A 55,075-nucleotide genomic window follows, 5' to 3' on the forward strand; every position below is an offset into this window, starting at 1 on the left:
TTTTTATGGTTATTGTTTTTACGATTGGCTAAACAGGCGGTGTTTTGCTCGTTTTACGTGTTTGCTAACGCGCGCATTTTGCATGGTAGATAAATAATGCCGGCACGCCGGCATTGGTTTTTATTGATTACATTGGTTCGTTAGTTGATTTGGTTTTCTTTTCTTCATACCACAGGTCATGGTGTTGCTTGGCCCATGATTCATCCACATAGCCTGTTGTCATCCCTTCAAGAGCTCCTTCTGTACCTGCCGTACCGATATAAATATGACCGAATGACGCAGCAATTAGGATCAGTGAGCTAACGGCATGAATAATATTGCTCCACTGCATAATCTCGCGTGTTTGTCCAAACAGAGGGAAGTCGAGTATGAGGCCTGAAATACTTATAGTGACTCCGCCAAACGCTAACAACCAAAACCATACTTTTTCACCGCCGTTTAGAAAGCCTGCACTTGGGTGGGCATTACCGAATATTCCTCCTCCTTTAATAAACCAACGCAGATCGGTTGCGTTGAAAAAGTTATGTTTCAGCCAGCGAACTATCATGATTAGTAAAGCTAGCATGAAAAGCGGGCCTAAATAATTATGCAGTATTTTGCATAAGGCAATATAGTTACCCCAAATGGAGTCTCCTAGGAGCCCTTTTAAGAAAAATTTACCATAGAGTAAGCTAAGGCCTGTTAATGCTAAGGTGATAAAGAGGATTGCTACGGTCCAGTGGTTTGCCCTATCAAGTTGGCTCCAGCGTTTTATTTTTTTATTTGTCTTGGGGTGATCTAGCTTCTTTTGCCCCACGATTAAATAAAAGATGAGTAATGTGCAAAGGACACCTAAGAGCGCATAAGCGCCATAAGGTGATACCCATTTGTTACGTAGATGTCTCCAGTATTCCCCTTCAACATTGATAAGCACCCCTGCTTCAATTCCTTTAACTTGTGACGTTCCTTCGTTGCCGTCTTTAATTACTCGCCAATACTCGGCTCCAGCAAAACCGCTTACTTTAGCTTCAGAGGCTTTATCGGCAGCAAGAGCAACGTTGCTTGACGTTAGATATACCAAGCAAATAATAATGAGGTGACTCAGTGAAAGTCTCTTCATAACAATAACCTTGATTGAGCCACATGATGTGGCTTTATTGGGTTAAGCCTTTGGCTGCGTCGCATCGTATGCGAGTTCTTCTTCCATTGCCCAAGCGCCATCGTTATGGCCGCGATACACAACTCGTTCTCTAAAAATATCGGAAACGTCGTTTGCATCACCCGCTAATAGAGCTTTGGTAGAGCATAGTTCGGCACACATAGGTAACTTGCCTTCAGCAATCCTGTTTGCTCCATATTTGGCGTATTCTTCTGGGCTGTTATCTTCCTCTGGCCCTCCGGCGCAGAATGTACACTTATCCATTTTTCCACGCTCGCCAAACGCTGAGCTGCTGGGAAACTGTGGTGCGCCAAAAGGACACGCGAAAAGGCAATAACCGCAACCAATGCAGATGTCTTTATTGTGTAAAACAATTCCATCATCGGTTTTATAAAAGCAGTCAGTAGGGCAAACAGCCATGCACGGAGCATCAGAACAATGCATGCACGCGACAGAAATGGAGGTTTCGCCGGGTTCGCCATCATTAAGGGTCACGACGCGCCGACGGTTAACGCCCCATTCCACTTCGTTTTCGTTTTTGCACGCTGTTACACATCCGTTACATTCGATGCAGCGCTTGGAGTCACACAGGAACTTCATATTAGCCATGGTTAGATCTCCTTAGGCCGTTGCTTTTTCGATGCGACAGAGAGAAACTTTCGTTTCTTGCATCACGGTGACGGGGTCGTATCCATACGTCATGGCCGTATTAGCTGCTTCACCCGTAACATACGGTGCAGAGCCCTCAGGATACTTGCTGGTTAAGTCTTTCCCTTGGAATTGTCCCCCGAAGTGGAAGGGCAAGAAGGCTACGCCTTTATCAACACGCGGTGTAATGAGCGCTTTGATTTTTATACGCCCACCTTCTGGCCCTATGAGCCATACATCGTCTCCGTTTTTAAAGCCGAGTGTGTTGGCATCAGAAGGGTTTACCTCAACAAACATTTCTTGTTGAAGCTCTGCTAACCAAGGGTTAGAACGCGTTTCTTCACCGCCCCCTTCGTATTCCACTAAACGTCCCGAGGTTAAAATAATGGGGAAGTCAGTACTGACATCTTTAGCCTGTATTGACTTATAAAGTGTCGGCAATCGATAAATTGATTCGGCGTCATCAAATGTTGGATATTTTGAAACTAAATCCCGGCGGTTTGAGTACAGTGGCTCTCTGTGCAGTGGGACTTGGTCAGGGAAGGTCCATACTATAGCGCGAGCTTTCGCATTTCCGAATGGGGCACAACCATGTTTGATAGCTACCCGTTGGATACCTCCCGACATGTCTGTCTTCCAGTTTTTCCCGTCAGCTGCCAACTGTTCTTCCTGAGTGAGGTCACTCCACCAGCCCAGTTTTTTTAGCAGCTCTGCAGAGAACTCAGGGTATCCATCTTTAATTTCAGAACCTTTTGTAAAGGAGCCTTCAGCTAAAATGTTAGTCCCTTCGTGCTCTACACCGTAGCGAGCGCGGAAAGGTAAGCCGCCTTCTGCAACACTTTTACTGGTATCGTAGAGGATAGGGGTACCAGGGTGTCTCATCTCTGGTGTACCCCAGCAAGGCCACGGCATTCCGTAATACTCACCGTCGGCAGGGCCACCTTCTCCTTTTAGACTGGTTTCATTGAAAGTGTGCCAATTTTGTTGGTGTTCTTTTATGCGTTCTGGGCTTTGACCGGTATAGCCTACGGTCCACATTCCTCGGTTAAACTCACGTGTAATATCCTCAATCAAAGGTTCTTCATTGCTGATGGAGATATTTTTGAATAGTTGCTTATCGAAACCCAGTTTCACTGCAAATTTATGCATGATGATGTGGTCAGGCTTAGACTCAAAGAGAGGTTCAATCACTTTATCTCGCCATTGTATGGAGCGATTCGATGCGGTTACTGAGCCGTAGGTTTCAAATTGTGTTGTTGCTGGGAGTAGGTAAACCCCATCCTTTTTATCATGCATGACGGCGGCATGAGTTGGATAAGGGTCGACGATGACCATCAGCTCCAGCTTTTCCATGGCGGTTTTCATTTCGACGCCACGAGTTTGCGAGTTGACAGCGTGTCCCCAATAAACCATCGCGCGAAGATTGTCATTCTGATCGATATTCTTCTTGTCCTCGAGCACACCATCAATCCAGCGGGAAACGGGAATCCCGGAATTGTTCATTGGCTTTAGCGTTCGATAAACGCTTTGATCAAAGCGACTTTTTACCCACTCAAAGTCAAGGTCCCAAACTTTTGACCAATGCTTCCAGGCGCCGTCTGTTAGTCCATAGTAGCCAGGCAAGGTATGGGATAATACGCCTAAGTCTGTTGCTCCTTGGACATTGTCATGGCCACGGAAGATGTTGGTGCCGCCGCCAGCTTTACCCATGTTTCCAAGTGCGAGCATTAAAATACAGTAAGCACGTGTGTTGTTATTGCCTGTGGTGTGTTGTGTTCCACCCATACACCAGATGACGGTTCCCGGTCGATTGTCGGCCAGAGATTTTGCGGCTTGGCGCATTTGTTCTTCTGTTACACCGGTTACGCTTTCAACTTCAGCCGGGGTCCAATTAGCGACCTCCGTGCGTATTTTGTCCATTCCGTATACGCGTTGGGCTATGAACTGCTTATCTTCCCAGCCATTTTCAAAAATGTGCCACAAAAGGCCCCAAATAAAGGCGACATCACTACCGGGGCGTATGCGTATGTATTCATTTGCATGAGCGGCGGTGCGAGTAAAACGCGGGTCTACGCAGATGATGTGCGCTTTGTTGCGTTCTTTAGCACGAAAGATATGTTGCAAAGAAACTGGATGGGCTTCAGCGGGGTTAGCTCCAATGAGGATAATCGATTTGCAATTATGAATATCATTAAAGGAGTTTGTCATGGCGCCATAGCCCCATGTATTAGCAACACCAGCAACGGTCGTTGAGTGACATATCCGTGCTTGGTGGTCGACATTGTTAGTGCCCCACAGCGCTGCAAACTTACGGAAAAGGTAGGCTTGTTCGTTGTTAAATTTTGCAGAACCTAACCAATAGACTGAGTCAGGTCCTGACTCTTCGCGTATGGCCTGCATTTTATCGCCAATTTCGTCAATGGCTTGCTCCCAAGAGACTTTTTGCCATTTGCCGTCAACTAGTTTCATTGGGTATTTTAGACGCCGTTCGCCATGACCGTGCTCTCTCAGCGCCGCACCTTTTGCGCAATGCCCTCCAAGGTTAAAAGGGTGGTCGAAGGCAGGCTCTTGTCCTGTCCAAACGCCGTTTTGGACTTCTGCATAAACACCACAACCGACCGAACAGTGCGAGCATATCGTACGTTTTACATCCACAGGTGAGCTATGGACCGCAGATTTTGAAGCTTCCGCTTGCTGAATCATGCCAGGCGCTAAAAAGCTAGCGGCTGCTACACCGCCTGTGGCTATACTTGTGTTGCGTAAAAAATGGCGGCGGGATAAACCTAAGCCGGATTGGGCTGTCGATGTGTCTTGGTCGCGTTTGGTTAGGCGCATAATGGTGGCTCCTGCTTGTTAATTACGAAGCGTCTTGAGAAAGCGGCGAACATGTTCGGTTTCTTGATAGCCCTTGGGTGATAACGGTTCTTTCGCTTCGTCTGTTTCATCTGTCTGATTCGCAGAAGTGTTATCAATTATTAGGGCTGTGCTAGCCGCAGTTGATGCCAGTCCAGCCGCTTTTAAAAAGCGACGACGCCCCGCATCCGGTTTTTCTTGGCTACTCATGCGAGTTCCCTCCGGTCATTTTTATTGTCGGTATTGAGTTGTGCAGGCGATAGCTGCTGAAAGTATGTTTTTTCTTGTTGGAAAAAAGTGTGCGCTAGTAGGCCAACGGGAGCATAAAAATAGGCATTATTGGCTGTTTGTAAATCGGTAAAAAATGCAAAAGCCCAAGGAAACAGGTGGCGCTGTAAAAACCTATATTGATGGCTATAGCTGTGGCCTTGGGAAACCATTAAGCTGAGGACTTCACACAAAGCGGCAATATGATCTTCCGGTTCATATACCTCTTTTTGCCGTTCATACCCTAAGTGTTTGAGGTCCTCGCGTAAGGTTACGAGAGGGCGCTCCATTAATGAGCCCGTTAGATACCAGCACCCAAAGGGCATAAGCTCTCCACGGCCTACGCCAATGAATAGGTCTTGATACTCTTGGGCAACCGCTTCGGTTTTACTGTGCTGAGCTGTTAGGGCTAGTGCTGACCAAGCTTTGAGCATGTCTGGGTTATCATCGCCATCCGGTTGTAGAGCTTGCAACCATGCCAATGCGTCTTGCGTAGGCGCGCTCCTCAAAAGAGAAGCGAGAAGTGCATAGATATCGCCGCGCAATTGATCGTATTCGGTTGTGGTGTGAGTATGGATTGGAATCATGTTCACTCATCAGTCCTCATAGCTCTAATTGCTTTTCTGGGTGTAGTGTTAAATCGTTATATATGTCGCGAACGCGACAATCAGCACACATTTTGAGCCGGTTGATCGCACTACCCTGAAATTGCTTATGCTCACTGAGCGATTTGATCATTTTTTCTACCGTACGCTTAGGTGCAAAAGGCGTCGCGCAGCTGATGCACTGAAAAGCCTCTTCGGCTATTAGTTCTTGAGGCTGGTCGGTAGCGTGTAATCGCAGTTGCGGGGTTAGCGTAATCACTTTTTCCGGGCAACTGCGCTCACATAGTCCACATTGGACGCAGTTTTGCTCGGTAAAGTACAAGGCGGGGCTATCTTTACCTGCTGTTAGCGCGGATGCAGGACAAACGGCAACACAGGAAAGGCACAAGGTGCACTCTTGCTCTTGAATTGTGACTTTTCCAAATGGAGCTCCATGAGGTAGCGGTATGACAGGATTTGAGCACTGTTGGGGCTCTGTTGTTGAGGCCGCATCAGCTAAGTGGGCGATCGCATTAAATAGAGTTTCACGTTTGTCAGTTGTGAATGACGGGGCCGGAGCCATAGATGGCAATGAAGGCTGTAACGGTAACCGGTTTTCAAGCAATATGATGTCGTCAACTAATTCTAGCCGATCAGGGTGTATTGCTAGTCCTGTCATTATGCGATGGGCTAAGGATATCTGTTCTTCAACAAGATTTTGCATGCTGTTTGGGATAGCGTCGGTGTTCAGTAAATAGAGTGTATTCACTCCCATGGCATAAGATGCTAGCCATACTTCCAAACCAACGGAGGCCAGTTCTTCGACCTCGATAGGGATGACATGCCCTTTGATGGATGAAGCGTGCTTTAGTGTTAACTCTCGACCTTTATCATGATCATGAAACAGCAGACAAAAGTCTTCACCCCCCTCGGCAGAGTAAAGTGTGATGAGTCTTTGAATATAATCGAGCAGCTGTCCCCTTGGGGGCTGGGTATAAGTAATGGCTCCTGTGGGGCAGGCGCTTGAGCAGCCGCCAGCGCCATGACACAAATGAGGTTCGATTGAGACAATGTTCTGAATTGAGGTGATAGCGTCTGCTGGGCATACGTCTAAACAGCGTGTACAGCCTGTTTGCCCCCGTGCGCTGTGCGCGCACATGTCGTTGTTGATTTGGAAATACTTAGGCTTTTCAAAGTCGCCAATGTATTGAGGGAGTTGTTCGTAGAGAGAGGCTAACGTTGTTGTATCATTTGCGTGAAAATAGCCAGGCGGCAGTAGGTTTGTTGTCAGAATAGGGGATGCATTCAGGTCTAAGATCAGGTCAAAGTGTGGCAGCCCCAATGCTAACTTAGCCAATGGAATGCGGCTAATAGATGTCTCTTCTTGTGCCGTTATGCTGACATCGACGTCAAATTGGCCAAGATAACCTGTGACCGACAGCAGTTTGTTATAGAAGACGGTGTGGTTTTTGGTGCTTGCTATCAGTGATTCTATCGCCTCTGAGTCGTCAGCGATATCGATATCGGTTTGAGCCGCTTCAGTAACCAATAGTGTAGTACTTTGCATAGAAGACAGTTGTAGTGCCGCTGTCCGAATTGCTTTTTCGGATCCCATTATCAACAGGTGGCCTTGCGTGCTGTAAGCAATGGTACTCGCAAGTAGGTTATGAGGCGGCGATAGTCGCGTTATGACCTCCTGTTTTGCTTTTTCATTACTGAGGTTTGGCATGTTTATTATTGTTGTCATAAAGCCCTCGGTGGTCAGGCTAATGGCTTATATCCACGTACCTCAGTGCTCGCTGTAGGCCGTGCGCTTGTCATTGGTGTATATCTGAACCGTTTTTCAATTACTCGATGCAATTGATGAACCACTGATTAGGTCGCTAGGGTCCAATATATGCGGTCATTATCTGTGTGAAATTATGGTTTTTGCGCTGTGTTGTATCATTCTGTCTTGTCTTGGGTGGGTGTATGGGTCACTTGGTCGCCTTCTGTTGATGAAGCATGAGAAGAGTGAATAGGCTCGGCGCTTTCTTCATCATTGCTGTCGTCTTGCAAAGCCGCAGTGAAGTCATCTTTCTGTTGATGAATCCATTGTCTGATTTGTCCAGCGGCAGCTTCAGCTAATGGGGTGATATTGCTAAAGTCCTGATCGTAGTCATTTAGCCCATCTCTCACGTGAAACTCTGGGAGGTTAAATAGCTTCCTTAGTGCTTGTTGTCGTAAAGCTTCGCTGACACCTTCTGAGAAAAACTGTTGGAAGTTTGAATGCTCATCCAGAGAGTCGATGGCTGGCATGTCCTCATCACTTAAACTATCTGCGGATATTTCGGCCGCCTTGTCAGGAAGGGGTGGAGTAACCTCTGAACTATCTTGATTGTCTAATCGTTGTTCAGTCTCGTTTGATTGTTCGTTTTGCTCTCGGCTTGCCTCGGTTTTACGCAGAGACCATCTTTTAAGAAATGAAGTATCAGTTTCCACTGCTGCGTCCTTTTCCTGATTTCTTTTTTTTGCGCCCACTATCAATCAATTCACCTTCACGGCTGAGATAGGCTTCGATCCAGCAACATATAGCTACCGGCATTTCTGCGGATAAAACGTGGTGCTCGCCATCCATGTAGGATGAAGCTTCATCTTGGCTGGCGCTGATGTGGACAGGGATAAGCTGGTTATTAACGTCTGATTCATGGCATAAAACGAATAGGCAGGGGGCTTGTGAGTTGAGGTTGAATCGATAAGCGGTACGTTGATCAAGGTGAAGTTCAATGGTCAGGATATGATAATCGTCAGCGGTTAAGGGGCGAGGGCGCAAGTCGGCAATGCTCCAACGTACTGTGTCCCAGCGGCCTGATTGAACATTCTCTTTGTTGAGTCGAATGGATACAGGCCAGCTCGTCCCTGATTTTGTTGTGGGGTGCTGTTGGTCTTTATCATCAGCGCTCGGAGCAGTCGTAGTAGATGAAGTCACATAGGTTCTCCTTCGGGTTGTTGCGTAATCGTTGCGTAATCGCTTGGATCGATAAGCACAGGTATTGGAGATCATTGCAAAGCGTAGGCCACATAATGACGGTGTTCTTAGGGGTAAAAGGGAGGCTGGTTGGTGTAAAAAGACACGGTTGAGGATAAAGATGGGACATTTTGTCTATTAATAGGGTGTCACGGTGATGCGCTGCTAATTGTGATCAACAGTAGACGGTAGGGTATATAAACACCGGAATGAAACTTGCTCTGATCAAACCAATTAATTGAGAAGGTAGGTGACATGGAGCAACCGTTTGAATCAGTCATACGCAGTTACGCGCAGGCGCCGTTAACAGAACAGGCTACTGTCATCGACGAGTTAGGCGGTGAAAGGACGATTCAAATCGCCTGTGAACGACCTTTAACCATTTATTTAAATAAACGTGAAATAGTTACGTTGATGACGTTGGGGGCTGACCCTGAAGCGTTAGTGGTGGGCTATTTAAAAAACCAAGGATTTATTGAGCGGGCTGAGGATTTAACCGCTGTACAAGTGGATTGGGATGTCGAGTCTGCGGCGGTAGTCACTCGTAAAGAGCCTGCTCATTTGGCATCTATGCTGGAAAAACGGACCGTTACTAGTGGCTGTGGCCAAGGGACTATGTTTGGAGACTTAATGGAGAAAATCGCCAATGTAGAACTACCTGTAACGCCAGTAAAGCAGAGCATGATTTATAGTTTGCTTCGTGCATTAAGTCAGCACAACGAAACATACAAAAACGCCGGCGCTGTTCATGCCTGTGCTGTGAGCGATGGCGACTATATTGTGTCCTTTGTTGAGGATGTGGGTCGACATAATGCGGTGGATACGTTGGCGGGTCGGCTGTGGTTGCAAGGAATTAGCCCCAACGGAAAAATCTTTTATACCACAGGCCGGTTGACGTCAGAAATGGTGATCAAAGTGGCACAAATGGGAATATCGGTTTTATTGTCACGCTCGGGGGTGACTCAAATGGGACTGGCGTTGGCAAGGGAAATGGGAATCACTTTATTGGCTCGCGCGAAAGGCCGTCACTTTCTGATCTTTCATGGCCGGGACATGGTCGATCTTGATTGCCTGCAAGAGGGCAAGGGGGTTCAGGGTGAATGAGCACGCCCATCCGTTTATGAACGTACGCCAGCTTTCGGAATACTTAGACGTTAATGAGAAAAAAGTGTATTCCATGGCCGCCGAGGGAAAGATTCCCGCAACGAAAGTGACCGGTAAATGGCTGTTTCCACGTGCCTTGATTGATCGCTGGTTATTGGATAATGCGCACAGAGGCTTGATGGCCGATCGATTGTTACTATCAGGAAGTGATGACCCTTTACTGCAAGCCACGGCTAACCGCTTAACGCAACAATTAAAGACGCAGGCGATGATTGGCTATACCGTCACCGGAACTAAGCTAGGCTTGGATCTGCTGGCTCAAGGTAGTTCTGACGCGACAGCGATTCACTGGGGACGAGCAGAGGAAAGCCGCGTTAGGCACCCTGCTTTATTGCAGCAATATAGCGAATCTAAGCACTGGGTGTTAGTGCACTTATTTGAGCGCCAACATGGGTTGATGGTGCGGCCGCAGGATGTTGAGCGCTTTACTGATCCAAGACAAGCGCTGACCCCTGAAACTCGGTGGGTCGTTCGGCAAGAGGGCGCAGGGTCGCAGCGCTTTTTAGGAGAATGGCTTGCCGGGCAAGGGTTTCCATTGGCGCAGTTAACGCGTCAAATGACGGCATTCTCGGAAAGGGAGGTAGCCCGTTTAATTGCGAAAGGGGAAGCCGATATTGGCCCAGGCACCTTGAGCGCCGCACAAGAAATGGGATTAGTTTTGCTCGCTCAGGGAGCTGAGGCCTTTGACCTAGTGGTCACTCGCCCTGTGTATTTTCGAAAAATTGTGCAGCATATCTTTGAGTTTTTGCAGAGCCGAGAAGGTATTCAACTAGCCAGTAGTTTAGGGGGATACAATACCAGTCAATGCGGTAAGTTAATCTGGAGTGCTGATTAAGTGTCTCCCTTACCGGTAGCTCTGCGGTTGACTCGTTCGGCTTGACCTAATCCTGTGAGTAGCAAGCTAATATGGTCGGTATTCGTCGCTTGGTCGCTGTAATGGCTGGGTAAGTACAGGCTAAAGGTCGTGCCGCATGTTTCATCGATGAGGCTGGGTGAGTGAACGCGTAAGTCCCCCCCATGCCGAGTAACAATTCCTTTGCTCACCGACAGGCCCAAACCTGTGCCGCTTTCTTTAGTGGTGAAGAAAGGTTCGAATATTCGCTCTTTGACTGAGTCGGGTATGCCGCAGCCTAAATCGGACACATGAATCACGACACCCAATGGTGATGGTTCTGCTGCACGGTTTGTTGAGGTGGCGGCAGTGTCTTCTACCCAGTCTTCGGTACCAATGAAAACACTCCCTGTGCCTTTGATGGCATGCGCTGCATTAATAATGAGATTGACTAAAACCTGCTGTATTTGCTGTGTGTTAATCTCGACGAGCGACTCTGCTGCATAGTCAGTTTCTACGGTTACATTTTGCTTATCAAGTGCATGGCGCACAAGTAATAGTGTGTCGTTGCACACCTGATTGATGTTGCAGATTTGCTGGCTGTCGGTTTGGCTATCAGGTCGGCTGTATTGCAAGAGGTTATTAATCAGTGACCGGATACGATAAACCTGCTCAATGATCATATCTAGCTCTGCATTAATAGGTTTTGCCTGCTCACCCAAATCATCCAATATAAGATCCACTGAGCCCAAGATAACGGCTGCAGGGTTGTTGATCTCATGGGCAATTCCGGCGGTGAGCTCTCCAAGTACGGCCAGTTTCTCCTGATCGAGTAGTTGCTTACGGGTTGTTTTTAATAAGCGTATTCGATCTTTTAGAGCTTCCGTTCGACGTCTCAATGACGTAGTGCGCTGGTCAACCTTTTGCTCTAATTCGTCGTTGGCTTTTATTATTTCTTGTTCGCGTTGGGCGAGTAAATCCAGCATTTTATCGAACTCATGAGCTAACTCAGTTAGCTCGTCCTGACCCTCTAAGTGTCCAATTCTTTGCTGCATATTGCCTTGTTTAACAGCGTTAACGGCTTTGTTGAGTCGAGACAACGGCGCTAATATTTGCTTACCTTTATGTAGAACAAGCAGCCCCGAACCGAGCATGATAAGCCCGATGACAGTGACGGATTCTAAAAGAGTTTTGTAATAAATATGCGTAAACGGAGCTTCACTAAACCCGGTGTAGATCATACCAATACGTTGGCCACTGAGGTCTATCAAAGGTTGATAGGCTGATATGTACCAATCGTTTACAACAAAAGCGCGATCAATCCAGCGATTGCCTTTGATCAAAACGTGATTTTTAACCGCAGAAGATACGCGAGTGCCAATAGCGCGGTCGGCTTCCGTAATAGTGTTTGTTTGATGTGAGACATCACGTTGGTCGGGCAATAGCTGAGGGACATTAGTACTAATGCGCGTATCATCTAAAAAGAGTGTTACCGTACCAATACCCTCGTCAGGCAGGCTGCCTGGGCCGTATACAAGGTCGCGAATCATGTCTACAACTTGGGTGTTCCGGTTAAACAGCGTGCCACCATCTAATACGCCTACTAGTTCGTCAAAGTCATTAATGACAGGATATAGCGAGCGCATAATGATGGCGCGGCTTTCGATAGAGCGCTGGGTAGGAGCTGCATAAGGGGTTTCTATTAACGGGATACGAGATCGCTTAGCTAAGCCCGTTTGTATGAGGTCTAGTTCGTTAGCGGAGAGGACTTCCAATCCAGATAAAGAATCACCTTTGAGCAAGGATTCGGTATGAGCCAGCAAGCTTGGTTCTAGGCTGTTTAATAATTGAGATGCAGGTATAAACCGTAAAAAGTCGAGTTGCCTGCTTTGCCTAACATCATTTAGTTGGCCTCGGATACCGCGCTGGTAGTTGCGTAGTAAGTTGGTTCTGAAGTCGTAGCCATTGGCCAGTTGGGCTAGGACATTCATTTGTTCTCGTTGCAGTATATCTAACGTACCTTGGGCGACAGATAGGTCTGCGCTTACCTTCATATATAGCTGCTTGTCGGTATAACTGCTTGTCCAATAGGCCGCCATAATTGAAAAACCTAGGGCGGTTAACAATAGCGGTATAACAATGAGTAATAACAGCTTATAACGCAAGGATTGGCGCAGTTGCTTATTAGCGTGCGCCAAAAAGTGAAGGCCTTTCATAGGCCGTCTATTGTGGGTTGTTATCTTACTATGCTTGGACATGGCTGAGGTCCGATTGCCATGCGTTTAGTTTTCTATCCAGTGTTTTACGAGAGACCCCAAGTGTGCGCGCCGCTGAAGATTTATTACCTTGGTGTTGTTCTAAAGTGCGAAGGATATGTTGTTTCTCTAGCGCTTCAAGTGACCAACCATCATAGTGGCTTTGCCCAGGAGCCGGTTGTGTTTCACTGTGTTTGAAATACTCAGCGGGTAATTTACCCAGCAAAATACAGCGCTCTATGAGGTTTTTAAGCTCTCGAATATTGCCTTGCCACGGGTAGTTTTGCATAGCAACGAGGTCGTCATGGGTAAAAGGAATTTCAGGTAACCCTAAATCACGTGAGAGCCGATAAGAAAAGTGATGAACAAGGTCTGGTATGTCTTCTTTTCGATCGCGTAGAGGAGGGAGGGTGATGCTGAGGACGTTTAGTCGATAATAAAGGTCTTCACGAAAGCGGTTGTCATCAACCTCCTGTTTAAGTTGCCGGTTAGTTGCAGCAACAATACGTACATCCACTGCTTGCTCTTGCTCGCTGCCTACAGGGCGTACGGCTTTTTGCTCTAATGCTCGTAATAACTTGGCTTGCATAAGTACGGGCATTTCGCCTACTTCATCTAAAAAAAGTGTGCCGCCTGCTGCAAAATTGAATAGTCCTTCCCGCGCTTTATTGGCACCAGTAAACGCTCCTTTGGTGTGGCCAAATAGTTCGGCCTCTAATAACTCTGGGGATATTGCGCCGCAATTAACGGGTACGAAAGGGCCACCACGTTGGCTGTATTGATGAAGCAGCCGTGCGACGAGTTCTTTACCCGTACCGGATTCGCCTTCAATGAGCACCGCTGAAGGGGTAGGGGCAACTCGTTCAACGACTTCAAATACATGCTGAATGGCTGCGCTAGCTCCGATCATTTCAGTTAATGGAAACTGCTCGGTAACTTCCCGTTGTAGCACAAAGTTTTTGCGAGCCATTTCTCGTCGTTGTAAGCAGCGTTCAACGGCGTTCATCATTTGCTCAAGCCTAAATGGCTTCAAAATAAAATCACTGGCCCCTATTCGTAATGCTTTAATGGCGGTCTCTAGGTCGGCGTAGGCCGTCATAAAAATAATATCGCTACGTCGCTCACTGGGCTCTAGTGCTTCATGCCACTCCATACCTGATCGGCCCGGTAAGGTGATATCCACAATGAGCAAATCGAAATGGCAGCGTTTACGTAATTGTTCCGCTTCTTCTACGCTGGTGGCCGTCTCAACAAGCGCAAAGCGTTTAGATAGGGCTTTATGGAGGAAATTACACATGCCCGGTTCATCGTCGACAATGAGTACCGATACGGCGGGTTTAATACTGTTTTGGTCAGCAGGCGCTAAATCCATCAGCATGCTCCGTTGTTGGGTCTACTAGCAAACAAGAGAGTTCAACTGCGTAAAAAACCGCTTGTTAGCTCGTGAGGACCGTTTTTATTGTTATTTTTAGTGGGCTGCAAGTGTTTAAAGTACCGCAATAATAATGGGACAAATTGTCCAGCCCGCCAACAGGGTAGGTCATTTTGTCTGGATTCGGTAGCCTAATATAGTCGTAGTGGTACATTTTTGTGCAATAAACCGTTGGCATCTAATTTGCTCTCGTCCTTAGTAGGTCAGAATAAGAATGCTGATATTTCAGCGCAATAATAAGGAAGACACTGATGCGCCTACTGTTAATTACCGTCTTAATGCTTTTAGGGACACTAAGCCATGCTAGTGACACTATTATCCGTTTGGCCACGACCACCAGTACTTACAACTCCGGGTTATTGGATGCCATTTTGCCGACATTTGAGAAAGCGCATGATGTGCAAGTTCAAGTAATAGCGGTTGGTACAGGTAAGGCGCTTAAAATGGGAGAAGCGGGCGATGTCGACTTAGTAATGACGCATGCTCCGGGGGCGGAAAAAGCGTTTGTAGATGCTGGCTTTGGTGTTGAACCAACAGGCTTGATGTATAACGACTTTGTCGTGATTGGGCCCTCAGCAGACCCTGCGGGTATTGCAGCAGAAAGTGATGTGGCAAAAGCTATGGCAAGTATAGCCAATACAGATAGCCTGTTTATTTCCCGCGGAGATGATTCCGGTACGCATAAAAAAGAACGTGCGTTATGGCGTGATGCGCAAGTGCTACCTGACTTTAGTCATTATAAAGAAGTCGGCCAAGGGATGGGGAAAGTGCTGCAAATGGCTGATGAATTAAATGCCTATACGCTAACGGACAGAGGCACTTGGCTGGCTTATGAAAGCCGTTTACGTCTTGTGGTGCTGGTAGAAGGGGATAAGCGTTTATTTAATCCGTATCAGGTCATCCTAGTTAACCCTGTTCGGCATCAAGGGCTGAATACAGCAGGTGCTAGAGCGCTTCGTGATTGGTTAATATCCGCGCAGGGGCAACAACTAATAGGCGATTTCACTGTTAACGGTAAAGGATTATTTACGGCCTCAGCTAATCAATAATGGAGTCATTAACCACTACCTGCCTTCAGGCGCTAACGCTGTTGATCAGTGGTGATCGCGATTTGTGGGTCATCATTGGGGTGTCTTGCCGGGTATCATTAGCGGCGATTGGTCTATCCGTTATTCCAGCGGTGCTGTTGGGTTTGTATTTGGCCATGGTGCCTTTTCCTGGGCGTTGGGTTGTCGTTGCCGTGTTAAATGCGCTGATGGCAGTCCCTACTGTTGTTGTAGGGCTAACATTATATTTGTTGCTTTCGCGTAGCGGTCCATTGGGTGAGTGGCAATTGTTGTTTACACAACCCGCTATGGTTATTGGGCAAATGTTATTAGCGTTCCCTGTCATTGTGTGTATGTCGCATGCTGCTTTTCAAGCGTTAGATAAACGCGCTTGGGAAACATCTCGCATGTTAGGTGCTTCTTTTGGTAAAGCTATCTTGACCTTGATGAATGAGGCGCGCTTTGCATTGACTGCCGCGGTAGTTGTTGCGTTTGGGCGTATTATTGCCGAAGTAGGTTGCTCGATGATGATTGGCGGAAACATCATGAATTTTACACGTAACATACCGACAGCTATAGCACTAGAGACGAGTAAAGGAGCGTTTGCTCAAGGCGTGGCTTTAGGCTTAGTGCTGTTGATATTGGCTTTAGTTCTTAACGTCGCGTTGGCTTTATTGCGCGGCCGTGGCCAACTGCAGGTGAGCTGATATGAATATAACCCTGACAAAGCTGACAAAGAAATATAACGGTAAAGAGTTGTTTTCTATCCCGTTGCTGTCGCTTCATCAGAACGACGTTATCCATTTGGGAGGCGAAAACGGCAGTGGTAAAACGACACTCATGAAATTGATTGCAGCGCTAGATAGCCCATCAAGTGGCTGTATTGTCGTTGATAATAAGGAGCGTCGCCGCTGGCGCTTTCGTTCAGGGGAAAAGGGTGTCATTTATATGCACCAAACACCGTACTTATTTTCTGGCAGTGTAGAAGATAACTTGCGGTACGGTTTACTTAACCGCTTTAACGATAAGTCACTCATTGAATATAAAGTCGATTACGCTTTACAGGTGGCTAAATTAAGCGCCTTTGCGACGCAGGAAGCACGCACCTTATCAGGAGGCGAAAAGCAACGGCTCGCGTTGGCTCGTGCAGCTATTTTAGAACCCAGTTGGCTGCTCTTAGATGAGCCAACAGCGAATATGGATCATCATTCAATCGATGTGGTTGCGTTTATGGTTGATACGCTGATTCAGCAAAAATGCGGTATCATGATCAGTAGCCATCAAAAAACACACCTTACACATATTTGCCGTCGCCGTCTTCAGTTAAAAGCGGGCCGCTTGTTGGAGGTGTTAGATAACGCGGAGTTTGCAAAGCATGCGTCATGAGCAGGTAACCGGAGTCGTTTTAGCAGGCGGTATGGCTCGTCGAATGGGGGGCACGGATAAAGGTTGGGTCGAGCTAGAAGGCAAGCCGCTTATCCAGCATGCAATAGCGGTGGTGGAGCCCGAAGTGGCGCATGTGTTAGTGAATGCAAATCGGAGTTTAGAAGCGTATCGATCGTTAGGCTTCCCGGTTATCAATGATATTCAAGGTGATTATCAAGGGCCGCTAATGGGTATGGCGACAGGGCTTAAACATGCAACGACCCCTTGGGTGGCTTTTGTTCCTTGTGATAGTCCGCGTTTACCGGCGAATACCGTCTCGCGTTTAGTCACGGCTCAAGCGCACAGCGGGCAGCCGATTATAGTCGCCAGTGATGGCAAGCGTATCCAACCGGTAGTGACGCTAATCAGACGCGATCTGTGTGATCATCTCTTATCGGCACTTGCATCAGGAGAGCGAAAAATAGATCGGTGGTTTGCTGAAGTCGGGTTTGCTGAAGCTGACTTTAGTGATTGTGTTGATGCGTTTGTAAATGTTAACCGGCAAGACGACCTCAATGCATTAATCGCCATGCCGCGTTTGCTAGGCATTTCTGCGTGGAGTGGTACCGGTAAAACAACGTTATTAAAAAAGCTGATTCCAGCACTCAACGAACAAGGGGTTAGGCTTGCGGTGATTAAGCATGCGCATCATAAATTTGATGTCGATCACCCTGGTAAAGACAGCTATGAGCTGCGCAAGGCGGGGGCTCATCAGATGCTGATTGCCTCAGATCAGCGTTGGGCGCTCATGGTTGATAAAGTCGAGCCTCAAGAGCCTCAGTTATGTGACCTCATCAGTAAGTTAGATTTGGCGCAGTTAGATTTAGTATTAGTCGAGGGCTTTAAGCGAGAATCCATACCTAAGCTGGAGTTACATCGTCCCTCTTTAGGTAAGCCTCTAATCTATCCTGAAGATGAAAATATTATTGCCATAGCTACCGATTCCCCTGATCACATAATCACCGACCTACCAGTGCTTGATATGGCTGATATTGAGGCAGTGTTAGCGTTTGTGCTCAACTATATGGACTGGCAGTGTGACTAAGCAGGCTGAAGCCACTTCGGTGGTGAGTTGTTTTGATGCGGCCGCTAACCCGGGTGGTATGTTGAGTGTAACTGAAAGTGTGCAATTTCTTCTCGATGCCGTACTGACGCCTAAGCAGCGGGCACTAACCGTTATTGAGTCTTTGACTGAAACAATACCGCTAACGATGGCCTTGAAGCGGGTGCTAGCTGAAGATATTGCTTCTTCTATTAATGTGCCGCCAACCACTAATTCAGCGATGGACGGGTATGCATTAGGTTACAGCGAGTCACTGGACTTCCCACTGCGTGTTATTGGCGAGGCCTATGCGGGTCATGGCTACGAAGGCGTAGTTCATCCCGGTGAAGCCGTAAAGATCATGACGGGAGCGCCGCTGCCTACAGGATGCGATACCGTTATCATTAAAGAAGCAGCTCAGGTTAAGAATAACCTGCAAAATGCTCAGGAACCTTTTTTGTACTTCCAAGGCGCTATGGATAAAGGCCAGCACGTACGTCAAGCCGGGGAAGATTTGCAGCAAGGGCAGTTAGCGTTAGCGCATGGTACTTTGCTGCGCCCTCAGGAAATGGGGCTGCTGGCATCCATCGGACACGACAAAGTGATGGTTTATAGTCGGTTACGGGTTGCCATTTTTTCGACCGGCGATGAGGTGCACCCTCAAGGTAAACCGCTACCCAGTCAGGGGATTTACGATACCAATCGTTTTTCACTTCGAGGTCTATTAGAACAGCTCGGTTGTGAGGTGGTTGATTTAGGCATCATCGCTGACGATAAACAGTCTCTTTCGCTAGCGTTAGCCGAGGGAGCCGCTCAGGCTGATTGCATTATCTCGTCGGGAGGCGTCTCTATGGGAGATGCGGATTATATTCGCGAGGTACTGGCGAGCGCAGGACATGTGGACTTTTGGCGCATAGCAATGCGACCTGGCCGTCCCTTTGCTTTTGGACATGTTAATGACCGGCCTTTTTTTGGTTTGCCCGGTAACCCTGTCGCTGTCATGGTGACTTTCTTACAATTTGTGCAACCTGCTTTGCGTAAAATGATGGGTCAAGAACGTTGGCAGCCAATACGTTTGACCGCTGTCGCCGAGGAACCGTTGCGCTCTCGTAAAGGTCGAACGGATTATAGCCGTGGTATTTACCGTATTAACGAGCAAGGAGTGCTGGTGGTAAAAGTAACAGGGTCGCAGGGATCTGGAATCTTAACTTCCATGGTGGCGGCTAACTGCTTAATTGAAATCACCGATGATGATGAACGCATCGAAGCGGGCCAGTCGGTAACGATTCAGCCCTTTAGCGACTTGCTCTGAGGAAAAAACATGTCAGTTGTTACACCTGTCTCAGATCCATTCGGCCGACAGATAACCTATGTAAGGATGTCGGTGACAGACCGATGCGACTTTCGCTGTGTGTACTGTATGGATGAGGAAATGACGTTTTTGCCTCGGCAGCAGGTTTTATCGCTTGAAGAAATACAGATGATCGCTCAAGCCTTTACTGAGTTAGGAGTGACTAAAATTCGTTTAACGGGCGGGGAGCCTCTAGTGCGAAAAGAGGTGACGCGCCTATTTGATGGAATAGGGCAGTTGCCTGGCTTAACCGATTTTTGCTTAACGACTAACGGCTCTCAATTACCTAAGTATGCACAAGCGTTAAAGGCCAGCGGCGTCAATCGTATTAACATCAGTATGGATAGTCTGCGCAGTGATCGATTCCACGAATTGACCCGCACTGGCCGCTTAGTTCAGGTTATCGAGGGGATTGATGCGGCTATAGCCGCGGGTTTTGAACGCATTAAAATTAATGCTGTTATTTTAAAAGGTCGTAATGATGATGAGATCCTCGATCTTGTCGATTTTGTTCGAGAACGAGGCATCGATATTAGCTTTATCGAAGAAATGCCATTAGGCGTTATTTCAGAACACAAACGTGAAGAAACGTATTGCTCCAGCGATGATGTACGCGAAATAATTCACAGTCGTTACCCGCTTTATCCGAATGTGCACAGTACAGGCGGGCCTTCTAAGTATTGGTCGATGAGTGATAGCGATAGCCGTATTGGGTTTATATCGCCGCATAGCCACAATTTCTGTGGTGATTGTAACCGTGTACGTGTCACTGTTGAGGGTAAATTGCTGCTGTGCCTCGGTAATGAAAATGCGGTTGACCTAAAAGCGGTAGTGCGTCGTTACCCGGGTGATATTGAGCGGCTCAAAGATACGATAGTCGCAGCCATCGCCCATAAACCGGAAAAACACCATTTCACAACCGACGGTGATGTACAAATTGTCCGCTTCATGAATACAACAGGCGGCTGATTCGTTATGATATTTAGCTATTCATAGCTAGATGGTCTGCATAGACGCATGGTTAATATTGCATCAGTTTCGTTTTTCTTTGATCAAGTTGAAGATCGGATTCGCCTTATCGGTAACCTCGATAATCAGGGGCCGCGTGTCGATTTTTGGTTAACACGGCGTTTGGTTATGCGTTTACTTGAAATGTCATTAGAGCTTGTGCAAAAAACATCGCAACAGGTCAATCAAGTACCGGTTGAGCACCAAGGCGCGATGGCTCAGTTTGAGCATGATCAAGCGCAACAGGCGCCTAATATTCAGTCGGCGGATAGCCAAAATCACGATGAACATCCGGCATCAATTTTGCGACGTCTGGATATTAGCTACCAAGATGGACGTTACCGGCTGAGTTTTTTTAGCCATGGTACTGACGAGCTGCAAGCCGTGAGTATTTTAAGTTATCAAGAGTTGCATCAAACACTGCATTGGCTGCACCGCGGTAGCTTAAAGCTTGATTGGGGAGCTAGCGCGTCGTTGTTTGATGGCCTTGAAAATTCGCCACAGAGATTACAATAAATATGGCGTTTGATCCTAATGCGCCTCGCAAGCCTTTTGTCGCCCGTGGTTCCCGAGTTGAGCGGTGCTCATCCTGTTTAATGGCAGCGGCCCGCTGTTTGTGTGATGTACGTCCAAACATTAAAGGCAAAGCAGTTTTCTGGCTGCTTACTCATCATAATGAAATCTACAAGCCAACCAACACAGGACGCTTGATTGTTGATACCTTGCAAGGGTGCCGAGTGTTTAAGTGGGGGCGCGTTGAGCCTGAGCCTGCTTTTCTTGAGGCGCTAAATGATCCGCGTTATCGTCCTTGCATTGTTTTTCCGTCGGATGAGGACTACCAGCAACGTATGGTAAGGGTTGATTATCTTCAACAAGATGATCGTATACCTGCTTTTATTATTTTGGATGGCACATGGCGTCAAGCACGACGGATGTTTCGTTTGAGCCGTTACCTCGATAACATACCTGCTATAGAGCCGAGCCATACCGCCGAGTCACGCTATCAATTGCGTCAATCGTCTGAGCCCCATCATTTATGCACAGCTGAAATAGCGGCCTTAATGCTGCGCGAAGTCAACGACACAATCAGTGCCGATGTATTAGATAGTTACTTTGATTTATTTAATTTGGAATACCATGCATCCCGCGTGAAAAGAGAACAAACATCACAAATAACAGCTGTTAGGGAGCGCTTAGCGTCTTTAGTGCAGCCGTTACGTTAGTTAGCCTCTAGCAAAAATGTGACGGGGCCGTCGTTGAGTAAAGATACCTTCATATCCGCACCAAATTTACCGGTTTGCACACAGGGGTGTTGCTGCTTTGCCTGCTCTACAAAGTAATCATACATTGCTTTACCGTGCTCGGGAGAGGCGCCGTTAGAAAAGCCCGGGCGTAGACCTTTTTGGGTGTCGGCAACCAAAGTGAATTGAGAGACAATCAACAAGCCACCTCCTACCTGTTGTAGATTAAGGTTCATCTTGTCGTCGTTATCAGAAAAGACACGGTAGTTGATTACTTTTTTTAGCAGTTTATCGGCAATAGCTGACGTATCATCACGCTCAATACCGAGTAATAACAGTAAGCCGTGATCAATTTCTCCTATTCGCTGGCCGTCGACATCGACGCTCGCGCAGCTAACACGTTGTATTAAACCCTTCATAAAAACGGACACTCTTTCTCAATTAGGCTAAGGACTCGGCAAACTGGTCTGTAGCACAGACTAGGTTATTAATTATGCCTTTTTCGTAGGCCGAATGACCTGCTTCCCGTACGATATGAAGTTCTGCTTGTGGTAGCTGTCGGTGAAGTTCGTAGGCTTGTTGAACGGGACAGACCATATCATATCGGCCATGCACCAGTATGGTCGGTATGTGTGCAATGCATGCCGCATTATCTAGGATCTGGTTTTCTTCAATAAAGCTATTGTTTACAAAGTAGTGGGCTTCAATACGCGCCATGGATAAAGCAATGTGGGGATCAGAAAAGTGCTCCACAGTGTCGGCGTTGGGTACTAGGGTCGAACAGCGTCCTTCCCAAATAGACCATGCTTTTGCGGCCGACATACGCTCGAGCTCATTGTCAGAAGTTAAACGTTGGTAATAGGCATGTAATAAGTTGTTATGCTCTGTAACAGGTATCTTGTGGATAAAGTCTTGCCAGTAATCAGGAAAGATGACACCGGCGCCGTGCTGGTAAAGCCAATGAATGTCTTGCTGTCGGCTAAGGAATATTCCGCGCAAAATAAGTCCGTTAACCCTGTCTGGAAATGCTTGTGCGTACAGTAGGCTTAGCGTAGAGCCCCACGAGCCACCAAAAAGCATCCATTGTTCTATGTTTAAGTGGCTGCGGATTTTTTCTATATCCGCAATAAGATGTGCCGTTGTGTTGTGCTCCAACGAGGCGTGAGGTTGCGAGCGCCCACACCCGCGCTGATCAAATAGAATGATGCGGTATTTCTCTGGATTAAAAAAGCTGCGCTGTGCGTTGCTTGTGCCCCCACCAGGACCTCCGTGGACAAATAAAACCGGTAAGCCCTCAGCGTTGCCGCTTTCTTCGATATAAATTGAATGGCCGTCACCGACATCCAACATCTGTTCTTTGTACGGGTGAATATCCGGGTAGAGAATGCGCATTATGCGTTACCTATGTATATTGCCTGTTATTCCAGTATAAGGTGCATTTCCTAGATAGAAACGCTACAGACAAAAAAAGGTGGCCTAAGCCACCTTTAATATTACAACAGTCGTATTAGACGCTATTACTTAGCGCTGCGACCTTTACGTTTACGCTCGTTTTCAGTTAGGTACTTTTTACGAAGGCGGATGTGGTTAGGTGTAACTTCAACCAGCTCGTCGTCTTCAATAAAGTCTAACGCTTGTTCCAGTGTAAAACGGATAGCTGGCGTAAGCTGAATGTTCTCATCGGTACCAGATGCACGTACGTTGGTTAACTGCTTACCTTTGATAGGGTTAACAGCTAGATCGTTGTTACGGCTATGGATACCAAGGATCATACCCTCGTAAACATCAACGTTAGGAACGACGCACAAACGTCCGCGCTCTTGTAGGTTCCATAATGAGTAACCGAGTGCTTTACCTGTCACCATAGAAACAAGAACACCGTTGCTACGATAGATGACTTCACCTTCTTTAACCGGACCATAATGGTCAAAGATAGAAGTCATGATACCCGTACCTGATGTCATGGTTAGGAATTGGCTACGGAAGCCAATCAAACCGCGTGATGGGATCATGAACGTTAAGCGGATACGGCCAGAGCTGTCCACTTCCATATTTGTCATGTCACCTTTACGCTTGCCCATCTCTTCGATGATGCTGCCTTGGTGCTGGTCTTCAACATCGATCATTACGATCTCGTATGGCTCTTGTGTTTGGCCATCGACTTCACGTTGAATAACTTCTGGACGAGAAACACCTAGCTCAAAACCTTCGCGACGCATGGTTTCGATTAAAACAGAAAGATGTAGCTCACCACGGCCTGATACGCGGAACTTATCCGGTGTGTCGCCTTCGGCTACACGCAAAGCAACGTTGTGGATCAATTCGCGGTCTAAGCGGTCTTTGATGTTACGACTGGTAACGAACTTACCGTCTTGGCCAGCAAACGGAGAATCGTTTACTTGGAACGTCATCGATACCGTTGGCTCGTCAACCGATAGGGCTGGTAAAGCTTCTACTTTTTCTGGGTCACAGATAGTGTCAGAAATGTTGAGCTCGTCAATACCCGTAATACATACGATATCGCCAGCCTGAGCCGAGGTAACATCAACGCGATCAAGGCCTAAGTAACCCATGATCTTTTGAAGCTTACCGCTGCGCACAGAACCGTCAGCGCTGATTACTTTAACTTGTTGGTTAATTTTAGCAGTACCACGCTTGATACGGCCGACACCGATAACACCTACGTAGCTGTTATAGTCTAATGCAGAAATTTGCATTTGCAGCGGACCATCAACGTCTACTTCTGGGGGGTTAACGTGCTCAACGATAGCTTCAAACAGAGGAGTCATGTCTTCAGCAAGGTTGTCGTGCTCTAAACCTGCAATACCATTTAACGCAGACGCATAAATGATAGGGAAGTCGAGCTGCTCATCTGTTGCGCCTAATGAGTCGAATAGGTCGAATACTAAGTCGACGGCACGGTCAGGGTTTGCGCCTGGACGGTCAACCTTGTTAACAACAACGATCGGGCGAAGGCCCTGATCGAATGCTTTTTGCGTTACAAAGCGCGTTTGCGGCATAGGGCCGTCAACAGCATCAACTAATAGACATACGCAGTCTACCATCGACAATACACGCTCTACTTCGCCACCAAAATCGGCATGCCCTGGAGTATCCACGATATTGATGTGATAGTCATTCCATTCGATGGCCGTGTTTTTTGCCAAAATGGTAATGCCGCGTTCTTTCTCCTGGTCATTGGAGTCCATGATGCGTTCAGTGCCTTCATCACGACGGCCCAGGGTGCCCGATTGCTGCAAAAGTTTGTCAACCAAAGTCGTTTTACCATGGTCAACGTGAGCAATGATGGCGATGTTTCTCAGCTTATCAATCACGTGGATGTACCCAGATTATATTTAAAAATAAAGCGCGCATTATACACGTAAATTGCGAGTGGGATGCTGAATAATTGACCAATTAAAAAGGTTTTTTAAGGAAGCACTTTTTTTTAGGTTAGAGTAAGATGCTGATGACCCTTTATAAGGCGTTAAAAAGCCATTATGCATCTTTTTGGTGCTTTAATATGTGTTTTGTTTATTTTTGGTGCGTTTGATGGTCAAAAGGGTGCGCTTAATGCCTGTTTTAAAGGGGGTTGAGTGTGGCATGAAGTTTGCTGCCTAAAAGCAACCGGCAAAAAAGCCGATTTTTAGGACCTGTTTTTACGTAAACGCGTCTGGCAAATTCTAAATTGGAGAGAGCCACATGTCAGAGAAGACTCTGAAGTTAATCGAAGAAAATGATGTTAAGTGGATCGATATGCGATTCACAGATACCCAAGGTAAAGAACAGCACGTTACTATTCCTGTTACGCAGATGGGTGACGACTTCTTTGAAGAAGGTAAAATGTTCGATGGTTCTTCTATCTCTGGATGGAAAGGTATCAACGAATCTGACATGATTTTGCAGCCAGACGACGCTGCTTCAGTACTTGATCCCTTCGCTGAAGAGTCAACGGTTATCGTGCGTTGTAACATTGTTGAGCCAATGACTGGACAAGGTTACGAGCGTGACCCTCGCTCTGTTGCAAACCGTGCTGAAGAATACTTAAAGTCTACAGGTATCGCGGATACTGCCTTCTTTGGTCCTGAACCAGAATTCTTCGTTTTTGATGAAGTGCATTTCCACTCAGATATGAGCGGTTGCGGCTATAAAGTGTCTTCTGAAGAAGCAGCATGGTCTTCTAATAGCAAGTTCGAAGGCGGTAACACGGGTCACCGTCCACGTGTTAAAGGCGGTTACTTCCCAGTACCACCTGTTGATTCTTTGCATGACTTGCGTGCAAATATGTGTAACGCAATGACAGCAATGGGCTTAGACGTTGAAGTTCATCACCATGAAGTTGCAACAGCTGGTCAGTGTGAGATCGGTGCTGGTGCAAACACATTGGTTAAGAAAGCTGACGAAGTTCAGGTTCTTAAATACTGCGTACATAATGTTGCTCACGCTTACGGCAAAACAGCGACGTTCATGCCTAAGCCTATCGTAGGTGATAACGGTTCTGGTATGCACGTTCACCAGTCATTGACTAAAGATGGCAAAAACATCTTTGCTGGTGATGTGTATGCAGGTATGAGTGAAACAGCGTTGTTCTACATTGGTGGTATCATCAAGCACGCTAAAGCACTGAATGCGATCACTAACCCAGGTACAAACTCTTATAAGCGTTTGGTTCCAGGTTTTGAAGCACCTGTTATGTTGGCTTATTCTGCTCGTAACCGTTCTGCTTCTATCCGTATTCCTTACGTTACTAGCGATAAAGCTCGTCGTATCGAAACGCGTTTCCCTGACCCAATTGCTAACCCATACCTGTGCTTCGCTGCCTTGATGATGGCGGGTCTTGACGGTATTCAGAACAAAATCCACCCTGGCGATGCTGCTGATAAAGACTTGTATGATCTACCAGCTGAAGAAGCGGCTAAGATCCCTCAGGTTTGTAGTTCTTTAGAAGAAGCGTTGGCTGCATTGGATGCAGACCGCGAGTTCTTGACTAAAGGCGGTGTATTCACTGATGACATGATCGATGCTTATATCGAACTGAAAACAGAAGAAGCACTAAAAGTAAGCACAGTAACTCACCCAGTTGAGTACGACTTGTACTACTCTGTATAAAACAGTGCGCTAGATAGAAAAGCCTCCTTATTGGGGGCTTTTTTTTGTCCGCTAATCAGTGATTTAGTTTACGTAGTTGCAGAATTGGTGGCTGCACCAAAATGGCGCAAGGTTGCGGTGCATGCTAGTCTGTTAATGGGTAGATAAGTCACAGTCGGCGGGCTGTTCAGGTAATTCAGTGCGAAATTTATGAATTGGCTTTCTTCTTGCATTTTAAATTAAAAAATTTAGGCGGTTACGAGGATGTTCAGGAAGCAAACCCATAAGCAAATTTTGGAGAACTTATCGACCAGTGTCATTCTGTTGGATGAGAGTCTGCAAATAGAGTACATGAACCCTGCCGCCGAGATGTTGCTAGAGGCAACGGCTAAGCGTTTGAGCACATGCAATGTAGAAGAGTGGCTGACGCAAGATCCGGACGAAATTAATGTATTAAAGTCCACCGTTACTTCTGGCCACGCTTATACACGCCGAGAGGCCAAGTTAATTGCCATGAATGGCAATGAAATTACGGTCGATTACAGTGTTAACCCCATGCTGGTTCGAGACGTAACTTTTTTGCTCATAGAAATTCAGGCGAGGGATCGTCTATTACGTATTGAGCGCGAAGAAGAATTGCTTACACGTCACGCAACTACGCGAAACCTCGTGCGAGGCATGGCGCATGAAATTAAAAACCCATTGGGTGGTATTCGAGGCGCAGCGCAGTTATTGGAACGAGAGCTGGATGATGTTGGCCTGCACGAGTACACACAAATTATCATTGAAGAGGCTGATAGGTTAAGAAACCTAGTCGACCGCCTTTTGGGCCCACATAAGTTACCGAAGCTTGAGCCGGTAAATATTCATGCTGTTTTAGAGCGCGTTTGTACTTTGGTTGATGTGGAGTGCGAAGGTCAGATCCATTTTGTTAAAGATTATGATCCGAGTATTCCTGAGTTTATCGGCGACACCGAGCAGCTGATCCAAGCCAACTTAAATATCATCCGTAATGCGATGCAAGCATTGCAAGAGAGCCATACACCAGATGCCTGTATAACGTTAAAAACAAGGGCTAAGCGGCAGGTGACCTTAGGGTCCGAACGACATCGTTTAGTTTGTTGTTTAGACATTATTGATAACGGTCCAGGTATACCGGCTGAAATGTTGAATAATGTTTTTTATCCTATGATTAGCGGTCGGGCTGAAGGCTCAGGGTTGGGCTTGTCAATTGCTCAGTCTATAGTCAATCAACACCATGGTTTGATTGAGTGTTCCAGTGAGCCTGGGCGCACCCGCTTTTCGTTGTATATCCCATTGGAGTTAAGAAATGAAGATGTCCGGTAATGTATGGATTGTAGATGATGACCGATCAATTCGCTGGGTTTTAGAGCGTGCTCTTGATCAGGTGGGTCTTGAGATCCGGACGTTTGAAAGTGCCGATGAGGTGTTGAAGCAGCTGAAACACGGTGCACCCGATGCGGTGATTAGTGATATTCGCATGCCGGGTATGGATGGTTTGGAAATGCTGAATATCATTCGAGAAACGCATGCTGATATGCCAATCATTATTATGACGGCTCATTCGGATCTCGATAGTGCTGTTGCCTCGTATCAAGGGGGCGCTTTCGAATACTTGCCAAAGCCATTCGATATTGATGAGGCGGTTGCGTTAGTCAAACGCGCTGTTGAGCATGCTGTCGAACAGCGTAGCGAAATTGTCACCGATGCTGAGGTCGATACGGCTGAAATTATTGGTGAGGCGCCTGCCATGCAGGAAGTGTTTCGTGCGATAGGGCGCTTATCTCACTCAAATATTACTGTGCTGATTAATGGTGAATCGGGTACGGGTAAAGAGTTGGTTGCTCATGCATTGCATAAGCATAGTCCGCGCTCTTCGCAGTCATTTATTCCGCTAAACATGGCGGCTATTCCTAAAGATCTTATAGAGTCAGAGCTTTTTGGACATGAGAAGGGAGCGTTTACCGGCGCTGCATCTGCACGTAGAGGGCGCTTTGAGCAAGCCGATGGCGGCACACTGTTTTTAGATGAAATAGGTGACATGCCTGCTGAAACACAAACACGTTTGCTGCGAGTGCTGGCCGACGGAGAGTTCTATCGAGTGGGTGGTCATACTCCGGTTAAGGTGGATGTTCGTATTATTGCCGCTACGCACCAGAACCTAGAAGGCTTAGTGCAACAGGGGCGCTTCCGAGAAGATTTATTCCATCGCCTCAACGTCATTCGTATTCATATACCCACGCTGTCTGAGCGTCGAGAAGATATAGCACGATTGGCGCGTCATTTTTTACAGCGCTCGGCCGAAGAGCTCAATGTAGAGCCTAAAGTGCTGAAAGCAGAAACCGAAGAGTTCATGTGTGATCTTGCATGGCCTGGTAATGTTCGTCAGCTCGAGAATACTTGCCGTTGGCTGACTGTGATGGCCTCAGGACGTGAGGTGTTAGTATCCGATATGCCTCCTGAATTGGTCGAGCAGCAGGGTAAGGCAGAGGTCACGACTTCAAACTGGGAGCATGCGCTTCGTAATTGGGCAGACCAGCAATTAGCGGCAGGCCACAAAAGTATCTTGGATTCGGCGGTCCCTTCTTTTGAGAAAATCATGATTGAAACGGCGCTAACGCACACGGCTGGTCGACGCCGAGATGCAGCGGAGCTGCTGGGTTGGGGGCGTAATACCCTGACGCGTAAAATTAAAGAACTCAATATGGCAATAGAAAGTGCTGAGGACGATTAAGCGTCCAACAGCACTTATCCTCCTTCTGCTATTATCAGGGTATAATACGCTCGCTTTTAATAGATGGGCTTATATATGCTGAATGTAGTTTTATACGAACCAGAAATACCGCCAAACACAGGCAATATTATTCGCCTGTGCGCAAATACCGGCTTTCAACTACACTTGATTAAACCGCTTGGGTTTGCGCTAGATGATAAAAAGCTACGGCGAGCAGGGCTTGATTATCACGAGTTTGCTGCCTTGAAAGTGCATGACTCATTAGAGGATTGTTTGGCCGCCCTTGGGCAGCCTAAAGTCTGGGCAATGACAACAAAAGGCACGTGTTTCCATAGTGATGCGCCTTTTGCTGAAGGGGATGTCATTTTGTTGGGCCCTGAAACTCGAGGTTTGCCGGTTGAAGTCCGCGAAAGTTTACCTAAAGAGCAATTAATTAAGTTGCCGATGGGAGCGGATAGTCGTAGTTTAAATCTATCGAATGCATGCGCGATCGTGGTTTATGAAGCATGGCGACAGTTAGGTTATAAAGGCTGTTCAGGCTGAGTGCAGCGATAGCATGTACCTTAGCGCTTAAATCGCTTAACATATTGCCATAAATGGATCTTTTCAAAGGACACGCTGATGATCAAAAAAGCTTTCTTGCTTGGAGCAATGACTCTGTCGTTACAGGGATGCTTCTATGCTAAAACAACTCAAGCCCCTATTGCACAATCATATCCCCTTACTGAACAGAAGAAGATGCAAGCCATGCATCACTGGCAAGTACTGGCTGACTATGAAGCAAAAGGCATAATACATCAGCTAAAAGACCAGCCAGTCTATGTTGTACCTGGTAACACTGACACGGTTTTTGATAAAACGTTCCGTGAAATGCTGACAAGTGAGTTGGTGCAGGACGGCGCAACAGTGATGCTAACGCCAACAACAGCGGCTGAAATCACCTATGATGTGAGCTTGGTAGAGCATAAAGATCAAGGCCATATTCGCCAACCTGAAGGTACTTATACCGCGCTTGCAGCAGGTATAGGGGTGCTTTCTTTGGCGGCTGACTGGACGGAACCAGGTTTGGTAGCGTTGCCTTTCGCATTGGTTGCAGACGCCTTGGCCGGTAATTTAGTAGATGAAAGTGATACGGAAATAGCCATTACGACGCGCGTATCAGAAGGTGGTCGTTTATTGCATTCATCTACCAATATCTATTACATCAACTCCGGTGATAAGGCTCAGTATGCAGCACCGGCTAAAACGACGCGTACCATTCGTGTGACAGATCGTTAAGGAGTAGGTTGATGAAGATGGTTAATTGGAAAGGCATATCGGCGCTGTTAGTTGTTGGCGTCTTACTTACGGGTTGCGCGTCAAACAAAGCCGCCCGAGTATCAGATCAGAAAGTCGACTTGGTTGAAGAAGTTGGCGATGCTACGCAGATCTTGGTGAAGAATGCGGTTGTACCCATTAACAAGCAAAAAGCAATTTTATCAACAAGCTTCGCTAATATTGATAACCTGCAAGAGTCATCAACTTTTGGCCGCTTAATCGGTGATACGGTTGCTGGCGATTTGGTAGGCGGTGGCTTTAACGTCATTGAAATTCGCCTGCGCAATAGCTTGTATATGGAGCCACGAGTAGGTGAGTTCATGTTGTCACGTGAGCTTCGTCATGTCAGTGCTGAGCATGATGCTCAAGCGGTGTTGGTTGGTACGTATGCTGTAGGTGGTGAGTACGTCTATGTTAATGCTCGTTTGGTTAGTGTTAACGATAGCCGTGTATTGTCATCTTATGACTTCCGCTTGCCGCTAAATCGAGATATTCGCAAAATGTTATCGTCTAATCGGTAGTGCTTGCCTCGATAATTTAAGAAACCGGCGTTTAAGCCGGTTTTTTTATAGCCTTTTTTAGAAGACACGCTAGACTTCAGCGACAGCTTCTAAGGTATTGATGTGTGATGTTACGAATAGTATTTATTGGTCTCATGGTGTTTTCGCAAGTGTTGTTTGCAACCACGCGAACGCCTGAATTTATTAATGTGAAAGCTGATCCTGCTGTCGATGATTTGTGCCATAAAGTAGGCAAAAAGCTGTCGAGTGTATCAACGAAAGAGTGCTTAGCAATTGGCTTTGCAACCCCGCGGTTTTATTCGGTAGATGGTTTGCCTATTGTCGAGAAGCATTTTCGCGCCGCTCATGAGGGGGCGCCTAAAATATTGTTTATCGGGGGTATTCACGGTGATGAATACTCTAGCGTCAGTGTTACTTTTAAATGGCTATCTACTTTATTAAAACACCACAGCGGTGCATTTGATTGGCACTTCTTGCCGTTGGCTAACCCCGATGGATTGCTGCAAAAACGTTCGTCGCGAGTTAATGCGAATGAGGTTGACTTGAATCGAAATTTTGAACCGGCTGACGGTTTTCCTGAGCCGCTTAAACATTGGCAAGAGCGGGCAAAAAAACGTGCACGTTATTACCCCGGCAAAGCACCTCTGAGCGAGCCTGAAACACAAATGATTCGTCAACTTATAGATGAATATGAACCTACGGTTATTATCTCAGTGCATGCCCCGCATGGGATAGTGGACTTTGATGGCGATAGTTTAAAGCCGCCGAGTAAATTAGGACCGCTCTATCTGCGTCAGCTAGGTACTTATCCTGGCTCATTAGGAAATTATGCTTGGTTTGTGAAACGTATACCCGTCATGACAATAGAGTTACCTCACGCGGGCATAATGCCGACTAATGCCGATATTAGCCGAATGTGGACTGATCTAGTACGTTGGGTTCGTAAAAAGACTGACTCTGAAAAGCATTATGCCGATAGCTCTATTTCTTCTGATGATAAAGCGGCCGAATAAGGTGTATACGTTAGGTGAGTAAAGAGTATTGCTGAAGTTTGCCTGAAAGGATAAATCGATAGCACAGACGATAGGTCTGTACTATCGGGGCGCCTTTGGGTTTGTTGTCCCAAGGGCGAATCTACTAAAACTTAATGTGTTTCAGTTGGTTGGTTTTGCTCGGCGGCTGCGCGCTGCATTTTTTGTGCATAAAGAGCATCAAAATTAACAGGCGCTAGCATCAATGGAGGGAAGCTGGCTTTTGTGACCAGATTGTCGACGGCTTCTCGTGCATATGGGAAAAGTACGTTAGGACAAAAAGCACCTAAAGCGTGAGCTTTCTCTTGATCAGACATACCACCTACTAAGAAAATCCCACCTTGATGAACTTCGACCAAAAATGCAGTGTCGCCATCGTTTTTAGCCGTTACCGTGAGCGTTAGAACGACTTCAAAATGTTCTTCACTCAGTTGGTTGGTCGCCGTGTTCATTTCTAGATTAACTTCTGGCTTCCACTGCTTGGTGAATACCTGAGGGCTGTTAGGCGTTTCTAGAGAGCTGTCTTTTAAGTAAAGGCGTTGTACAGCAAATTGTGGGCCTTTTGGCTGTTGAGCAGCTTGTTCGTTCTCAGACATGTCAGATCCTTATTGGTTTTTATGCAAAAGTGTATCAAGTTTGCCCTGTTGTTCCAGTGCGAAAAGGTCATCGCAGCCACCCACGTGGGTATCCCCAATAAAAATTTGGGGTACAGTGCGACGACCTGAACGTTCCATCATTTCTTGGCGCTGGGTAGGGTTGTTATCAACATTGATTTCGGTGAAGTCGACGTTTTTATGGCCGAGCAGCATTTTGGCGCGAGTACAAAACGGACACCAATCAGAGCTATAGATAGTAACAGACATTATTTGCCCTTCTTAATGATAGGTAAGTTCTGTCCTTTCCATTCGGTGATACCACCTTGTAGACGACTGACGTTCTCAAAACCGGCCTCTTTTAGCTGTTTGCTAGCACTGCCTGCGGTTTGGCCGATGTTGCAAACAACAATAATTGGTTTGGTTTTGTATTTGTTTAATTCTTCTATCCGGCGGGCTAGGTCGGCAAGCGGGATATGCTTTGCCCCCGTGATGTGCCCGGTGTCCCACTCTTTCTTGGTTCTGATATCAACAACCACAGCATCTTCTTTGTTAATCATCTGTGTGGCAATAGCAGGAGAAACGGCATGCCCACCTTTTTGCCCTTCCGTCCAAAGCAGTAGAGCCAGTGTGGCTACCCACGCTGCGATGAGCACTAGGTTGTTGGTGGCAAATTCGATAAATTGTTCCATTGTGCATCCTAAACGGTCTTGAGCCAGAAGTGGCAGCGATGATTGAGCGCGAAATTATACAATGCTCAGTTGACGGTTATAAGGGGTAATTGACAGGGTTAGCCAATTGGTTAGATTCACAGTAAAATGAAATCTTTAAACTTTCTGAAGGCCCGTATCCCAATGAGCGATATCCGTACCCCGAAAGCTTTACTTATCCTAGATGGCTTTGGTGTTGAATCTACCCCGTCATCCGCTGTAGAAGTGGCTAATACGCCTACGTGGGATGCGTTATTAGCAAACAACCCTAATTCCCGTATTGCTACGTCAGGCTTGGCGGTTGGTTTGCCTGATGGACAGATGGGTAACTCGGAGGTCGGTCACACGAATATTGGTGCAGGGCGTATTGTTTACCAAAACTTTACCCGTATCTCTAAAGCCATTGATGATGGCGAGTTTGTTCAGAACGCCGTGTTAACTGCCGCGATGGATAAAGCTATTAACGCGGGTAAAGCGGTACATGTTATAGGTTTGTTGTCCGCTGGTGGGGTTCATAGCCACGAAGATCATATTTTTGCGCTTATTAAAATGGCGTCAGAGCGTGGTGCTAAAAACATTTATCTTCATGCGGTTACTGATGGCCGTGATACACCGCCGCGCTCGGCGAATAGCTCATTAGCTAAAGCCGATGCGCTGTTTGAGTCACTAGGAAAAGGTGCAGTAGCGACAGTGGTGGGTCGTTATTTTGCTATGGATCGTGACAATCGCTGGGATCGAGTACAGCAAGCTTATGATGCCATGACGCTCGCTAAATCAGAGTACACAGCCTCGAGTGGTGTGGCAGCCTTAGAAGCCGCTTATGAACGTGATGAAAACGATGAGTTTGTTAGTGCAACTGTGATTACTGCCGATGGCCAAGCCGTTGGTACGGTTGCTGATGGTGACGTTATTATCTGCGCTAACTTTCGTCCGGACCGTTCACGAGAAATTACCCGGGCATTTGTTGAAACCGATAGCTTTGATGGCTTCGAGCGCGAAGCTCAGCCAGCGTTAGCGGACTATGTCATGATGACGGAATATTCCGCATCAATGCCTGCGTCGTGCGCTTATCCACCCTTCGCCATTAAAAATGATATTGGTGAATATTTATCCAGCTTAGGTAAAACACAGTTACGTATTTCAGAAACCGAAAAGTATGCACACGTTACGTTTTTCTTTAATGGAGGACAGGAAGCGGTGTATGAGGGTGAAGATCGTATTTTAATTCCTTCACCTTCGGTGGCAACTTACGATTTACAGCCGCAAATGAGCGCGCCAGAAATGACTGATAAATTAGTTGAGGCCATCAAAAGCGGCAAGTATGACTTAATTGTTTGTAACTACCCTAACGGCGATATGGTAGGCCATACGGGTGTGTTTGATGCCGCTGTTAAAGCAGTGGAGGCGGTTGATCAAAGTATTACGCGTGTACTTGAGGCGATGGCAGAAGTGGGTGGTGAAACACTGGTGACTGCTGACCATGGTAATGTGGAAATGATGCGTGATCCGGAATCCGGTCAGGCGCACACGGCTCATACGAGCTTCCCGGTTGCATTGATTTATGACGGCCCACGCAAAGCGTCTGTTACACTCAAAGATGGTGCTTTGTGTGATTTAGCACCCACTCTATTAGCGTTGATGGGTGTTGAGCAGCCAGCGGAGATGACAGGCAAAAATCTTGTTGAGATTAACTAAATACAATAGGCCGCATCAGCGGCCTTTTTTACCACTGAGTTTTATGAATTTCCGTTTTATTCTTGCACTGCTCACACTGTTGCTTTTTCCGTGTTGGGTACATGCCGCTGATGATAAGAAAGCGACAGAAAAGCAGTTGTCTGCGCTCAAGTCAGAGATTAAAGGAGTTGAGCAGCGTCTCAAGAAGGATCGACAGCGTCAAAGTCTTGCGGCAAAGGAGCTTGCTGAGACAGAGCAAAAAATTAGTGGCATTGGTAAACGTATCCATGAGCTTGATCAGCAGCTGGGCGGTTTGAATACTGACTTAGAAAGTTATCAAAAAAAGCGCCAAACATTAGAAGAGTCTCTTGAAAAGGGGCGAGCCTCCATAGAACAGCTGATTCGTCAGCAGTATCGTCTGGGGCATCAACCGCGCTTGTTCATGTTGTTGAACCAGCGAGACCCTGAGCAATTATCGCGCATGATGCGCTACTATGACCGCTTTACTCAGGCTCAAGCGGATGAAATCACGGAATACCAGGCCTTGCTACGTGACTTACAATCCACCCATCAGTCTATTGATTCAACGCAGCAGTCGATTGTGGCAAACCGCGAATCGTTAAAAGCAGAGTTGGCCGAGCAACAAGCGTTAAAAGCTGAGCGGGCGCAGCAAGTGAGTGCTTTGCAAAAAAGTGTAAAACAAGGGCAATCAAAGCTTAGCCAGCTGCAACAGGACCAAAAGCGATTGGCTAAGTTGTTAGCTGATATCGAAAAGTCGTTGTCGTTAGCAAACCTGACGCAAAATAACCAAGCGTTTAAAACATTGCGTGGAAAGTTAAGCTGGCCGCTCTCGGGTAAGATAGTCAGAAGCTTTGGTAGTAGTTATGATAATCTGACTTATGATGGCTTACTGATATCAGGCAGCGCGGGCCAGTCGGTGAAAGCTGTTCACCATGGACGGGTCGTATTTTCAGAGTGGTTGAGGGGCTACGGGTTGTTGGTCATTCTCGATCATGGAGATGGCTACATGAGCCTCTATGGGCATAACGATGCTCTGTTGAAAACGACAGGCGATTGGGTTTCTCAGGGCGAGGCGATTTCGACGGTTGGGCAAAGTGGCGGTTATAGTGAACCTGGGCTCTATTTTGCGATCCGATACAAAGGAAAAGCCATTAACCCTCGATCATGGCTCGCTTCTAAATAGTACTAGGCCGTTCGTAACGGGATAATGTGTTTATTGCTTAGGGTCTAAGCAGATAGCTACTAAGGAAATTTACTTTATGCGCTTCACAGGTGTTGCTGGTCGATCTTTGATTAATCGATCTCTATTGAATACTACAGTGTTATCTTCTGCGTTGGCCTTAGGGTTAATTGCTTCACCTGTGATCCATGCACAAGAAGCAGCTAGCCAAGCTGAAGAAGCGAAAACGTTACCGCTTGAAGAGCTGCGCCGCTTCAGCGAGGTGTTTGATCGTATTAAGCAAGCTTACGTTGAGCCAGTTGATGATGCCAAAGTACTTGAAGATGCCATTCGTGGAATGATATCAGGGCTTGATCCGCATTCGGGCTACCTAGAACCAGATGCGTTTGAAGAGCTGCAAGAGCACACCTCGGGTGAGTTTGGTGGTGTCGGTGTCGAAATTTCACAAGAAGACGGGTTTATTCGCGTCATCACCCCAATTGACGATACGCCTGCTAAAAAAGCAGGAGTTAAAGCCGGTGATTTAATTACACGTATTGATGGTGAGTCCCTGCAAAATATCAGTATTGACGAAACGATCAGCCGTATGCGTGGCGAAGCAGGCACGAAGATCGTACTGACCATTATCCGTGAAGGTGAGCAAAAGCCACTTGAGATAACGGTCGTACGTGACATCATCAAAGTGACTAGCGTTAAGTCTCGTTTGTTGGGCGATGGTTATGGTTATGTCCGTATTACGCAGTTCCAGAGCAATAGCGGTGCTGATTTGAAAAAAGCACTCAAGAAGCTTCAAAAAGAGCAGCCACTAACGGGCCTTGTGCTTGATTTACGCAATAACCCGGGTGGTGTTCTGCAGGCTGCTGTTGAAGTGGTTGATGCATTTGTTGATGAGGGCATGATTGTCTACACCGAAGGGCGCGTTGCGAGTGCCGATATCAAGTTTACAGCGACGAAAGCCATGGCAGTGCCTGATGTCCCCATTGTAGTGCTGATTAACAGCGGATCAGCCTCGGCTTCTGAAATTGTGGCCGGTGCATTACAAGATCAAAAACGTGCGGTCATAATGGGAACTACCAGCTTTGGTAAGGGCTCGGTGCAAACAGTGTTACCGCTATCGGATAACCGTGCGTTGAAACTCACAACAGCTCGCTATTTTACGCCAAGTGGGCGCTCTATACAGGCGCAAGGAATCGTTCCTGACGTAGTAGTGGAAGAGGCAGAACTAAAAGCGTTAGGTGTCAGCCGTTTCCCTAAAGAAAGTGATTTGACCGGGCACTTAGAGAATGGTCAAGGCGAGGTAGTTGATGAAGAGCTAGCCGCAGCTAGCAAAGGCTTGGCAGAGCGCGATTATCAATTATATGAAGCGCTTAACTTATTAAAGGCGCTGAGTATTGTCCGCTAAACACAGTGCTCAGGTCGCGCTGTATTGTCGAGGCCCGTGTCGTGTTCGGCGCTAGGCTTCGTCAGGCTTTTGTGGCTTGTATTCGCCGCAGCGCGTTGTCGTTGGTATCGATAATATGCTTATCGGGAGTGACCTTCCATGTAGGGTGGGCGGTTGCACAAGCGCAGTCAGACACGGTTCGCCAACCGCGCGTTGTTATTATCATTGATGATATTGGTAACAGCTATGAGCAAGGTCTAGCGGCCGTTAACTTGCCAGGGCCTGTAACCTACGCCGTTTTACCTTTTTCCGCTCATGGAAAAGAATTAGCGACCATTGCGCATCAGCGAGGTAAGGAGCTAATGCTGCATGCGCCTATGTCAAATACACACCATTTTCGGCTAGGCCCTGGGGCGTTAACGGATGCATTAGGGGAGCAGGAGTTCAAGCGAGTGCTTAACCGAAGTTTGGACGATATTCCTTTTGCGATTGGCTTAAATAATCATATGGGCAGTTTGTTAACGCAAAAAGAAGAACCAATGCGATGGGTTATGCAGGTGGCTAAAAAAAGAAACCTCTTTTTTGTTGATAGCCGCACCACCGCTAAAAGTATAGCGTGGGAAGTGGCTAGAGCGACGGGCGTACCTACGTTTAAGCGAGATATTTTCTTAGATCACCAGCAAACGCGTGAGTTTTTACAATCACAGTTTTTTAAAGCTATCCGCATCGCACGTCAATATGGGCAAGCCATTATGATCGGCCATCCTTACCCCATTACAACTGAGTTTTTAGCGGAGGCGATTCCTGTTTTGGATGAAGCAGGGGTGCAGCTGGTTTCTGTGTCGGCCTTATTGATGATGCAGCATGAGCAACGTCGTTTTGCTCAAACACAACATAGTGAGTGTGATAGTACAGAAGGCTATCATTGCCAAGGGAATGAATAAAACAAGCAAGCCGTGTGAGAGCTTGCTTGTTTTGGTGTTATTCTGCGTTGCGGAATAAGCCTACAGAAAGCCTTGGCCATTGGTCTTGCCAGTTTTCGGTAGGGCGGCGCTGAAACTCGCTGCGTACAAATTGTCGAATACGGCCTTCTACAACTGCAATCATTAAGTTCGCGGTGATACCCACCGTGGTTTCTGTTCGCAAACCTTCTTTAGGTTCGGCTTCGCGAAGCACCTGTTTTATTTGCGTTTCTAAACGCTCAAAAAACTGATTAACACGCCCACGCAGCCTGTCCGTTTCGCCGGCTAGGGCGTCGGCCGTTAAAATACGAGCCATCCCCGGGTTGCGCTCAACAAAGGCAAGCACTAGGGTCAGTATTTGCTCGCATTGGCGTATTGCTGGACTGTCTGAGCTTGTAATCATATTAACGCGTGTGAATACGGTCTCTTCTATAAAACCGATGAGCCCCTCAAACATGCGTGCTTTACTTGGAAAATGTCGATACAACGCGGCTTCAGACACGCCAACTTCTTTAGCCAAGGCCGCGGTTGTAATGCGTTGTCCCGGGTTAACTTCTAGCATTTGGGCTAGTGCTTGAAGAATTTGCTCACGTCGTGACAGTTTGGTCGTTTCGTTCATGCTCACTCAATATCTTATAGAGAATGGTTGGTGATCAGCGTGCCAACGCCTTCATCAGTGAAGATCTCTAGCATGCACGAGTGCTCTACGCGGCCATCAATGATGTGTGCGCTGTTTACGCCTGATTTAACAGCATCCAGAGCGCAGCCAATTTTAGGGAGCATGCCGCCATAAATAGTTCCGTCTTCAATTAGCGAGTCGACTTGTTCCGTAGACAGCCCTGTTAAAATTTTACCCTCTTTGTCCATTAGGCCTGCGATGTTGGTGAGTAAAATTAGTTTTTCAGCCTTGAGTACTTCGGCCACTTTACCGGCGACTAAGTCCGCATTGATGTTGTATGAGGCGCCGTCAGGCCCGACACCGATAGGTGCAATCACGGGGATGAAATCAGAGTCAGCTAACATGTCCAGCACGTCAGTATTAACCGAGTCCACTTCACCTACATGGCCAATATCAATAATCTCTGGGGCGGACATTTCAGGGGTCTTGTGTTTAACTCGTAATTTGCGCGCCATTAATAATTGGCCATCTTTACCGGTAAGGCCAATCGCTTTGCCGCCGTTCGTGTTGATGAGCCCAACAATTTCTTTATTGACCATGCCGCCCAATACCATTTCGACTACATCCATGGTTTTAGAGTCGGTTACACGCATACCGTTAATAAAGTGTGATTCGATCTTGAGCTTGTCGAGTAAATCGCCAATTTGTGGGCCGCCACCGTGAACCACTACTGGGTTCAAGCCAATGAGCTTCATCATGACAATGTCACGTGCAAAGCTATTTTTAAGTTTGTCATCGGTCATGGCGTTACCGCCGTATTTAATGACGATAGTTTTGCCCACGAAGCGTTGGATGTACGGAACGGCTACGCTGAGTACTTCAGCGGTTGCCATGGCTTGAGCTCTGTTAAGTGGCATAGTGATTCTCTCTTTTGGCATTCACGCACAAGGAATGTTTATTGTTGAGTCTATGGCGTGTAATTGTATCTGAAATTGGTTTTTTATACGGGTTAACGCTGTTTCGTTATCGGCTTCAAATCTAAGTACGAGCGTCGGTGTGGTATTTGAGGCTCGACATAAGCCCCATCCATCAGCATAGTCTACTCGTAAACCATCGATCAGTGTTTTGCTACCCTCAGGAAAGGCGTGCTGTTGAAGCTCTTTGATAATAGCGAATTTTGAGGCTTCGGAAACCTCGACGGACAACTCTGGTGTGCTGATGTCTTGTGGATAACGCGCAAACAGAGATGCTAAAGGTTCTGGTTGGGAGGCTAAAATTTCTAGTAAACGGGCGGCAGCATAGAGCCCATCATCAAAACCGAACCAGCGCTCTTTGAAAAAAATGTGCCCTGACATCTCACCAGCAAGCAATGCCCCAGTAGCCTTCATTTTTCGTTTGAGCATTGAATGACCTGTTTTCCACATTGTGGGAACGCCGCCTGCTTGGGTGATGACGTGGGCTAACTGACGAGAGCATTTCACATCAAAGAGGATTTTTGCACCAGGGTTTCGAGTGAGGACATCCTCGGCAAACAGCATGGTGAGCCTGTCAGCGTCAATAATGTTGCCATCTGCAGTAATCACTCCAACACGATCACCATCGCCATCGAAGGCGAGCCCTACATCGGCTTGTTGGGTTTTAACGGCAGTGATGCACTTAGCTAAATTGTCGGCTTTACTAGGGTCGGGGTGATGATTTGGAAAGTTACCGTCTACGTCGCAATACAGTGGGATAACTTCGCAACCAAGCTGTTCAAGCAGGTATGGGGCTGTTTCTCCAAGGATCCCGTTGCCGCAATCTATGACTACTTTGAGTGGCCGAGGCAAGCTGATATCGTCCAAGATTCGTTTGCGGTATTGAGCGCGAAAATCGTGAGAATGTAGGGAGCCTAGCCGTTTGCTGGTGTCGCTATCGTAGTTTTTATCCAGCATGCGGTACTTAAGTGCTTGTATGTCTTGTTCAGCCAGCGTGTTGCCCGCCATCATCATTTTAAACCCGTTATACGCTTTGGGGTTATGGCTGCCGGTAATCATGATGCCGGTTTTTGTGTCGGTGTGATGGGCCGCAAAGTAAAGCACCGGTGTTGCAATATAGCCTATGTCGGTAACATCAAGGCCACCCTCGAGTAGGCCTTGAATGAGTTGTTTTTTTAAGGCGGGGCTAGATAGGCGGCCATCAGCTCCTACAACGGTATTGCGAATAGCTTGAGCTCTCGCTTGGGCAGCAAAGGCGCGTCCTAAGTGATACGCAACGGCTTCAGTTAAACTTTCTCCTACAATGCCGCGAATATCATAAGCACGAAATAGAGTGTCATCTATATTGTCTAAATTGCAGCTCACTTTGCCATCCTTTTGCTCGGGCTTTCGTTAAATGTGACTATTTGCGGTTAATAGGAGCTGTTAATAGCGGCCAGAAGAGCCAAATCCACCGTCGCCTCGCTCTGAGTCGCTGAATTCGTTGACCACTTCAAATTCAGCTTGCACGACCGGCACTAAAACGAGCTGCGCTATCCGTTCTCCAGGCGCCATCGAAAAGGTCGTTTGACCGCGGTTCCAGCAAGAAACAAAAAGTTGGCCTTGGTAGTCGGAATCGATAAGGCCAACAAGATTTCCTAATACGATGCCATGTTTGTGGCCTAGCCCAGAGCGGGGCAAAATCATGGCGCACAGTGAGGGGTCGGCAATGTGAATAGATAAGCCTGTTGGAATAAGCTCCGTTTGTCCGGGTGCTAATGTTAATGTTTCGTCTAAGCAGGCTCGTAAATCCATGCCAGCAGAGCCCGGGGTCGTATAAGTGGGTAACGGAAACGTATCGCCTATGCGAGGATCTAAAATTTTAACTTGAAGAGTGTTCATCGGTTGGCCTTATAAAGTTGGGCAATATGGTCAATTAATGAGGTTGCAAGCTGGCGCTTACGCATCATTGGGAGTTCTGTAACCTGATCGGCAGTGACTAGAGTGACGGCATTGTCATCACTGTTAAAGCCGATGTCTGTTCGGGAAACATCATTCGCAATAATTAAATCTAGCTTCTTTCTAACCAATTTGTCTTGAGCATAACTGACTATGTCTCGCGTTTCGGCAGCAAAGCCAACGGTGAATGGAGCGTTAACTTTGGAAGCGATGGTCGCTACGATGTCGGGGTTCTTGATCAGATGAAGCTCCATGATCTCTTCTTTCCCTTTTTTGATCTTGTGCTCTGCAACAGCGGATGGTCGATAATCAGCGACAGCCGCGCAAGCGATAAAAATATCACATTGGGCGGCGTCGGATTTGGCGGCTTGAAGCATATCCTGAGCGCTGTTGATATCTATGCGTGTTACATGATCGGGAGTCGCTAAGTTGACGGGCCCGCTGATTAACGTAACGTGAGCACCGGCACTAACGGCGGCTTGCGCAAGCGAAAAGCCCATTTTTCCTGAGCTATGATTCGATATATATCGTACAGGGTCCAACGGTTCTCGGGTTGGCCCTGCCGTTATTGTTAGCCGCAGGCCGGCTAGTGATCCTGTTTCAAAACTAGCGGCTGTTCGCGCGGCAATATCGAGAGGTTCCAGCATGCGCCCTGGCCCTGTATCACCGCACGCTTGATCGCCAATGCCTGGCCCCCATAGTTTAATGCCTTGTGTGGATAGTGTCTTGGCGTTGCGTTGTGTTTGTGCTGATCGCCACATGGCTTGATTCATAGCAGGGGCAAGGCAAATAGGGGCGTCGGTTGCTAAGCACAGCGTAGTTAACAGGTCGTTTCCCATGCCAGAAGCTAAGCGAGCCATAAAGTCTGCACTGGCGGGAGCTATAACCATAATATCAGCCCAACGTGCTAACTCTATATGCCCCATGCCGGCTTCCGCTTCTGGGTCGAGTAGTTGTGTGTGAACCGGATTTCCAGACAGGGCCTGTAATGTTAGGGGGGTAATAAATTCGGTAGCCGCGGGAGTCATTACAACGCGTACATCCGCGCCAGCAGCTCTTAAGTGGCGTGTTAGTTCGGCGCTTTTGTAAGCGGCAATCCCACCTGTAATACCTAGAATGACCTGTTTGTTAGTAAGTCTATGCATACCTTGAACCACTCGAATCTGCTGCAATGCTAAAGGCGTGTACGATACCATCTCACGATTTTGTTGCGTAGGTGTTAAGGCGATAAAGTCGTACTTTATATGAGTAGTCGTTCTGATCAGCTAATAGTCAGCTTGTGCTCGTAGAATAAGTTTTGTGTTGCTTAGCATGAAGCTAAAGAGCGAAATAAAGGGATGTTGATATGGCAATTACAGATTGGCCGGAGCTAGAAAGGCCGAGAGAAAAGCTCTTGCATCATGGCGCGGCGGTTTTGTCCGATGCAGAGTTGTTGGCCATTTTTTTGCGAACAGGCATTAAGGGCACTAGTGCTGTTGATTTATCGAGAGATTTACTCCAGCGCTTTGGCGGGCTTAGAGAGTTGCTTGAGAGCAGCCAAGAGGCTTTTTGTCAGGGGCCTGGTTTAGGAAATGCGAAGTATGCTCAATTACAAGCTGTCTTAGAAATGAGCCGCCGTCACCTGTTGGCATCGCTAGAGCGTGGAGATGTGATGGAGAGCCCCTCTGAGGTTCGGATGTTTCTGTCGGCGAAGATGCGCCATTATCGTCAAGAGGTTTTTGCGTGCCTTTTTATGGATAATAAGCATCGAATCATTCGGTTTGAGCCTATGTTCTTTGGCACCATAGATGCGGCTTCGGTGTATCCCCGAGAGGTCGTGCGTAAAGCCTTGGAAGTGAATGCAGCGGCCGTTATTTTGACGCATAACCATCCATCGGGCATTGCCGAGCCTTCGGCGGCTGATCGACATATAACAGAGCGTTTGGTCAATGCGCTGCAGTTGGTGGATGTGCGCGTGTTGGATCACATGGTGATTGGTGATCCTGAGGTTGTTTCATTTGCTGAACGGGGGTTGATATAGTGATTGTGGGCGCTGTTTAGCAATGTTTTGATTTATTCGTAAAAAGCGGTAGCTTGGGTTGTTGATTTTCTGTACAATGCGCGCCTTCTATTCACTTCCGGTATGGGATTCTTGTCCGGTTTTTGGACGCTCCGCCTGAGGCTATTGCGTAAGTGGCATATTAGCTACTCGTAGCCAATAGACATCTGAATAGAGTTAATCGACTAATAAGGTATTAATTATGTCTAAAGTTTGCATGGTTACTGGTAAGCGTCCAGTAACAGGGAACAATGTTTCCCACTCACAACGTAAAACACGTCGTCGTTTTCTACCAAACCTGCATTGGCACCGTTTTTGGGTAGAATCTGAAAACAAATTTGTTCGTCTACGCGTTTCTTCTAAAGGTATGCGTATCATCGATAAAAAGGGTATTGACTCAGTTTTGACTGAAGTTCGTGCTCGTGGCGAAAAAGTATAAGGAGCTAGACCATGGCTGCAAAAGGTAACCGTGAAAAGATCCGTCTGGTTTCATCCGCCGGTACAGGTCACTTCTACACGACTGATAAAAACAAACGTAACATGCCAGAAAAATTTGAGATCAAAAAGTTTGATCCAGTTGTTCGTAAGCACGTTATGTATAAAGAAGCTAAGATCAAATAAGATTTAGTGCTTCCAGAAAACCCGGCTTTGGCCGGGTTTTTTTATGTCTAAAAGAAACAAGTGGAGCTTGTTCTGCGTACATAAGAGAGATGTGATTGGTTAAAGCGCTTGTTAACTGCGTGTGTACATTGTTATTAATAGCGCATGATTCAAAATGAATTGGGATTTACGTTTTGCCAGAACTACCAGAAGTAGAAACAACGCGGCGCGGTGTTGCTCCGCATGTGATTAATCAGACGCTCACCTCTATTGTTGTGCGTCAGCCTAAGATGCGTTGGCCGGTTCCTGTCGATGTTTTGCAGTCGCTTATAGGTCTTGCGGTTAATAACGTGAGCCGGCGAGGCAAGTATCTTTTTTTAGAGACAGAGCGCGGAGCTATTGTTATTCATTTGGGAATGTCTGGTAGTTTGCGAGTACTCACTCATTATGTAGAGCCTGGTAAGCATGATCACATCGATATTGGTTTGGCTTCGGGGGCGTGCTTGCGCTTAACGGATCCTCGCCGATTTGGTTCAGTTTTGTGGCAGCCAGTGGGAGAGGAACTATCGTTGATCTCTTCGCTGGGTCCAGAGCCGCTGACAGACGCGTTTAATGCTGATTATCTGATCAATCATAGCCAAGGGCGCAGTGTGGCGATTAAGCAGTTGGTGATGAACAGTCATGTGGTTGTCGGTGTCGGTAATATTTACGCAAATGAGGCGTTGTTTATGGCGGGTATTGATCCAAGGAAGCCGGCCGGTAAAGTATCTAAGCTTAAGCTGACTCGTTTGGTTGCGGCAATCAAGAAAATATTGTCCGCCGCAATTGAGCAAGGAGGGACGACTCTGAGGGATTTTGTTGATAGCGACGGTAAGCCTGGATACTTTGCTCAATCGTTATCAGTGTATGGTAGAGCCGGTGAGCCTTGCTTAGTTTGTAATAAAGAACTGACGGAAGTTCGCATGGGGCAGCGCAGTACGGTGTTTTGCTCCCGTTGCCAGCGTTGATGTATCCAAAAAATGCATCTTTGCTGCTTGGGTTGATACTAGGTAGATATCTTGATTATGGCGTAAAAGTAAAAGGAGACTGTTAGAGTGTTTGTAGACTACTTTTCATTATTCACGCCAACAGTTGAAGCGGATATAGGGTTGCGTGATCGTTTGCGAGCAAAGATGGGGCTTGAGCCTTCTTTGGAGCGCCGAGAAACTTTTAAGTTAGGTGAAATTCACTACGAGCATTATCCTTCTTTTGCTGAGTCTAAATCACCGCTGGTGGTTTTTTTGCCTGGCATAGGGACATATTCTGAATACTACGCGCCGCTGCTGGATAAGCTGAGTAGGCGAGGATTTGACGTTGTTAGTATGGATTATCCCGGTCACGGGTATTCAGGCGGTGTTAGGGGGTTGTACACCCTTGACGATATTGCTGACGGCGTTAGTGAAGTTATCGAGTATCTAGCGGATTCAAAGACTTGCCCTGTTTATCTATTTGGGTATTCTATCGGCTCGTTATTAGCAATGGCCGCTGCCGAGAAGGATGCGCGAATATCTGGCGTTATTTGCCAAACGTTATTGATGCCGGAAGTAGCTCCCGACCTCATGCATAGTCTGGGTTGGCAATGGATTGGTATGAGTAGCCCGTTTTTCCCACTGGCTCGAGTGCCGTTAAAGTCGATCTTGGATTATGATGCCCTTATTGCTTCTCATCCTGCCGCCGATGAAATGGGGGCTGATCCGCTTGCTGTTTTCGATTACCCGCTTAAAACTTTGAACTCGATATTTAGTTGGCGCTCCGCTAGATCAGATAGTAAGCGGCAGCTTGCAGGATTGCTAATACAGGGCGAAAAGGATGAGGTGTTGTCACTTGAATATGCACACAGGGTGATCGAGCAACAATCTCATGCTTTAACATTAGCGGTTGTGTCAGGTGGGCATATGCAACCATGGGAAAATCCCGATGGGCTAGTCAATCTTGTCTCTGAGTGGATCGCTCAACAATAAGTCTCAATGGTTGTCACATAAAAGTCAGTATTTTGTCATCGGTCTGTCATCTAGTTGACCCACCATACCTAAAATTGCATGGGCTAACTGGGGGTTAAAGATGCTTACCATCCAGAAAATAACAGACTTTGACACACTGACATTTAACTGGCTTCAGACGCGCCGTTTAACGTATTCACATGTGGCGCTGATTAGTCGGGCTATTTCCCGGCTAGGTGATGGCCTCTTATATGCCGTTATTGGGGTAGCTTTTGCTGTGTTCGATGCCGAGCATGGTCAGGCATTTTTGGTGGCGGGGCTGTTGGCTTTTTTAGTGGAGCTCCCGGTTTACTGGTTGCTAAAAAACACCATCAAACGTCCAAGGCCCAGCTCACTTAAGGGGTTTGAGGCGGTTATTGTTCCGTCGGATACGTTTAGCTTCCCCTCCGGGCATTCAGCCGCCGCCTTTTTGTTTGCTACGCTTTTAGCCGTTTTTTATCCAGCCCTTGCAGGCGTTGGTTATGTGTTGGCTGGGATGATAGGTTTTTCTCGTGTAATGCTGGGTGTCCACTATCCAACGGATATCGCCGCTGGCGCTGCGTTAGGTATCTGTTGCGCTGAGTTGGCTGTGCTTATTGGGTTTGCTTTATGAGGCGAGTGTAGTCATGAAGGTGCTATATGGTGTGCAAGCGACAGGTAATGGTCATATAACACGCGCACGGGTCATGGCACCCGCGCTCAAGCAGGCCGGCGTTGATGTTGATTACTTATTCAGTGGTCGCCCTGCTGACGAACTGTTTGATATGGAGTTGTTCGGCGACTACCAAACGCGTCGCGGTTTAACCTTTTACATGGGAGAGGGCGCAAAAGTTAAGTCGTGGGATACCCTCACAAGGAATAGTTTAAGCACGCTGATCCGTGATATTAAGTCGCTGGATGTCCAGAGTTATGATCTTATTCTCTCTGACTTTGAGCCGGTGACCGCTTGGGCGGCGAAACTGCGCGGTAAAAAGTCTATTGGTATCGCACATCAGTATGCTTTTATGCACAAGTTGCCCGATGGCTGGCGCTCGTTGATGTTGCGTTTAGGCGTTCAGATATTTGCTCCTGTTACGATACCCGTAGGGGTGCATTGGGATCACTTTAACCGAACAATTGTTCCGCCTCTAATTAGCCCGCCCCAATATTCAAGGACAGTTGATGAAGGGCTGGTTCTGGTTTATCTCCCATTTGAAACAGATGAAACATTGATTGATTGGTTTGCTTCGTTTACTGATTATCGCTTTCACGTATATAGTAAGCGTTCTTTTGCGCATTCAATCAATAATGTTCACTTTAAACCTCTTAGTCGTGCAGGGTTTGAGCAAGATTTAGCGGCTTGTTCTGGGGTGTTTTCAAATTGTGGCTTTGGCTTAGCTAGCGAAACAATGCAGTATGGTAAAAAGTTTTTAACTAAGCCTATGCAAGGTCAGTCTGAACAGCGCTCAAATGCCATTCTTTTAGATCGGCTTCAATTGGCTACAGTAATGGATGATTTCCAACCTCGTGATTTTCAGCATTGGCTGGAAAAGCCGCAACCTGAACCTCAACTATTTCAAGATGTAGCGGGCGGGTTGGCTAAATGGATAGCGGGCGATTGCTCTGAGCCAGCCTCTGATGTTGTGCGATCCATTTGGGGCTTGTCGACAGGCGTCCCTGCATGAGCTTTAAGATACTTCTTTGATACAATTTTCTGATTGTTGCCGCTTCAAACCTATTTGCTTTGGTGTGCTGTCGTGAGTAGGCGCATACTATTGCTATCGTCAAATAGTCATCATTTTTAGAGATAAGTTGTAAAGCGTTTTGTATTAAAGAAGAGTAGGTAGCTCAGTGTATAACGAGGTGGGAAGTGGTGAGAACTTCGCAAATCCGTATGCAAAGTTCTCTTTTTGGCTTCCTTTTTCCTTGCGGTGCTAATTATTGCTAATTAGTTGATTCCATTCGGACAATCCTTGTGTCCATTCCGCTTGTCGAGGCCTTCCTTACATTCGTTCCATGAACAGGAGATCCACGGTTGTTATTATGTCTGAGTGAGAATTTTTGGATATAGGAAAAAGTCCTATTTTTCATACCGAATTCTTGAGTGATCATTCAATCGCTTGTTGTTCAGCAAATATAGACATAAAAAAGCGGACAACGTACACTTAATTTATCTTGTCGGGGTGCCTTATGTTGAGGCTGAGATGATACCCGCTGAACCTGATCCAGTTTGCACTGGCGTAGGAATCGAGATGAAATCATTTGCAATCCCAAATGTGCTGACCATCGCAGGCTCTGATAGCGGAGGTGGTGCAGGCATACAAGCTGACTTAAAAGCTTTCTCTGCGCTCGGTGTTTACGGAGCGTCAGTCATCACAGCGGTCACGGCGCAAAATACGCACACCGTTTCAGCAATTCACCCTATTCCTAATGACGTAATCGCCGCTCAAATCGATGCTGTGCTAACGGATATTGCTATTCATGCGATCAAGGTAGGTATGTTGGGCTCCGTTGATATCATAGAGACAGTGGCCCAGGCGCTGAGCCGTTATCCTACTATCCCCTTGGTCGTTGACCCTGTCATGATATCTAAAAGTGGGAGCGCGCTATTGCCTATGAATGCGGTAGCGGCGCTCAAGCAGCAGATCTTACCTCGCGCTTATCTTATCACGCCTAATTTACCCGAAGCTGCGGCTTTAGTTGGCCTTGATGAGCCCACCACTATTGATGGGATGTATGCGCTATTGCCGAAACTGCATGAGTTAGGGGCCAAGCATGTATTGCTAAAAGGTGGCCACTTGGAGGGAGATAATGATGCAATTGATCTTCTCTCGAATGGCAAGCATGTACAGGCTTATCGCGCCAAACGAATTAATACACAAAATACACACGGTACAGGTTGTACGCTCTCATCAGCAATTACTGCGCTGCTTGCTAAGCACTTAAGTTTAGACGCGGCTGTCTCACAGGCCAAAGTATATTTATCGGAATCTATAGCTGCTGCGGATCAGTTAGATGTAGGTAGTGGACATGGGCCTTTACACCATTTCGCGACGCTCTGGAATTCGACTTCTGACGTCAGAGAATATTAATAAACAGAATAATGACAGGATAGTTATGACAAATAATCGCCAGTTGAGCCAAAGTGCACAGGTTGATAATGCCTCTGTGCAGCCATTTCCTAAATCGCGCAAGGTGTATATCGAAGGTAGCCGTTCCGATATTCGAGTGCCCATGCGTGAAATTTCTTTAGATATAACACCCACAGCATTTGGTGGTGAACCGAACGAGCCTCTGTATGTTTATGATACCTCTGGGCCGTACACTGACCCAGAGGCGGAAATTGATATCCGCAAGGGCTTGGCACCCTTGCGAGAAAGCTGGATAGATGAGCGACAAGATACTGTTCTGCTTGATGGCTTGACGTCTGTTTATGGTCAAACCCGTGCAGCAGATTTACGTTTGGATGAATTAAGGTTTGAGCTGACTCGAAAGCCACGCCGAGCTAAAGAAGGCTGCAACGTTACGCAATTGCATTATGCGCGTAAAGGTATCATAACGCCGGAAATGGAATTCATTGCCATCCGTGAAAACATGAAGTTGGCTAAGAATAAAGTGGAGGGGCAAAGCGTTGCTCAACAGCATCCAGGCTTTAGTTTTGGTGCTAATTTGCCCGATGAAATTACGCCTGAATTTGTCCGCAAAGAGGTTGCCGAAGGCCGGGCGATTATTCCGTTAAATATCAACCACCCAGAATGTGAACCAATGATTATTGGCCGTAACTTCTTAGTGAAGATTAACGGTAATATTGGTAACTCCGCATTATCGTCATCTATTGAACAAGAAGTAGAAAAGATGACGTGGGGAACCCGTTGGGGTGCGGATACCATCATGGACTTATCCACAGGTAAAAATATCCATGAAACGAGGGAGTGGATATTACGTAATGCGCCTGTCCCTATCGGGACTGTACCTATCTACCAAGCGCTAGAGAAAGTGAATGGTGTTGCTGAAGATCTAAATTGGGAAGTGTTTCGCGACACGTTAATTGAGCAAGCCGAACAAGGTGTGGACTACTTTACTATCCACGCGGGTGTTTTGTTGCGTTACGTGCCTATGACGGCAAAGCGAATGACCGGGATTGTCTCGCGTGGTGGATCAATCATGGCTAAGTGGTGCTTAGCTCACCATGAAGAAAATTTCTTATACACGCACTTCGAAGATATCTGCGAAATATGTAAAGCTTACGATGTGTCCTTTTCATTAGGTGATGGTCTGCGTCCTGGGTCTGTGTATGATGCAAATGATGAAGCGCAATTTGCTGAGCTAGAGACGTTGGGTGAGCTGACCAAAATAGCTTGGAAGCACGATGTCCAAGTCATGATCGAAGGTCCTGGGCATGTGCCGATGCATATGATCAAAGAAAATATGGACAAGCAGCTAACCGAATGCCACGAAGCTCCTTTTTACACGTTAGGGCCTCTAACGACTGATATTGCTCCGGGATATGACCATATTACATCGGGGATAGGAGCAGCAATGATCGGTTGGTATGGCTGCGCTATGTTGTGTTACGTTACGCCTAAAGAGCACTTGGGGCTTCCTAATAAAGATGATGTTAAAACGGGCATTATCACTTATAAAATCGCGGCTCATGCAGCGGATTTAGCAAAAGGGCACCCTGGAGCGCAGATACGTGATAATGCGATGTCGAAAGCACGCTTCGAATTCCGCTGGGAAGATCAATTTAATATCGGTCTTGACCCTGATACTGCCAAAGCCTACCACGATGAGACTTTGCCTAAAGAATCTGCGAAGGTTGCACATTTCTGCTCGATGTGTGGACCAAAATTTTGTTCTATGAAAATATCACAAGAGGTTCGCGAGTTGGATGCGTCGCAGGTAGCGGCTATTAACGCGAAAGCAGAGCAGGGGATGCAAGAAAAGTCGGCGGAATTTAAAAGTACGGGTGCAGAGCTTTACCATAAGGTGTAGTGAATAGTTGGTGCTCGACAGCGACAAGGGTTACTCCTTGTCGCGACCCTTTAAATGAATGTCAGTAATTCGCTGGCTGCATAAGTCATGAATTGTCGTTAATTGATCGTTACACAGATTACAATTACCGCACATAAATAAGTGCATTCGCAAACTCATCTTCTCTAAAAGTGTTAATTGTGTATCTAATTGCTTAGACATAAGATAAGTCGCTTGGACGCATGACTTCATACGCTTTCTCCTGTTTTAAGAAACCAGCCGCGCTCCAAACAGCTTCTTAGTTTTAAACGAGCCCTGTGCAAAATTGTCCAGCAGTTTTGCTCAGAAATGCCCAAACTATCGCAAATCTCTTCTGTTTCCATTTCCATTAGCTCGCGCAAAGCGAAAACTCTAGCGGTGCTACTGGGTAAATGTAGTAGGCAAAAATCAAAAACTTCCCAAAAATGTGTACGTAGATGCAGCTCCTCGGGGTTATGCCATTGTTGTGGAGTATCGTCGGCATTCCAGTGAGCTTTTTTATTAAAAAAGGAGTCAATATCAACATCGTTTTCATCAGAAACAAAGCGCTCTTGTTCGCGTTTTTTCTGGCGAATATAGTCAATTAGCTTATATTTCAAAATGCTATAAACCCATGTTTCAAAAGCGGCTTTGCCTTCGTATTTTTCAATGCTCTCGATGGCCGCGATAATCGAGTCTTGAACGAGATCTTCTGCGTAATTCCGATCAGGGATTTGAAGCATCGTAAAGGTTACAAGCTTGGGGCGTAGTTCCGCCAGTTGTTGAGTGTAATCGCTAATCGAGGCCATGCATCTCTACTTTAAATGATTGTCTGAGCATTTTTGGGTCAGTATGAGTAATACGAACTATTATAGTCTAAGACAATATTAAAGATATTAGTTCGCACGCCGTTACAACAGACATTATTCAGTTTTGGTTCACATTCAATTGACAGGGATTTTTATGCCATCAGTCACCCTTACTGGGAGCGAAGTTACCTTTGCCGCCACGGATCAGCTTATTTCCACCACCGATATTCAAGGGCGTATCACTTATGCTAATGATGAGTTTGTAAAGATCAGTGGATACTCACACGATGAGCTGCTCGGAAGTCCTCACCGTATTGTGCGTCATCCCTTCATGCCTAAAGCAGCGTTCGAAAACATGTGGGCGATGCTTAAGCAGAACAAACCGTGGCGGGGCTTGGTTGTTAATAAATGTAAAAATGGTAATTACTATTGGGTTGATGCTTACGTTACTCCTGTGTATCAAAATGGAGAAAAAGTAGGCTATCAATCAGTTAGAGCGTTGCCGTCTGCTGCTCAAAAGCAAGACGCTATAAAAATGTATAACGCCCTCAATAATGGAAACAACCCTATTAAGCAATCAGTCATAAGCTCGACTCTATTCGCAACTGGACTGTTTGTGTTGCTCTCTTTAGTTTTGCTAGGAGCTTTGTTTGTAAAAGGAGAATGGTTGTTGGGATTGCTGTTGGCCTTTCTTCAGGGGGGCGGTCTTGCAGGGCTATATCTTGGTTATATAAAGCCTTTGAATGTGTTGGCTAACAAAGCAAAAGGCATATCGTCTAACGAAGTGATGCAGAAACTTTTTACCGGCAGGTTAGATAATATCGGGGCGGTTGAGTACGGTTTGCAGATGCAGACGGCAAGTACCAAAACCGTGCTAGGAAGATTGGGGGATTTTTGCGGAGAAATTGATCGGGTGGTAACTGCATCTGAGTCAATATCAATTGATTCGAAGCAAGGCGCTAATCGACAAAGTGAGGAGACAGATATGGTAGCAGTCTCTGTCGAGGAGCTAGCCGCTTCGGCTTTAGAAATATCCCAGAGCATGACGGCTACATCAGATGCTGTTCAGCAGGCTAACAATGAAGCTCTGGACGGGCGTAAACATCTAGAAGATATAATAGAAGCGATAAGCAGCATTTCCCAGCAAATGGAGCTGGCCGAGAAAGAAGCTCAAAACTTAAAGCAGCATACCGTAGAGATTGAGCATGTTATTGGGGTGATAACCGAAATTGCAGAGCAAACAAATTTGCTTGCGCTCAATGCGGCTATAGAGGCAGCGCGAGCGGGTGAGTATGGTCGGGGGTTTGCTGTAGTGGCTGATGAAGTAAGGACGTTGGCTACCCGAACAAAAGACTCCACTTCGGAAGTACGTACGACGGTAGAAAACATAGTTTCTTCTGTCGGGATGGTAGTAAGTAAGCTAGATCAAACTAAAGGTGTGGTTGAAAAAAGTCGCAGCGTGTCAGGAGCTGTAGGCCAAGTGTTTAGTTCCGTCACTGAAAGTATGGACGGTATATCAGGCCAAACCGTCAGTGTGGCCAGTGCAGCTGGCCAGCAAACTTCGGTTATTGAGGAAATACAAAAGAACGTAGAGTCGTTGCGCCAGCTCTCCCTGCATAATGCTGATTTGGGTGCTAAAAGCGAGTCGGCATCAAAAGAATTGCGAGCAGTAGAGAATCAGCTCTTATCTATGGTGAAGGCATTTAAAACTGAAGCTAACGATTGACGGTGGGTGATGGCAGTATTAATGAGCTCCTAGTATATAATAGCCTCAAGTTACTAGGAGCTTATGTATGAAATATCGAATCATTCCTGTTACGCCCTTTCAGCAAAATTGTACGTTATGGTGGTGTGAGGCTACCAAAAAAGCGGCAGTGGTAGACCCCGGTGGAGATATCGAAAAGATACTGCTGGCAATAGAAGAAGAGGGAGTGGTCCTAGAAAAAATTCTGCTGACCCATGGGCATATAGATCATGTAGGTGGAACAGGCGCATTAAAAGAGCAGCTAGGTCTGCCTATTGAAGGGCCGCACTACGATGACCTTTATTGGATTGAAGGGCTAAAGAAGCAAAGTTCAATGTTTGGTTTTCCTGCAGTTGAAAGCTTTACGCCAGATCGGTGGCTAACAGATGGTGAAGTGGTTCAAGTGGGGAATGAGCAATTATCGGTTTTACATTGTCCTGGCCACACGCCAGGGCATGTTGTGTTTTATCATCAGGCCTCTCAAGTAGCTCAGGTTGGCGATGTGATTTTTAATGGTTCAATCGGGCGCACAGACTTCCCTGGCGGGGATCATCCTACGCTTATCTCTTCAATAAAAGATAAGCTTTTTAGTTTAAGTGACGAAGTGGTTTTTATACCTGGGCATGGGCCAGTATCGACTTTGGGGTATGAGAAGAAAAATAACCCTTTTGTGTCGGATCACCGCGGTTAGCAGCTTGTGAAATTGCGGTGCAGAGGTTCTATGTGGGTCAAGTCTCTCTATTAATTTTAAAAAAATGAATAAAATTACGACTTGGCTGTTGACTCTAAATGGGGTGTCTGTAGAATGCGCACTCCTTGCTTAGGACGGCAGCGAAAG

55 protein-coding genes and 1 riboswitch are annotated in these 55,075 nt (G+C 46.8%); of the genes, 32 read left to right on the top strand and 23 right to left on the bottom strand.

The window, feature by feature from the left end:
* Positions 1-127: 127 nt before the first annotated feature.
* From OW491_RS08960 to OW491_RS08995, 8 genes are all read right to left on the bottom strand, one after another.
* A complete protein-coding gene (locus OW491_RS08960; RefSeq protein ID WP_290035670.1) occupies positions 128-1,099 on the bottom strand; it encodes a formate dehydrogenase subunit gamma in 972 nt (323 codons plus the stop codon).
* Positions 1,100-1,141: 42 nt separating this feature from the next.
* Positions 1,142-1,747: a formate dehydrogenase FDH3 subunit beta gene (gene fdh3B / locus OW491_RS08965; protein ID WP_075174258.1), complete on the bottom strand. Its 606-nt coding sequence runs from the start codon at positions 1,745-1,747 to the stop codon at positions 1,142-1,144.
* Between the two features lie 12 nt (positions 1,748-1,759).
* The gene (locus OW491_RS08970; RefSeq protein ID WP_290035671.1) at positions 1,760-4,621 is read right to left on the bottom strand and encodes a formate dehydrogenase subunit alpha; all 2,862 of its coding nucleotides are present in this window, start codon (positions 4,619-4,621) and stop codon (positions 1,760-1,762) included.
* An 18-nt stretch (positions 4,622-4,639) separates the two neighbouring features.
* Entirely contained in the window at positions 4,640-4,849 is a 210-nt protein-coding gene (locus OW491_RS08975) for a twin-arginine translocation signal domain-containing protein (protein WP_075174256.1), read from the bottom strand.
* Complete coding sequence (locus OW491_RS08980) at positions 4,846-5,493, bottom strand: molecular chaperone TorD family protein (protein ID WP_075180316.1); 648 nt, start codon at positions 5,491-5,493, stop codon at positions 4,846-4,848. The genes OW491_RS08975 and OW491_RS08980 overlap by 4 nt, the downstream gene beginning before the upstream one ends.
* A gap of 16 nt (positions 5,494-5,509) precedes the next feature.
* Complete coding sequence (locus OW491_RS08985; RefSeq protein ID WP_290035672.1) at positions 5,510-7,237, bottom strand: 4Fe-4S binding protein; 1,728 nt, start codon at positions 7,235-7,237, stop codon at positions 5,510-5,512.
* A 197-nt stretch (positions 7,238-7,434) separates the two neighbouring features.
* Positions 7,435-7,971 (bottom strand): DUF3306 domain-containing protein, encoded by a 537-nt coding sequence (locus OW491_RS08990; protein ID WP_290035673.1) that lies wholly within the window; start codon positions 7,969-7,971, stop codon positions 7,435-7,437.
* The gene (locus tag OW491_RS08995) at positions 7,961-8,458 is read right to left on the bottom strand and encodes a DUF3305 domain-containing protein (RefSeq protein WP_290035674.1); all 498 of its coding nucleotides are present in this window, start codon (positions 8,456-8,458) and stop codon (positions 7,961-7,963) included. The genes OW491_RS08990 and OW491_RS08995 overlap by 11 nt, the downstream gene beginning before the upstream one ends.
* A gap of 294 nt (positions 8,459-8,752) precedes the next feature.
* On the opposite strand from OW491_RS08995, the gene OW491_RS09000 reads away from it, so the two are divergent.
* On the top strand, positions 8,753-9,601 hold the full coding sequence (locus OW491_RS09000) for a formate dehydrogenase accessory sulfurtransferase FdhD (protein ID WP_290035675.1): 849 nt from the start codon (positions 8,753-8,755) through the stop codon (positions 9,599-9,601).
* A complete protein-coding gene (locus tag OW491_RS09005; RefSeq protein WP_212667482.1) occupies positions 9,594-10,496 on the top strand; it encodes a helix-turn-helix transcriptional regulator in 903 nt (300 codons plus the stop codon). Before OW491_RS09000 ends, OW491_RS09005 begins: the two co-directional genes overlap by 8 nt.
* Here the strand turns inward: OW491_RS09005 and OW491_RS09010 are convergent.
* Positions 10,493-12,751: a cache domain-containing protein gene (locus tag OW491_RS09010; protein ID WP_290035676.1), complete on the bottom strand. Its 2,259-nt coding sequence runs from the start codon at positions 12,749-12,751 to the stop codon at positions 10,493-10,495. The two genes, OW491_RS09005 and OW491_RS09010, sit on opposite strands and share 4 nt — an antisense overlap.
* Positions 12,738-14,120 carry a sigma-54 dependent transcriptional regulator gene (locus tag OW491_RS09015; RefSeq protein ID WP_075180312.1) on the bottom strand — a complete coding sequence of 461 codons (1,383 nt, stop codon included), beginning with the start codon at positions 14,118-14,120 and terminating at the stop codon, positions 12,738-12,740. Before OW491_RS09015 ends, OW491_RS09010 begins: the two co-directional genes overlap by 14 nt.
* A gap of 311 nt (positions 14,121-14,431) precedes the next feature.
* Between OW491_RS09015 and OW491_RS09020 the strand changes: the two genes are divergently transcribed.
* Genes OW491_RS09020 through OW491_RS09060 form a run of 8 tightly spaced genes read left to right on the top strand, consistent with a single transcriptional unit; the run spans position 14,432 to position 21,275 of the window.
* Positions 14,432-15,229, top strand: coding sequence for a substrate-binding domain-containing protein (locus OW491_RS09020; protein ID WP_178967780.1), 798 nt, complete (start codon positions 14,432-14,434; stop codon positions 15,227-15,229).
* Positions 15,229-15,933 carry an ABC transporter permease gene (locus OW491_RS09025; protein ID WP_075174248.1) on the top strand — a complete coding sequence of 235 codons (705 nt, stop codon included), beginning with the start codon at positions 15,229-15,231 and terminating at the stop codon, positions 15,931-15,933. The genes OW491_RS09020 and OW491_RS09025 overlap by 1 nt, the downstream gene beginning before the upstream one ends.
* Before the next feature lies 1 nt (position 15,934).
* Positions 15,935-16,612, top strand: a complete 678-nt coding sequence (locus OW491_RS09030; RefSeq protein ID WP_290035679.1) for an ABC transporter ATP-binding protein — start codon at positions 15,935-15,937, stop codon at positions 16,610-16,612.
* Entirely contained in the window at positions 16,602-17,696 is a 1,095-nt protein-coding gene (gene mobA, locus OW491_RS18255) for a molybdenum cofactor guanylyltransferase MobA (protein WP_354669559.1), read from the top strand. Before OW491_RS09030 ends, mobA begins: the two co-directional genes overlap by 11 nt.
* Positions 17,689-19,005: a bifunctional molybdopterin-guanine dinucleotide biosynthesis adaptor protein MobB/molybdopterin molybdotransferase MoeA gene (locus OW491_RS09045; RefSeq protein ID WP_290035681.1), complete on the top strand. Its 1,317-nt coding sequence runs from the start codon at positions 17,689-17,691 to the stop codon at positions 19,003-19,005. Before mobA ends, OW491_RS09045 begins: the two co-directional genes overlap by 8 nt.
* 9 nt (positions 19,006-19,014) lie before the next feature.
* Positions 19,015-20,013, top strand: coding sequence for a GTP 3',8-cyclase MoaA (moaA, locus tag OW491_RS09050; protein ID WP_277251761.1), 999 nt, complete (start codon positions 19,015-19,017; stop codon positions 20,011-20,013).
* A gap of 48 nt (positions 20,014-20,061) precedes the next feature.
* A complete protein-coding gene (locus OW491_RS09055) occupies positions 20,062-20,568 on the top strand; it encodes a hypothetical protein (RefSeq protein ID WP_075174244.1) in 507 nt (168 codons plus the stop codon).
* A gap of 2 nt (positions 20,569-20,570) precedes the next feature.
* Positions 20,571-21,275, top strand: a complete 705-nt coding sequence (locus tag OW491_RS09060; protein ID WP_290035685.1) for a DTW domain-containing protein — start codon at positions 20,571-20,573, stop codon at positions 21,273-21,275.
* Here the strand turns inward: OW491_RS09060 and dtd are convergent.
* The 3 genes from dtd to typA form a co-directional block, all read right to left on the bottom strand.
* Positions 21,272-21,712: a D-aminoacyl-tRNA deacylase gene (gene dtd, locus OW491_RS09065; protein ID WP_290035687.1), complete on the bottom strand. Its 441-nt coding sequence runs from the start codon at positions 21,710-21,712 to the stop codon at positions 21,272-21,274. The genes OW491_RS09060 and dtd overlap by 4 nt on opposite strands.
* A 22-nt stretch (positions 21,713-21,734) precedes the next feature.
* Positions 21,735-22,685 (bottom strand): prolyl aminopeptidase, encoded by a 951-nt coding sequence (pip, locus tag OW491_RS09070; RefSeq protein WP_290035688.1) that lies wholly within the window; start codon positions 22,683-22,685, stop codon positions 21,735-21,737.
* 125 nt (positions 22,686-22,810) lie between these two features.
* A complete protein-coding gene (gene typA, locus OW491_RS09075; RefSeq protein WP_075174240.1) occupies positions 22,811-24,628 on the bottom strand; it encodes a translational GTPase TypA in 1,818 nt (605 codons plus the stop codon).
* Positions 24,629-24,995: 367 nt separating this feature from the next.
* Here typA and glnA point away from each other — a divergent pair, with 367 nt between their 5' ends.
* From glnA to OW491_RS09110, 7 genes are all read left to right on the top strand, one after another.
* Positions 24,996-26,402, top strand: a complete 1,407-nt coding sequence (gene glnA, locus OW491_RS09080) for a glutamate--ammonia ligase (protein ID WP_075174239.1) — start codon at positions 24,996-24,998, stop codon at positions 26,400-26,402.
* A 243-nt stretch (positions 26,403-26,645) separates the two neighbouring features.
* A complete protein-coding gene (gene glnL, locus OW491_RS09085) occupies positions 26,646-27,728 on the top strand; it encodes a nitrogen regulation protein NR(II) (RefSeq protein ID WP_075174238.1) in 1,083 nt (360 codons plus the stop codon).
* The gene (glnG, locus tag OW491_RS09090) at positions 27,712-29,136 is read left to right on the top strand and encodes a nitrogen regulation protein NR(I) (RefSeq protein WP_075180310.1); all 1,425 of its coding nucleotides are present in this window, start codon (positions 27,712-27,714) and stop codon (positions 29,134-29,136) included. Before glnL ends, glnG begins: the two co-directional genes overlap by 17 nt.
* A gap of 75 nt (positions 29,137-29,211) precedes the next feature.
* On the top strand, positions 29,212-29,679 hold the full coding sequence (gene trmL / locus OW491_RS09095) for a tRNA (uridine(34)/cytosine(34)/5-carboxymethylaminomethyluridine(34)-2'-O)-methyltransferase TrmL (RefSeq protein WP_075174263.1): 468 nt from the start codon (positions 29,212-29,214) through the stop codon (positions 29,677-29,679).
* Between the two features lie 78 nt (positions 29,680-29,757).
* A complete protein-coding gene (locus OW491_RS09100; RefSeq protein ID WP_075174236.1) occupies positions 29,758-30,414 on the top strand; it encodes a hypothetical protein in 657 nt (218 codons plus the stop codon).
* 11 nt (positions 30,415-30,425) lie between these two features.
* Positions 30,426-30,974 (top strand): FlgO family outer membrane protein, encoded by a 549-nt coding sequence (locus OW491_RS09105; RefSeq protein ID WP_075174235.1) that lies wholly within the window; start codon positions 30,426-30,428, stop codon positions 30,972-30,974.
* A gap of 107 nt (positions 30,975-31,081) precedes the next feature.
* The gene (locus OW491_RS09110) at positions 31,082-31,987 is read left to right on the top strand and encodes a M14 family zinc carboxypeptidase (RefSeq protein WP_290035709.1); all 906 of its coding nucleotides are present in this window, start codon (positions 31,082-31,084) and stop codon (positions 31,985-31,987) included.
* Positions 31,988-32,118: 131 nt separating this feature from the next.
* Here OW491_RS09110 and secB read toward each other — a convergent pair whose 3' ends face one another.
* Genes secB through OW491_RS09125 form a run of 3 tightly spaced genes read right to left on the bottom strand, consistent with a single transcriptional unit; the run spans position 32,119 to position 33,290 of the window.
* Complete coding sequence (gene secB / locus OW491_RS09115; protein ID WP_075174234.1) at positions 32,119-32,601, bottom strand: protein-export chaperone SecB; 483 nt, start codon at positions 32,599-32,601, stop codon at positions 32,119-32,121.
* A gap of 9 nt (positions 32,602-32,610) precedes the next feature.
* Entirely contained in the window at positions 32,611-32,871 is a 261-nt protein-coding gene (gene grxC, locus OW491_RS09120) for a glutaredoxin 3 (protein WP_139303241.1), read from the bottom strand.
* Complete coding sequence (locus OW491_RS09125; RefSeq protein ID WP_075174232.1) at positions 32,868-33,290, bottom strand: rhodanese-like domain-containing protein; 423 nt, start codon at positions 33,288-33,290, stop codon at positions 32,868-32,870. Before OW491_RS09125 ends, grxC begins: the two co-directional genes overlap by 4 nt.
* A gap of 162 nt (positions 33,291-33,452) precedes the next feature.
* On the opposite strand from OW491_RS09125, the gene gpmI reads away from it, so the two are divergent.
* From gpmI to OW491_RS09145, 4 genes are all read left to right on the top strand, one after another.
* Positions 33,453-35,003: a 2,3-bisphosphoglycerate-independent phosphoglycerate mutase gene (gene gpmI / locus OW491_RS09130; RefSeq protein WP_075174231.1), complete on the top strand. Its 1,551-nt coding sequence runs from the start codon at positions 33,453-33,455 to the stop codon at positions 35,001-35,003.
* A gap of 43 nt (positions 35,004-35,046) precedes the next feature.
* On the top strand, positions 35,047-36,186 hold the full coding sequence (locus OW491_RS09135) for a peptidoglycan DD-metalloendopeptidase family protein (RefSeq protein WP_290035689.1): 1,140 nt from the start codon (positions 35,047-35,049) through the stop codon (positions 36,184-36,186).
* A 76-nt stretch (positions 36,187-36,262) separates the two neighbouring features.
* Positions 36,263-37,585 (top strand): S41 family peptidase, encoded by a 1,323-nt coding sequence (locus tag OW491_RS09140; RefSeq protein ID WP_290035690.1) that lies wholly within the window; start codon positions 36,263-36,265, stop codon positions 37,583-37,585.
* A 41-nt stretch (positions 37,586-37,626) separates the two neighbouring features.
* Entirely contained in the window at positions 37,627-38,508 is an 882-nt protein-coding gene (locus OW491_RS09145; RefSeq protein WP_175574776.1) for a divergent polysaccharide deacetylase family protein, read from the top strand.
* A gap of 37 nt (positions 38,509-38,545) precedes the next feature.
* Here OW491_RS09145 and slmA read toward each other — a convergent pair whose 3' ends face one another.
* From slmA to coaBC, 5 genes are read right to left on the bottom strand one after another with little or no spacing between them, the layout of a single operon-like run.
* Positions 38,546-39,145: a nucleoid occlusion factor SlmA gene (gene slmA, locus OW491_RS09150; RefSeq protein ID WP_075174228.1), complete on the bottom strand. Its 600-nt coding sequence runs from the start codon at positions 39,143-39,145 to the stop codon at positions 38,546-38,548.
* A gap of 14 nt (positions 39,146-39,159) precedes the next feature.
* A complete protein-coding gene (argB, locus tag OW491_RS09155; protein WP_075174227.1) occupies positions 39,160-40,062 on the bottom strand; it encodes an acetylglutamate kinase in 903 nt (300 codons plus the stop codon).
* 21 nt (positions 40,063-40,083) lie between these two features.
* Complete coding sequence (locus OW491_RS09160; RefSeq protein WP_290035692.1) at positions 40,084-41,484, bottom strand: phosphomannomutase/phosphoglucomutase; 1,401 nt, start codon at positions 41,482-41,484, stop codon at positions 40,084-40,086.
* 60 nt (positions 41,485-41,544) lie between these two features.
* Positions 41,545-42,000, bottom strand: coding sequence for a dUTP diphosphatase (gene dut, locus OW491_RS09165; RefSeq protein ID WP_290035693.1), 456 nt, complete (start codon positions 41,998-42,000; stop codon positions 41,545-41,547).
* Positions 41,997-43,202, bottom strand: coding sequence for a bifunctional phosphopantothenoylcysteine decarboxylase/phosphopantothenate--cysteine ligase CoaBC (gene coaBC / locus OW491_RS09170; protein ID WP_290035695.1), 1,206 nt, complete (start codon positions 43,200-43,202; stop codon positions 41,997-41,999). The genes dut and coaBC overlap by 4 nt, the downstream gene beginning before the upstream one ends.
* Before the next feature lie 200 nt (positions 43,203-43,402).
* Between coaBC and radC the strand changes: the two genes are divergently transcribed.
* From radC to thiC, 9 genes are all read left to right on the top strand, one after another.
* Positions 43,403-44,077, top strand: a complete 675-nt coding sequence (gene radC, locus OW491_RS09175; RefSeq protein WP_290035697.1) for a DNA repair protein RadC — start codon at positions 43,403-43,405, stop codon at positions 44,075-44,077.
* Between the two features lie 220 nt (positions 44,078-44,297).
* A complete protein-coding gene (gene rpmB / locus OW491_RS09180) occupies positions 44,298-44,534 on the top strand; it encodes a 50S ribosomal protein L28 (RefSeq protein ID WP_075174223.1) in 237 nt (78 codons plus the stop codon).
* 11 nt (positions 44,535-44,545) lie between these two features.
* Entirely contained in the window at positions 44,546-44,716 is a 171-nt protein-coding gene (gene rpmG, locus OW491_RS09185) for a 50S ribosomal protein L33 (RefSeq protein ID WP_075174222.1), read from the top strand.
* Between the two features lie 173 nt (positions 44,717-44,889).
* Entirely contained in the window at positions 44,890-45,702 is an 813-nt protein-coding gene (gene mutM / locus OW491_RS09190) for a bifunctional DNA-formamidopyrimidine glycosylase/DNA-(apurinic or apyrimidinic site) lyase (RefSeq protein ID WP_290035700.1), read from the top strand.
* Positions 45,703-45,789: 87 nt separating this feature from the next.
* Positions 45,790-46,695 carry an alpha/beta fold hydrolase gene (locus OW491_RS09195; protein ID WP_290035701.1) on the top strand — a complete coding sequence of 302 codons (906 nt, stop codon included), beginning with the start codon at positions 45,790-45,792 and terminating at the stop codon, positions 46,693-46,695.
* 100 nt (positions 46,696-46,795) lie between these two features.
* Positions 46,796-47,326, top strand: coding sequence for a phosphatase PAP2 family protein (locus OW491_RS09200; protein ID WP_290035702.1), 531 nt, complete (start codon positions 46,796-46,798; stop codon positions 47,324-47,326).
* A gap of 13 nt (positions 47,327-47,339) precedes the next feature.
* The gene (locus OW491_RS09205; RefSeq protein WP_290035704.1) at positions 47,340-48,377 is read left to right on the top strand and encodes an MJ1255/VC2487 family glycosyltransferase; all 1,038 of its coding nucleotides are present in this window, start codon (positions 47,340-47,342) and stop codon (positions 48,375-48,377) included.
* A gap of 484 nt (positions 48,378-48,861) precedes the next feature.
* Positions 48,862-48,956, top strand: a riboswitch (TPP riboswitch).
* Entirely contained in the window at positions 48,945-49,784 is an 840-nt protein-coding gene (thiD, locus tag OW491_RS09210; protein WP_215152586.1) for a bifunctional hydroxymethylpyrimidine kinase/phosphomethylpyrimidine kinase, read from the top strand. (Overlaps the previous riboswitch by 12 nt.)
* Before the next feature lie 25 nt (positions 49,785-49,809).
* On the top strand, positions 49,810-51,687 hold the full coding sequence (gene thiC / locus OW491_RS09215) for a phosphomethylpyrimidine synthase ThiC (RefSeq protein WP_075174216.1): 1,878 nt from the start codon (positions 49,810-49,812) through the stop codon (positions 51,685-51,687).
* A 30-nt stretch (positions 51,688-51,717) separates the two neighbouring features.
* Here the strand turns inward: thiC and OW491_RS09220 are convergent, their stop codons facing one another.
* Both OW491_RS09220 and OW491_RS09225 read right to left on the bottom strand, forming a co-directional pair.
* A complete protein-coding gene (locus tag OW491_RS09220) occupies positions 51,718-51,918 on the bottom strand; it encodes a zf-HC2 domain-containing protein (RefSeq protein ID WP_075174215.1) in 201 nt (66 codons plus the stop codon).
* Positions 51,915-52,493, bottom strand: coding sequence for a sigma-70 family RNA polymerase sigma factor (locus OW491_RS09225; protein WP_178967799.1), 579 nt, complete (start codon positions 52,491-52,493; stop codon positions 51,915-51,917). The genes OW491_RS09220 and OW491_RS09225 overlap by 4 nt, the downstream gene beginning before the upstream one ends.
* A 154-nt stretch (positions 52,494-52,647) precedes the next feature.
* Here OW491_RS09225 and OW491_RS09230 point away from each other — a divergent pair, with 154 nt between their 5' ends.
* Entirely contained in the window at positions 52,648-54,219 is a 1,572-nt protein-coding gene (locus tag OW491_RS09230) for a PAS domain-containing methyl-accepting chemotaxis protein (protein WP_075180305.1), read from the top strand.
* 67 nt (positions 54,220-54,286) lie between these two features.
* Positions 54,287-54,928: an MBL fold metallo-hydrolase gene (locus OW491_RS09235; RefSeq protein WP_290035708.1), complete on the top strand. Its 642-nt coding sequence runs from the start codon at positions 54,287-54,289 to the stop codon at positions 54,926-54,928.
* The last annotated feature ends 147 nt before the right edge of the window (positions 54,929-55,075 follow it).

Origin of the sequence: Neptunomonas sp. CHC150 (genome assembly GCF_030397555.1) — a bacterium.
GTDB lineage: Bacteria > Pseudomonadota > Gammaproteobacteria > Pseudomonadales > Balneatricaceae > Neptunomonas > Neptunomonas phycophila.

Coding starts and splice junctions, on each gene's coding strand:
- OW491_RS08960 (WP_290035670.1), bottom strand. CDS start 1,099: ATGAAGAGACTTTCACTGAGTCACCTCATTATTATTTGCTTGGTATAT.
- fdh3B (WP_075174258.1), bottom strand. CDS start 1,747: ATGGCTAATATGAAGTTCCTGTGTGACTCCAAGCGCTGCATCGAATGT.
- OW491_RS08970 (WP_290035671.1), bottom strand. CDS start 4,621: ATGCGCCTAACCAAACGCGACCAAGACACATCGACAGCCCAATCCGGC.
- OW491_RS08975 (WP_075174256.1), bottom strand. CDS start 4,849: ATGAGTAGCCAAGAAAAACCGGATGCGGGGCGTCGTCGCTTTTTAAAA.
- OW491_RS08980 (WP_075180316.1), bottom strand. CDS start 5,493: ATGATTCCAATCCATACTCACACCACAACCGAATACGATCAATTGCGC.
- OW491_RS08985 (WP_290035672.1), bottom strand. CDS start 7,237: ATGACAACAATAATAAACATGCCAAACCTCAGTAATGAAAAAGCAAAA.
- OW491_RS09000 (WP_290035675.1), top strand. CDS start 8,753: ATGGAGCAACCGTTTGAATCAGTCATACGCAGTTACGCGCAGGCGCCG.
- OW491_RS09010 (WP_290035676.1), bottom strand. CDS start 12,751: ATGTCCAAGCATAGTAAGATAACAACCCACAATAGACGGCCTATGAAA.
- OW491_RS09015 (WP_075180312.1), bottom strand. CDS start 14,120: ATGGATTTAGCGCCTGCTGACCAAAACAGTATTAAACCCGCCGTATCG.
- OW491_RS09020 (WP_178967780.1), top strand. CDS start 14,432: ATGCGCCTACTGTTAATTACCGTCTTAATGCTTTTAGGGACACTAAGC.
- OW491_RS09025 (WP_075174248.1), top strand. CDS start 15,229: ATGGAGTCATTAACCACTACCTGCCTTCAGGCGCTAACGCTGTTGATC.
- OW491_RS09030 (WP_290035679.1), top strand. CDS start 15,935: ATGAATATAACCCTGACAAAGCTGACAAAGAAATATAACGGTAAAGAG.
- mobA (WP_354669559.1), top strand. CDS start 16,602: ATGCGTCATGAGCAGGTAACCGGAGTCGTTTTAGCAGGCGGTATGGCT.
- moaA (WP_277251761.1), top strand. CDS start 19,015: ATGTCAGTTGTTACACCTGTCTCAGATCCATTCGGCCGACAGATAACC.
- OW491_RS09055 (WP_075174244.1), top strand. CDS start 20,062: ATGGTTAATATTGCATCAGTTTCGTTTTTCTTTGATCAAGTTGAAGAT.
- OW491_RS09060 (WP_290035685.1), top strand. CDS start 20,571: ATGGCGTTTGATCCTAATGCGCCTCGCAAGCCTTTTGTCGCCCGTGGT.
- dtd (WP_290035687.1), bottom strand. CDS start 21,712: ATGAAGGGTTTAATACAACGTGTTAGCTGCGCGAGCGTCGATGTCGAC.
- pip (WP_290035688.1), bottom strand. CDS start 22,685: ATGCGCATTCTCTACCCGGATATTCACCCGTACAAAGAACAGATGTTG.
- glnA (WP_075174239.1), top strand. CDS start 24,996: ATGTCAGAGAAGACTCTGAAGTTAATCGAAGAAAATGATGTTAAGTGG.
- glnL (WP_075174238.1), top strand. CDS start 26,646: ATGTTCAGGAAGCAAACCCATAAGCAAATTTTGGAGAACTTATCGACC.
- glnG (WP_075180310.1), top strand. CDS start 27,712: ATGAAGATGTCCGGTAATGTATGGATTGTAGATGATGACCGATCAATT.
- trmL (WP_075174263.1), top strand. CDS start 29,212: ATGCTGAATGTAGTTTTATACGAACCAGAAATACCGCCAAACACAGGC.
- OW491_RS09100 (WP_075174236.1), top strand. CDS start 29,758: ATGATCAAAAAAGCTTTCTTGCTTGGAGCAATGACTCTGTCGTTACAG.
- OW491_RS09105 (WP_075174235.1), top strand. CDS start 30,426: ATGAAGATGGTTAATTGGAAAGGCATATCGGCGCTGTTAGTTGTTGGC.
- OW491_RS09110 (WP_290035709.1), top strand. CDS start 31,082: ATGTTACGAATAGTATTTATTGGTCTCATGGTGTTTTCGCAAGTGTTG.
- secB (WP_075174234.1), bottom strand. CDS start 32,601: ATGTCTGAGAACGAACAAGCTGCTCAACAGCCAAAAGGCCCACAATTT.
- OW491_RS09125 (WP_075174232.1), bottom strand. CDS start 33,290: ATGGAACAATTTATCGAATTTGCCACCAACAACCTAGTGCTCATCGCA.
- gpmI (WP_075174231.1), top strand. CDS start 33,453: ATGAGCGATATCCGTACCCCGAAAGCTTTACTTATCCTAGATGGCTTT.
- OW491_RS09135 (WP_290035689.1), top strand. CDS start 35,047: ATGAATTTCCGTTTTATTCTTGCACTGCTCACACTGTTGCTTTTTCCG.
- OW491_RS09140 (WP_290035690.1), top strand. CDS start 36,263: ATGCGCTTCACAGGTGTTGCTGGTCGATCTTTGATTAATCGATCTCTA.
- slmA (WP_075174228.1), bottom strand. CDS start 39,145: ATGAACGAAACGACCAAACTGTCACGACGTGAGCAAATTCTTCAAGCA.
- argB (WP_075174227.1), bottom strand. CDS start 40,062: ATGCCACTTAACAGAGCTCAAGCCATGGCAACCGCTGAAGTACTCAGC.
- dut (WP_290035693.1), bottom strand. CDS start 42,000: ATGAACACTCTTCAAGTTAAAATTTTAGATCCTCGCATAGGCGATACG.
- coaBC (WP_290035695.1), bottom strand. CDS start 43,202: ATGCATAGACTTACTAACAAACAGGTCATTCTAGGTATTACAGGTGGG.
- radC (WP_290035697.1), top strand. CDS start 43,403: ATGGCAATTACAGATTGGCCGGAGCTAGAAAGGCCGAGAGAAAAGCTC.
- rpmB (WP_075174223.1), top strand. CDS start 44,298: ATGTCTAAAGTTTGCATGGTTACTGGTAAGCGTCCAGTAACAGGGAAC.
- rpmG (WP_075174222.1), top strand. CDS start 44,546: ATGGCTGCAAAAGGTAACCGTGAAAAGATCCGTCTGGTTTCATCCGCC.
- OW491_RS09200 (WP_290035702.1), top strand. CDS start 46,796: ATGCTTACCATCCAGAAAATAACAGACTTTGACACACTGACATTTAAC.
- OW491_RS09205 (WP_290035704.1), top strand. CDS start 47,340: ATGAAGGTGCTATATGGTGTGCAAGCGACAGGTAATGGTCATATAACA.
- thiD (WP_215152586.1), top strand. CDS start 48,945: ATGAAATCATTTGCAATCCCAAATGTGCTGACCATCGCAGGCTCTGAT.
- thiC (WP_075174216.1), top strand. CDS start 49,810: ATGACAAATAATCGCCAGTTGAGCCAAAGTGCACAGGTTGATAATGCC.
- OW491_RS09220 (WP_075174215.1), bottom strand. CDS start 51,918: ATGAAGTCATGCGTCCAAGCGACTTATCTTATGTCTAAGCAATTAGAT.
- OW491_RS09225 (WP_178967799.1), bottom strand. CDS start 52,493: ATGGCCTCGATTAGCGATTACACTCAACAACTGGCGGAACTACGCCCC.
- OW491_RS09230 (WP_075180305.1), top strand. CDS start 52,648: ATGCCATCAGTCACCCTTACTGGGAGCGAAGTTACCTTTGCCGCCACG.
- OW491_RS09235 (WP_290035708.1), top strand. CDS start 54,287: ATGAAATATCGAATCATTCCTGTTACGCCCTTTCAGCAAAATTGTACG.